Here is a 54,430-nt window from a genome sequence, read left to right as displayed (position 1 = left end):
CGACGATTACGGTTACCGGCGCTGGCAGCGAGTACATCCCGGAGGACCCTGCAAAGAATACCGTCGGTGCGGTTGCGAAGGCGTTGGACGCCCCCGCCCGTATCCGGATCGATAAGGGCGTCCGGCCGTCCTCGGGGCTGGGATCGTCGGCAGCGAGCGCCGCCGGTGCTGCCGTGGCACTGAACGCGCTCTACGACCGCGGGCGTTCCCGACGGGAACTCGTCCCCGTCGCCGCCGAAGGCGAGGCGCTCGTCTCCGGTGAAGCCCACGCCGACAACGTCGCCCCCGCGCTGTTAGGCGGGTTCACGATCGTCACCGACGACGGCGTCACGCAGGTCGATGCCGCCGTCCCCGTCGTCGCCTGTCTTCCCGAAATTTCCGTGTCCACGCGCGATGCACGCGGCGTCGTCCCTGATTCGGCTTCCATGGACGACGTCGTCGACACCGTCGGCAGCGCCGCCACGCTGACCGTCGGCATGACGCGAGACGATCCCGACCTCGTCGGGAGCGGCATGCGCGACGACATCGTCACGCCCGAACGGACCAAACTGATCGACGGCTACGAGTCGGTTCGCGAGGCCGCCCTCGAGGCGGGCGCGACCGGCGTGACGGTCAGCGGTGCCGGCCCGGGGATCCTCGCGGTCTGTCGCCGCCGGGAGCAGCGGGCGATCGCCTCGGCGATGGTCGACGCTTTCGACGCGGCCGGCGTGGAGAGTCGCGCGTATCAGACCGCGATCGGCGAGGGTGCGACGCTGTATCGCGACGGCTCGTAGGAATGGGAACGCGAACCGACGCCGCGCTCGCGGTGCTCGCGCTCGCTGCGTTCGTGGGCCTCGCCGTCCTCGCCGACGTATCGCTGTCCCCGTTTTTCCTGCTCGGCGGCGGTATCGCAACGATCGCGTTCGAACTGCTTGCCACTCGAGAGTACGACACCGTCCGGCGATACTGGGACCGACGGAGCGTCCAGATCGGGTCACTCGTGGCGGCGATCGGCGGTGCCGTCGTCGGGACTCGAATCGCGCCTGTGGTGATACTGTCACTGTGTTGTGGCGCGACCATGACGTATCTCGCCGTTCTCGCGCTCGTCCGAGCGGGCATCGTTCCGCCGCTCCAGCGGTGGTGGTAGCGGTTCGCCGTGTCGGCCGCGGTGGGAGCGGCGGCTCATTTCGATCGGCCGGCAGTCGTCCAGCGGCGACTGTAGATCCGAGGGAGCGCATCGACCTTCGCATGCCGAACGTTCGTCGGAACGGTCGACACTCTCGTCGAGACGCTGGCCGGTAACGGACCGTACGGCACCGACGAGACCGCAGTCGGGTTGTTCGAGACCGGTTTCCGACCAGCGTAGCCGGGGCCGACGACGTCCTCGAGTTCCGTCTCGAGCTGTCGCAATTCCCGCAAGAAATCGGCGATATCGACGGTGTTCCACAACCCTCGCAGTTCGATGACGTCCCGGATCGTACTGAGATCCAGCGCCAGGTCCGGCTCCCTTTCGCGGACCGCGTTTGCGAATCCGTCTCGCCCGACGAGATCCGGAAGCGCCGACACGTCGACTGCGTCCGGCAGCCGCTCGAAATCGATCGTCTCGAGGAGATCGTCGACTTCCTCGACGACATCCAGGAGTTCTGCTATCGTCGCCCGCGTCTCGTCCGATCCGTCGGGTGCGGCTTCCTGAAGCAACCGTTCGGTTCCCGCCGTAATTCGGTCCAGGAGTTGCTCGACGCTGGTCGAGGACGATGTCTGACTCATATAGTCGGGCGCAGTAGACGCACAAAACGGACGTGCTTGCCGATCAGCCGCAGTTCAGGGGCGTCAGAAAACGGAACTGGGTCCTCCGTCAGTTAGACGCCGCGACCCTGCATCTTCTCTTCCTCGGGGAGGTCGACGTTCGCGTCGCCTTTCATGCTCTTACCGAGGTTCTTCGAGATCTCCGCGAGCGTCTCGGGGTCGTCCCAGTTGTTCGTCGCCTGGACGATCGCGTCGGCCATTTCGGGCGGGTTCTCCGCGCCGAAGATGCCGCTGCCCACGAAGATGCCGTCACACTCGTGGTGCATCATGAGCGCCGCGTCGGCGGGCGTCGCGATCCCGCCGGCGGCGAAGTTCACGACGGGAAGGCGGCCCATCTCGGCGGTCTCGTGGACGAGTTCTGCGGGTGCCTCGATCTCGCGGGCGAACGCCTCGCGTTCCTCGTGGCTCATGCCCTCGAGCGTTCGGATCGCACCCTTGATCGTCCGCTGGTGGTGGACGGCCTGGTTGACGTCGCCGGTGCCGGCCTCGCCTTTCGTCCGGATCATCGCCGCGCCCTCGTCGATCCGACGCAGCGCCTCGCCGAGGTCGCGTGCGCCACAGACGAACGGCGCGGTAAAGTCGCGCTTGTCGATGTGGTAGGCGTCGTCGGCGGGGGTCAGCACCTCCGATTCGTCGATCATGTCGACCCCGACGGCCTCGAGGATCTGGGCTTCCTTCGTGTGGCCGATCCGGGATTTCCCCATGACCGGGATCGAAACGGAGTCGACGATGTCCTCGACGTCGGCGGGGTCGGCCATCCGGGCGACGCCGCCGCGCTTGCGGATGTCCGCCGGGACCGCTTCCAGTGCCATGACCGCGACGGCACCGGCGTCCTCGGCGATTCGGGCCTGTTCCTCGTTGACGACGTCCATGATGACGCCGCCTTTCTGCATCCGTGCGAATCCGCGTTTGACGAGATCGGTTCCGCGCCGTAGTTCCTCGAGATCGGTGGTATCGGCCATATGCCGCGTTAGGAGTCACCGCACTTACGCGTGTTCTTTGGGGACGGTTCGGCCGGAGGAGCCGAAATCGTTCGGCAACATTCACGTGCCGGCTCCGACGCCACCTCGAGCCCCGTCGCGTCTCGCTCCCAACCGCCTCCGTGGCGGGGACGGGTCGCGGCCGCAAGCCAACCGCTACTGTTTTGCGGGCTCCGTCCGTCGCGCCGGACAATGACCGCGTCGACTCGGCTGTCCGATCGTCAGCGACCCGACGACGAGTCGCTCCCGGCCTATCTCGCGCCAGTGCCGACGATACTCGAGGACCTCGGCCTGCGCTTTGCGTGGCTGGTCGTGGCGATCAACCTCGCGGGGACGGCCTTCGGCTTCTGGTACTACTCGGGACAGTTCGCCGGGACGGCGACCGTGCTGTGGCCCTGGGTCCCGGATAGTCCGCTCGCGACGCTGTTTATCGCGCTGGCGATCGCCGCCTGGAAACTCGGTCGCGAACAGCCGTGGCTCACCGCGCTGGCCTTCTTCGGAAACGTCGTCCTGGGGCTTTGGACCCCGTACACGCTGCTCGTGTTCGCCGATTCGTACGCGTATCTCCACCCGCTGATGTATCAGTTCCTCTTCTGGAGCCACCTCGCGATGGTCGTCCAGGCGTTCGTCCTCTACCGGATCAGCGACTTCCCGGTGTGGGCCGTCGCCGTCGCCGTGGTTTGGTACTGGAGCAACCTCGTCGTCGACTACTTCGTCCCGATCGTCGGGGAGCCCCATCACACGATCATCCCCGTCGCGCGGGAGACGAGCGTGTTCCTCGAGGCCGACGCACTCGGCGTGATCGCCGCGGGCGAAGTTACCTTCGTCCTCCTGGCGCTGTTTCTCGCGCTCGCGACCCGGGTCAAAAAGTGTGAATCTGCCAGGAGCCACCCGTAGCTGTCGATTCGGGCAGTGTCGAGTGTGTTCTACAGGTCGTCGACGTACGTGAGTTCGAGGTACGGGTCCAGCGAACGGGCCGCGGTCCGTCGCTCGACCGTCCCGGCGTCTTCGTCGTAGCGCAGGACCCCCGCGTCGATCAACTTTCGCAAGTGGTTGTGGTGGAACTCGACGGCGATCCGGTCGCTTCCGTCGTGATCGGCATCCGTTCGATCGGCGATTCGGTCGATGAGGTCCTCGAGGCTGACCGCTCCCACGGTCCGGGAGAGGTAGTACAACGCGTATCGGCGTCGTTCCTCGAGTAGGAGCTCGAAGATCGTGTTCTGGGCCAGGGACGGATCGATGTCCACGGGTTTCGCGTCCGAGATATCTGTCGTCATAGTGCACTGTACTCGGCTGACACGGCGGCGATCGACCCGTCGGCTCGTAGCGGCTGTAGCAGAGTACGGCTCACGATTGGCCGATAGTGGCATAACTGTTCCGTTAGAACCGGTCTTTTCGGACGGATTTCGAGACAGTCCGGCAGAATCGAGTGGATCCGATCGCCGAAACGCCGAACGGACACGGGATATCGACGCACGGCATCGTCGCCCGGTGGTTCGGGGCCGATCACGCCGACACTGTGCGTCGGCGGTCCACACTCGGAGACGGGACGGCGGACGCTACTCGAGGATGAGAACCGCCGACTCGGTTTCGATCATCTCGCCTTCGCCCGAGTAGGTCCGCTCGAGTTCGACGTCGAAGAGGTCGTCCTCGAGTTCCTCGCCGGCGACTCTCAGAACGTCCTCGTCGTCGTCGATCTCGTACTCGCCGCTCTCGATGCCGGCGTCGATCTCGCCGACCTTCGACCCGAATTTCGGGCCGAGCGTCGAGTAGTCGAGGTCGATTTCGGCGACCTCGGTCGTGATCTCCGGTGGTTCCGCGAGGACCGTGAGTTCGTCGACGTGCATCACGTTCTGGATCGCGTCCTCGAAGCCGTCGATGGAGCCGTAGACGGCCACGGACTCGAGGTCGGCGTTCAGCGGCAACTGGCGTTCGCTCTTGTAGCGACGCAGCGCGGAGATGACCTCCATAGCCGTTTCGCCGGCCTCGAGGTCGGCCTCGTGGCCCTGTGGGGCGGGCCAGTCGCGGGTGTGGATGCTCTCGAGGTCGCCGTCACTGTCTCGCGGCTCGCTTCCCTCGCCGTTCGACGTATCCGAGGCGCTACGCGCCTCGCTGTCTGCGTAGACGGCCTGCCAGACCTCCTCCGTCGCGTGGGGCAGGAACGGAGCCCACAGCTCGAGGAACGTTCGGTGAGCCGTCCGTAGCGCGTACTGTGTCGACGGGTTGTCCTCGCGCGTCTTGGCGATCTCGAGGTAGTCGTCACAGAAGGTGTTCCAGAAGAAGGTCCGCAGCCGATCGCGGGCCTTCGCGAACTCGTAGTCCTCGAGGTGGGCCGTGAGGTCGTCGACGGCGTCGTCCAGCTCCGCGAGGAGCCAGCGATCGATCGCCTCGAGGTCGGCGGGCTCGTCGGGATCGGCGGGCGCGAGCGTGTCGACGAGTTTCGAGGCGTTCCAGAGCTTTCGCAGGAGCTTCTCGCCTGCGGTGAGGTCCTTCTCCTGATACGGGAAGTCGTCGCCGACGGCGGCGCTGGCCGCCCAGAACCGGACGGCGTCGACGGGGTACTCCGAAAGCACTTCGTCGGGTTCGACGACGTTCCCCCGCGATTTGGACATCTTCTCGCGGTTCTCGTCGAGCACGTGGCCGTTGATCATCGTCGCGTCGAATGGCACCTCGCCGGTGTGCTCGTAGCACTTGACGACGGTGTGGAACAGCCAGAAGGAGATGATGTCGTGGCCCTGCGGGCGGAGATCGAACGGGTAGAGCTCGGGGTTGTCCATCGTGAACTGCTCGGCGTCGGCGTCCCAGTCCCAGCCCGCGTTGATCAGCGGCGTCAGCGAGGAGGTCGCCCACGTGTCGAAGACGTCCTCTTCGGCCTCGAACTCGTCGTGGCCACATTCGGGACAGGCATCGACTGGGGGATCGTCGCTCAGCGGATCGACCGGCAGCTCCTCCCGCTCGGCCATCACCGGATGGTCGCAGTCCGCACAATACCAGACCGGGAACGGGATCCCCGAGTCGCGCTGGCGCGAGATCAGCCAGTCCCACTCGAGGCCCTCGATCCAATGTTCGTACCTGGTAAACATCTTCTCGGGGTACCAGTCCATCTCGCGGCCGGCCTTGAGGTACTCGTCTTTGTGATCTAAGATTTCGACGTACCACTGCTTGGAGACGCGGTACTCGACGGCGGTGTCGCAGCGTTCGTGGACCTGCACGGCGTGGGTGATCTCCCAGCGGTCGCGCAGGGAGCCCTCGTCGTCGAGATCCTCGACGATGGCGTCGCGGGCCTCCTCGGTGGACATGCCCTCGTACTCGCCCGCGAGATCGGTCATCGTCGCGGATTCGTCGATCGCGACGCGCAGGGGCAGGTCGTGGGCCTGGTACCACTCGATGTCGTTCTGGTCGCCGAAGGTACAGCACATCACGACGCCGCTGCCCTTCTCCATGTCCACGCGCTCGTCCTCGATGATCGGCACCTCGTGGCCGAAGATCGGGATGCGAGCGGTCTCGCCGACGAGGTCCTGGTTCTCCTCGTCGTCGGGGTGGACGAAGACGGAGACGCAGGCCGGGATGAGTTCCGGTCGCGTCGTGGAGATGACGAACTCCTCGCGGGGCGCATCGTCACCGACGAGTTCGAACGCGATGTCGTTGAAGTGCGAGCCGCGCTCGTCGTCTTCCATCTCGACCTGTGAGATGGCCGTCTCGCACTCGGGACACCAGATCGCGGGTGCCTTCTTGCGGTACTCACGCCCCTTCTCGTAGAGATCGAGGAAGGACAGTTGGGAGATCCGCTGGACGCGGGGCTCGATCGTCTTGTAGGTGTTCGACCAGTCGATCGAGGTCCCGAGGTTCTGCATCTTCTCCGTGAACTCGGCCTCGTACTCCGCACAGATCTCGCGGCAGAGTTCCTGAAACTCCCGGCGCTCGTAGTCCTGGTGGCGGATGTCCAGTTCCGATTCGGTCAACCGTTCGCTCGCGATCCCGTTGTCGTCGTAGCCAAACGGAAAGAGTACGTTGCCGTCGTGCATTCGCTGGAATCGCGCGGCGAAATCCTGCAAGGTCGAGCCATAGAGGTGGCCCATATGCAGGCTTCCCGAGACCGTCGGTGGCGGCGTGTCGATCGCGTAGACCGTGTTCGGGTCCCGCTCTTCCTCGGCCTCGTACGCGTAGACGTCCTCGTCGATCCAGCGCCGTTGCCAGCGGGTTTCGACCGATTCCGGGTCGTAGCCGCCCTCGAGGCTGGGTTCGTCTTCTCGCTCGGGCGTGTCCATGCTCATGCTCTCACCGCCCGTCGTGGGCGCCGTCGGTACGTCGTCGAACTGTCTGATTGGGTCTCGTCCATAGAGCGGTCGTTGCTCGGTGAATGCTGGTCGGCGACAATACATCCGTCGAAACGGGGTGGGGAAATGGGGGGCTACGGAGCCCCTACGAAAACGGTGGCGCGTGGACCCGAGAACGCCGTGGGAGCGACGGAATCGCTCATATCTACTGCTTGCCTCGGGAACCGTGTTAGGTGTTTCGTCGTCGGGGCAGAGCGACCGTCGTGACCCGTTAGAGACGGTCATTTCGCTCGAGGCCCGGCCACGGGAACCCCCTCGAGGGCTGGCGGCTGGCTATCGTCGTCGGTATCTGCGTTCGTGCGTTCTACGGTTCAATACGACTGCTGGTAGTTATTCCACGAACGGATGGGGGTCCACGCGTCTGGTCTCTCCCCGTGCGTCGCAGTCGCCATCGGAACGAGACACCTGCCGATACTCGATTGACGGTGGCCGGCCCGGTAGCCGAGCGTGGTGTTCCCGGAACCGACTGCACGGTCGACTCCGTGCCCGTGGGGGTCGCGAACTACCCCTCGTCATTCCCGCAGATAGCTGGTCGCTCCCGACGTCCCGGTCACCGGCCGTGAAATATCGTATTACCCGGTCGAAATATCGTATTTCTACCGAACGAGCCGCCAATACTCTCCATATCCGAACCGTCTTTCTCACCTGTGAATTACCGTCGAAACGCGTGACTACCAGTATCGAGGGAGATTATGCGGTCTATAGTAAATACCGTTCTGTGGATACGGGTTGTTGATGTCGACGGACCAATCCGCGAAGTGGACGCCAATGTCGTCCAGAGAGCAAACGAGCGCCCCTCGATGTGTCAACTGTGGTAACCAGGTCACCCGCCAGTTCGCTCGTGTCTTCGGCGACAATCGCGACGTCGTCCACGCCTGCCCCGACTGCGCGACGTACCGTGAGATGAAGACGTCCGATTTCATCCCCAAAGACGCGAGATAGCGTCCCGATCGACTCCCTCGAGCGAGTGTCGGCCTACCGTCTCCCCCGCGTCGTTCCGGATCAGGACGGGGCTGCCTTCCCTCCTCAGTCCGCTGTCATCGTCTCGGTCACGAGTTGCCGTGCAGTCTCGAACAGCGCCGCCGCGTCGGACGTCGACCGCGCCTCCGCAGTGACCCGGACCAGCGGTTGCGTTCCGCTCGCACGGAGCAGGAACCAGCCGTCCTCGGTCGAGACCCTGACGCCGTCGAGCGTGTCGACGTCCTCGTATCGTTCGCTGACCCGGTCGGTCACGGCCGCCATCACCGCCGTTTTGTCCGCAACTTCGATCGACGTTCGCCGGATCGGATACGACTCGATGGCTGCGACGAGTTCGGACAGCGGCCCCCGCTGGTCGACCAGTTCGACCAGCTTGCAGGCCGCCAGCGGACCGTCCGGACAGCGCGTCTCGTCGGGCCAGATCCAGGCCCCGCTCGGTTCGCCACCGAAGACGACGTCGGATTCCGTCGTCCGTTCCGCGACGTATACGTCCCCGACTCGCGTGCGGGTCAGCGAGGCACCGACTCCCGCCAGCGCGTCCTCGACGGCGAGACTGGTATCGACGGGGACGGCGACGCGGTCTCCCGCGCCGGCTGCCTCTCGAGCGAACAGCGCGAGCAACGCGTCTTTCGGCACGAAGGCCCCGGTTTCGTCGACCGCCAGCATCCGATCGGCGTCGCCGTCGTGTGCGATCCCCACCTCGGCGTCCGTCTCCGCGACCAGGGTCGACAGCGTCTCGAGGCTCTCCTCGGTCGGCTCGCTGGCCCGCCCGGGGAACGAACCGTCTTCCTGGCCGTTCAGGGTGCGGACGCGACAGTCCAACTCGTCGAGTACCGACGCCGTCACGCCGCCGGCACCGTTGCCGAGATCGACGATGACGCTCGGCGATCGCTCGAGGGCGACGGAGTTCCGGAGCGTGCCGGCGTGGTGGTCGCGGACGCCCTCGCGGTGGGAGCGCTCGCCGACGCCGTCCCACGCGACCAGGTCGTAGTCGTCCTCGCGGAGCCGTCGTTCGATCGCCGCCCGCTGGTCGGGACCGAACGCCTTCCCCGACGGGTTCCAGAGCTTGATCCCGTTGTCTTCCGCGGGGTTGTGCGAGGCCGTCACTACCACTCCCGCGTCGGCCTCAAGATGGGCGATCGCTCGAGCGACCGTCGGCGTCGCCTCGACCCCGACCGTGACGACCTCCGCCCCACACTCGCACAGTCCCGCGCCGATCGCGTCGACGAGCATCGAGCCGCTCTCGCGCACGTCGCGCCCGACGACGACCCTGTCGTACCCTTCCGAGGCGACCGCTCGGCCGACCGACAGTGCCAGCGTTGCCGTCACCTCGTCTCCGACCCGCCCGCGAATGCCGCTGGTTCCGAACATATCCGCTTCTCCGGGAGCCATTGCCTTACTATGCACGGGTTACTGCCCGCGCGTTTTCGGAGTCCCCACCCGGCGTCGCCGCGGCGGCGTCGATTCGAGGCGCGGTCGCGAACACGACTCGCGCTCCATCCGCCGACTCCCCCCCAGCCGATAGTCGGTAGGTCCTCCCTGTCGTATTGAACTGTCAGTACCGTATATACGACGGACTGGCGTACGCTCGAGTGAGAATGCGACCGCCTCAACTTCCTGTGGAGGGACCGTCCGCAGTTCGTGCTCGAGCATCGGATTTCGAGACGCCGCCTGCCCAGTGGCCGACCCGAGACGCATGAGTGCAACCGAATCGGACGCCGGGACCGGCGACGGAACCGCCGTCGATGGGCCGCTTTCCGAACTCCCACCGAGTGCGAAACTCGTCTACAAGGTCCTCGAGTACGAGGCACCGCTGACCCAGGAGGGGATCGCGGCCGAATCCCGCCTTTGCTCACGGACCGTCCGCTACGCGCTGGGGAAACTCGAGGACGAGGGGCTGGTGACCAGTCGCGTCTGCCTCGAGGACGCCCGCCAGTCGAACTACCGGATCGATAGCTGACGGGTACCTGTCAGGTCTCCGCCACCATCCTCGAGGCATCCGAGGAGCGTTCCGAATAGGGGGCGCGATAGGACTTTATGTGAGTCTTCCGCTTGAATCACGTATGGCGACGGATCGGGCGGACGAAGACGTCGATCGGGCGGACGATGTCGAGGTCGACGTCTCCTATCCGGTCATACTCGCCCAGGTGTCCCTCGCGGGACTACTCGTCTGCATGTCGCTGGGATGGCTGCTCCTGACGACCAACGCCATCCTCGATTCACAGCGGACGTTCACGGAGTTCTTTTGGGCCCTTCCGGCCATCTTCGGGGTAGCCGCGGTCCTCCTGTCCGTCACCACCCTGTCCCGGTGATCGCTCGCCGTCCGCGTCCGCTCTGGAGGTGGTGCACCCCTGGACTTTTAGGGGCGAGGGACGGTTCACACGGGTATGCGAGTCGTCCGTTACCACGAGCATGGCGGCCCGGACGTGCTTCAGGTAGACGAGGTCGAGCGCCCGTCCCCCGATGGGGACGAAGTCGTCGTCGAGATACGCGCCGCGAGCGTCAACCCGGTCGACACGATGTTTCGGTCGGGCGAGTACGGGGACGTGAACGTTCCGGCGATCCCCGGCGGCGACGGTGCCGGGACGGTCGTCGAGGTCGGTGCGGACGTCGACGCGTTCGACGTGGGCGATCGGGTCTTCGCCTCCGGGATGGGCCACGCCGAGGGCGGGACCACCGCCGAATACGTGGCGTTCCCCGCGATGAAACTAGCCCGCCTCCCCGAGGGTGTCCCCTTCGAGGTCGGCGGTGCGATCGGAAACGTGGGGGCGACCGCCTGGACTGCGCTGGAACGGATCGCCGGAATCGACGCCGGCGACCGGGTCCTGATCCACGGCGGCGCTGGCGGCGTCGGCCACGTTGCCGTCCAACTCGCCGCAAGCGCCGGCGCAGCAGTCATCGCCACCGTCGGCTCGGACGATCTCGGCGACCGGGTCCGGGAGCTGGGTGCGACCACAGTCCTGAACTACGACAGCGACACGCTCGCCGCGGACGTCCTCGATGCGACGGACGGCTCCGGCGTCGAGATCGTCCTCGACCACATGCTCGAGGAGTACCTCGAACTCGACTTCGAGGTCGTCGCCCCCGGCGGTCACATCGTCACGACCATGGGTGGGGTTCCCGCGACGGACGGCGCACCCCTGCGCAACAAGGAGGTCACCCTGCGGGGAATGAGTCTCGGAAACAGGGCCGAACGCCGGGACATCTTGCAACGGCTGTGTCGCCTCATGGAACGGGGTGAGCTCACCGCCGTCGTCGCGGACAGCTACGACCTCGAGGACGCCGGTCGGGCCCATCGCGACGTTCTCGAGGGCGGCTCTCTCGGGAAATTGATCGTCACCCCCTAACTGATCCCGGGGGACTCGCTCGCGGCGACCGCGACTCGGTCGGTGGACGCACACGCTCGAGGTGCGACATAGAAGCTGGCGGCCGCCGCTGGTTTGACCCCGTGGCTGCCGTTCGGCAGTCGGACTCTCGCAGACGCTACCGGTGTTTCTGGTACCGATCGACCAGCAGGTCGATCCCGAACGAGCCGGCGGTGACCTCGTAGTGGGTCTCGAGTCGGGGATTGAACTTCGCCTTGTAGCGGTTGATGCTCGGAACGCCGGCCCCGACGAGGTCGTAGGCCGCGATCCCGGTCTCGAGGCCGTCGCGCATGACCTGCCAGTCGAGGACGTCGTTGATCGCGACGTCGACGTCGACGTCCGGTTTGACGCCGCCCTGCCATCGATACCGCGTTCGATCCGCTTCGACGACCAGGATGCCGCCGAGGAACTCGCCGTCGAGCCGACAGACGTACGGCCGGATCGCGCCGTCGGGGAGCGTTTCGTACAGCGATCGCGCGAACTCGGCACCCAGTCGGAACGGTCGGTTCTGGTTCGCGTAGCGCTGTCGGACCTGCTCGACGATGCGTTCGACGTCGTCGGCGTCGCCCTCCTCGATGACGGCCCTCGTGTCGTCGGCGTTCCTGATGTTGCTTCGCGCGTCGCCGCTGAATCGGTCCAACAGCTCCGATTCGGTCCCATCGAGATCTACCACGTAGGTGTATCTCGGTTCGACGTCGTATTCGTTCCAGACGAACGGCCGGATGTCGTCGAACTCGCCGGTGACGAACTTGCAATACAGCGGGGCGATTTCCTCGTCGATCCACTCGAGACAGCCCTCGAGGAAGCGCTTCGTCCGGCGATCGGCCTTTCGCTGTTTGAGTTTCGCGACGTTCAGCAGGGCGGGACCGAGGTACCCCACCCACGAGTGGGGAGCCGGGGAGAACGCCCCGGTGACCGGACCCTTGGCGTACTCGAAGACCGGGAAGATCCCGACCGGCTCCTGGCCCTTGAAGCCGGCGAGCAGGAACAGCGCGGAGCCGGTATCCGCGGCCTGCAACCGGAGGGCGTCGGCCCGGAAAAACGGGTTCGATCCGTCCGCTCGGTCGACGTAGCGGTTCCACTCGTCGGCGTCGGTTTCGGGATCGAGGGTGCGTATCTCGACACTCATAGATAGCCCAGATCGGACAGCCGATCTTCGACGGTCCCGTCGTCAGTTGCCGTGATCGGGGCCGGATCGTACGCCGGATACGATCGCTCTCCGCTCCCCTCGACGGCCGGGAGCGGTGTCCCGTCCATCGCGGCGTCGACCGGCACGTCGAACAGCGAACAGATCGTCGGCGCGATATCGAATATCGTCGCTCCGTCGAGGGAAACGTCGTGATCGAACGCGCTCCCGGCGGCGGCGACGACGCCGGTTCGCTTGTGATTCCACGACTCCATCGGCTCGCCGAACTGTGGTTTCCCGAGGTCGGCCGCGATCGCGTTGTCGAATCCCCGCGGGACCGTCAGCACGTCCGGTGCCGCCTCCACGTGTGGCCCCTCGAAGTACGTCTCCCGTGGCTCGACGGCCTCGAACATCGGCTCGCCGTCGGGCGTTCGAACGCTCGAGAGCGCCTCGATGAGGTCCTCGCGGACGCTCTCGTAGGCCCCGGCCGGGACCTGTCCGTCGGGTTCCCGACCCTCGAGATTGATGCGAACGCCGAGTTCGCTCTTCGAACGGACGTACGCTCGCGATTCGGGGAAGTCGACCTGCTCGCTCGCCGCCCGGATCATCTCGTTGGGGACCCGTTTCCCGATCGGTTCCTTCAGTCCGACGCGGTCGAGCGCGCTCGCGACGCGTTGTGTCGTAATTCCGACTTTCGCGGCGACGTTCATCGCCCGCTCGATCGGCCCAGGCTCGTGATCGCCGGCCTCGGCACCCTCGAGGAGGTCGTTCTCCCAGGACGTCGACCAGTTTGGCATCCCCTCGCCGCCACTTTTCGCGCGGACGTCGCCGCGCTCCCGGAGGAACTCGTTGACGCGGAACTCGTCGCCGGTCACCTTCCCCATGCCGTGGTCGCTGACGACCAGGACGTTGTCGGGGTCGGTCCGCTCGAGGGTCGCCTCGAGCTGTCGATCGACCTCGCGGTAGACCGCTTCGATCGCCCGCTTGTCCCCCGGTCGTTCGTGGAACACCGAGTCGGTCTGCTGGAACTGGAGGAAGCCGAAGTCGGGATCGAACCGTCGGCTGAGATAGCGAAACGCCCGGCCCCGGAGTTCGACCGTCCGTTCGTACCCCTCGATCGACCGGTCCGGTGTCGGAGCGCTCTGTGGATAGAGCCAGTAGTCGCCGCCACAGGCGAGTTTCACGTCCTCGAGGATCCCAGCCGGGTGACAGTCCGGCTCCTCGGGGGCGGTCAGTCCGGGAATCAACGCGCCGTCGAACGCCCGCGGGGGGTGGGTGACCGGGACGTTGACGACGACGCTCGAGAAGCCATGCTCGTTCAACAGTTCCCAGATCGGTCGTGCACGGACGTGCGTCGCGTTGACGACGTCCCAGTCGTAGCCGTCGAACGAGAGGAAATCGTAGACGCCGTGTTTGCCCGGATTCTTTCCGGTGTACAGCGACGGCCAGGCGCTGGCCGTCCACGGCGGGATCTGGGATTCGAGCCCCCCGGCAGTCCCGCGATCGAACAGCCCCTCGAGGGTCGGAACGTCGCCCGACTCGAACAACGGCTCGAGCACCGGCCGACAGCCGGCGTCCACCCCGATAACGAGCAGACGGAGGTCGTCTCCGTCGGTCGAACCTGCCATGGCCGCGTTGTTCGTCCGTTCGTGCTTTGTTATGCGACCGCTGGCGGAGTGTATGCTCGTGCTGGCGGCTGTACGCTCGGAATAGCGGTTCGGATATCGTGACTGTCTGTCCCCGTCGATGTGTGTATGCCGCGATTGCTCGACGGCTCCCGTCTGTACTCTCCCTAGCACTAAATCCCCGCTCGTGGCCGTCGTACGTCCATGATCGGTTCTACTGCGACCGATTCGTTTGGTTCCAGACGCCGGCTCCGGGGCCACCCCGATCGGTCCTCTCACCCTCGAGTCCACAGCCCAGTCGTGGAGCGTGCCCGACCGTTCCGTGCTTCGATATGATCAGTACAGTCCCCTCCCTGTTCGATCGGTCGCTCTCGCGTTCGGGGTCGGGAATCGACGCGTTCGTCGACCGACATACCGACGAGGCCGCGGCGATCGAGTACGGATCGGGAAAGGTCGCGCTCCGGGACGGCCTCGCCGGAGTGGTCGAACCCGGCGAGAACGTTCTCGTTCCGGCCTATCTCTCGCTCGCCGTCGTCGAGCCGTTCCACGAACTCGGGCTCGAGTCCCGATTCTACGCCGTGCAGGATACGCTCGCACCGGACGTTGCCGATCTCGAGGCCCGGATCGACGACGACACCGTCGCCGTCATGTCGGTCAACTACTTCGGGTTTCCACAGCCCGACCTCGAGGTGATCGCGTCGCTGGCCGACACCTACGACCTGTACCACATCGACGACAACGCACATTCACTGCTCAGCGTCCACGAGGGGCGGCTCCTCGGGACCAGCGGCGATCTCGGCATTACGTCGTTGCGGAAACTGCTCCCGGTTCCTGACGGTGCGTTGCTCTACTGCACCGACGGGACGGTCACGGCCGAGTGTTCCCCGTCGTCGCTGGCCGGCCGGTCGGACCGGTTCACCGCCAGAGACTGGCGATTCGTCGCTACGTCGGCCGCCGGAGCCGTCCTCGAGCGGAGCCCGGCGCTCTACCGATCCGTCGAACGGGCCGTCTCCGACGGCGACGGCTCGTCGGCCGCCGAGCCCGGCGACCGATACGAGGCCGCAAAAGTTCCGATGTCGAAACTGTCGACGCTCGTCATCGATACTGCCGATCCGGCGGTGATTCGATCCGCTCGCCGGGAGAACTACCACGCGTGGAGACGAGTACTGAGCGCCCGTGACGACGTGACGATGTACTACGAACGGCTGCCAGCGGGGATCAGTCCGTACGGGGTCCCCATCCGGGCGAGCGAGCCGGCGGCGTTCCTCGCGGAACTCGAGGACTGTGGCGTCGTGGGTGCCCACACCTGGCCGACGCTCCGCCGGTGCGTACGCGAGGACGAGACCTACGAGACCGCGAGGGCGCTCGCGGAGGAACTCGTCGTGCTCCCCGTCCACCAGGGTATCGAACCGTCGGCGATCGAGCGGGTCGGGACTCGACTGCGGCGGTAGAGCCGGTCTCACTCGGTCGGCGTCGTGGCCGCCAGTTCCTCGCGAAGGGCCTCGCTCAGCGCGTACGTCCGTTCGCCCGACCGCTCGAGTAGCCCCGCCGTCCGGAGTTCCGAAAGGAGACTCTGGACCGCGACCCGCGATCGATCCACCTGACCGGCGATCGTCGCCGCCTCGAGGGGGCCATCCCGGACGAAGACGGCCAGGATCTCCTCGGCCGTTTCGGCCGAACACTGCGATCCCTCGCACGCGCGGGTGATCCGCTCGTCGATCCACGAGCGCTCGAGTAACTCCGAGAGGTCGCGCTTTTCGTCCGCGACGACGAATCCCGACTCCTCGGTCGCCTCCGTCTCCGAACCCTGTTCCTCGCCGACGGACGTGTAGCCGAACTCGACGGCGTCACCGCCGGCCTGGACGATCGACGTCTCACCGTCGCTGCCGTCGTTTCGCCCCGTCGCCCCGCCGTCCTCCTCGTCGCTCTCGAGGTCGCGGACGACCTCTCGCAACTGCTTGGCCTCGGTTCGGAGCCGATCGACTTCCGCCGTCCGACCCGCGAGCTGGTCCTCGAGGCGCTCGATGCGGTCGTCGCGAGCCGCGAGCTCCGCCTCGAGGTCGTCTCGCTCGGCCTCGAGATCGGCGATCTCCTCGTGGAGCCGGCGCAGGTCCTCGTCGGATTCCGGGAGCTGTGACTGGATCGTGTCCGTGTTCTGCAAGGCGTCGGCCATCTGTCTGGCCGCACTCGAGACGTCCCGGGCGGAGGAGAGCTCGTCCTCTAAGGTCTCGATCCGGGTCTCCTTTTTCTCGAGTTCGGCCTCGAGCTCGTTGATCCGGTCCTGTTCGCGCTCCTTGCGCTCGGAGATGTCCTGTAAGTCGCCGACCAGTGCGTCCGAGACGGACTTGAGTTCGGGGCGCTCGAAGTCGTCGAGACCGGGCGTCGCGCCGGCGTCGAAGGTCCGTTTCCGGCGGAACTGGACCTTCCGAACGTCGACCTCGGTCCAGTCGGTCTGGACGAACGCCTGGCCGTCGTCGAGGTCGGAGACGAGTTCCTTGTACTCGGTGTCGATGATCCGCCCGACGACCTTCGTGTCGTTGTCCCAGGTCAGTCGATGCCAGACGAGCCAGTTCGCTTGCGTGATGAAGTCCTTCTTGACGTCGGCCGGCCGCTGGCTGATCCCCAGGATCCCCAGCCCGTGCTTGCGACCACGTTTGCTGATCTTGATCAGCAACTTGCCGGTCTCGCCGACGCCGCCACCCTCCGGAATGTACTCGTGGACTTCCTCGACGACCAGCAGGAACGGCTTCTTGAGCTTCTTCTCCTTGACGAACAGCTGGCGGGCGATCTTCCGGAGGAGTTCGTCGGCCACCTCCTCGTCGAGATAGCCCGAGACGTCGAGAATGACGGGGACGTTCTCCTCGAGTGCGAGCGTGGCCATCTGTTCGGCGTGTTCGGGCCCGATCTGAATGTCACACTCCTCGTCGGCCCCCGCGTGCAGCATCTCGTACTCCTCTTTGAGCCCGTAGTACTCGCCGTCCGTATCGACGATGAGGAGCGGATAGCCGGCCTCGAGCAACTCCTCGGCGACGACCGACGCGGTGTTTGACTTTCCCGAGCCGGACTTGCCGGTCGCGAACCCGCGTCCGGTCAGGATCTCGATGACGGGGAGCTTGAGATCGGCACCGTCGGCCGTCTGCCCGACGCGGATCTGTCGCTGCCTCGAGTCGTCGCTCACCGACCGATCACCCTGCTCGCGCGCGAGTCGTTCATGCTATCTGTACAGTCCGAACACGCGACCTTGAATATTGGCCCCGCGTTCGTCACTCGTCCTCGCGCTCGACCGTCCGCTCGCGGATCGTCATCCCCTTGCGGCCCAGGTGCTGGAGCTGTTTGCGGGCGAAGTCCTCCTCGCGCGTGCCTCGCGTCGCGAGGACGTACACGAGCGCGCCGCCGGCGGGCCGCATCGTCCGGCCGGCTCGCTGGGTTCCCTGCCGTCGGGAGCCACCCAGCCCCGAGGCGACGATCGCCAGATCCGCCGTCGGCAGGTCGATCCCCTCGTCGCCGACTCGCGAGACGAGCAACAGCGTCCGCTCGTCGCGGCGGAACTCCTCGAGCAGCCGCCGGCGCTCGTGGTGGGGCGTCTCGCCGCTGAGGAAGGGAACCTCGAGGGCCGCGGCGAGTTCGCGGCCCTGCTCTAAGTAGTCGACGAAGACGATCGCCTTCGAGTCGGGGTGGGCCGACAGCAGGTATCGAACCTCGTCGATCTTCCCCCGGTTTCGGGCGGCGATCCGGTACTTCTCTCGGCCGTCGGCCGAGCCGTAGGCGTTTGCCTGTTCGTCGTCACCCCACGGCACGTAGCGGATCTCGAGTTCGGGCTCGGCGACGAAGCCGGCCTCGAACAGGGCGTCCCAGTCGGTCCCGATCGGCGGGCCGACCAGGGTAAAGATCTCGGTCTGGCGGTCGTCCTCCCGGATCGGACTCGCCGAGAGGCCGAGGCGGTGTTTGGACTGGAGATGTGTACTCCGTCGGTAGACGTCCGAGGGAACGTGTTGACACTCGTCGAAGATCACCAGCCCCCACTCGCGGTCGTCGAACAGCGAGCGGTGTCGGTCCATCCCCGCGATCTGGTAGGTCGCGATCGTCACCGGCCGGACGTTCTTCTGCCCGCCGTGGTACTGGCCGATCTGATGGGGCTCGAGCGAGGTGTACTCGACGATCGTGTCGGCCCACTGCTGGGCGAGGTCGCGGCTCGGCACCAGGACGAGGGTCTCGCCGTCGACGTGGGCCATCGCGCCCATCGCGGCGACGGTCTTGCCGCTGCCCGGCGGGCCGACGAAGACCCCCTCCCCGGCGTCGGCGAAGCGATCGACCCAGGTCCGCTGGTAGTCACGGAGCCGTACCTCGAGATCGATCGGCAACTCCTCGCCGGACTCGAGTTCGCGGTGGTCCTGGACGGGATAACCGGCCTCGTAGAGGATGCGCTTGATCGCGGCCTCCGACCCCTCCCGGACCCAGTCTTCGGTCTCGGAGATCGGCGCGTGGACGTGTTCCTCGTCGAGTTTCTGCCGGGCGACGTTGCCCATGATCTCCGGGCTCTGGGCCTCGAGGACGGTGTATCCCTCCTCGTGGGTCACGAGCCGGAACTGGTGGGCTCGCTCCCACTGGCTGTGGACCCACTCCTCGAGCGCGTCGGAGCGTTGCCCGAGCGCCTGTCGCATCGTTCGTGCGAGTTCCTCGAAGGAATCGTGGGGCGTCCCCCAGACGTCGGCCGGTCGAACGACGTAGCGATACCCCTGCTCGCCGTTCGCGTCGGCGAGATGGGCGAACTGGGAGAGCTGTGCGCGGGTAAACTGATCGGGCCGATCCACGACGATTTCCCGGCGCTTCGGGAAGACGATCACCCGTTCGCGGTCGGTCAGATCCTCGAGCTCGCTCGGGTACCAGACGACCGGATCGGTCGAGACCGAGAGGCGCTCGAGGTCGCCCCGGTCGGCGAGGTCCTCGAGGTGTTCGCTGGCGGCCTCGTGGGGGACCTCGAGCGCGCGGGAGACGGCTGCGGCGGTCAGTACGGGCCGTCCCGCCTGCTGGCTGGCGTCGTGAAAGTCGGCGATGGTAAACTCGTCGGTCGGGGACTCGGGGTCGTCATCCCGCGACTCGATGTCGTCGTCGCGGGCACTCGAGGACAGGTCGTCGGTCACTGCCTCCTCGTAGCGGCGGGGCAAGTAAACCGATTACGCTCGCCTCCCGAAGGGAGCGTGCTGAGCCGGAAACTGACGTGAAACGGCCGTTAGAAGTCGTGGTCGGGGTCGTCTTCGACCTTCCGTTTCATCGATTCGCGGCGGGACTTGGCGTCCCGGCCGGTCGCCTCGAGCAGGAAGTCGTTTTTCGCGTCGACGGCGTCGCCCGCGTCCTCGAGCTCGTCGGGACCGAGTTCGGTGGGGTCGCGTTCGTGGAACTCGACCGCGAGTTTGTCCTTCTTCCCGGAGTACTCGACGGCTCCGACGATGATCTTCTCGAAGACGGCGTTGTCGGGCTCGGCGACGACGAAGAGGTCACTGCCCTTGAACTCTTGGGTGCCGGTGATGGGACCGAAGTAGTCCTCGACGGTCGCCTCCATATCGGGGATTCGTTCCTCGAGATATTCACCGCGACGCATCTTGTACTCCTTCATGGATTGGAGAAACACGGCGGAGTGTTTACCTCTTTTCATAGCCGACGTTTCGAGCGCCTGATGGGTACTCGAGCGCGGAGACAGTCGATCCGCTATCCGTGGCGGGAGTGGATCGGACCGAACGGTGCCCATCGGATCGCCCGTTCGGATCGCCGTCTCGAGAAAAGAACCCGTGTGAGTGGGGATCGTCGCCGGCCGTCCGTCCTACCGTCGCTCGCGCTCGCTGAGATAGCCTTTCCGACAGTCGGGACAGATGTCGCCGGTACGCAGGGACCCGCGGTCGCCGGCGGCGACGAACTCACACCGCGGACAGTAGAACTCCGTCGGGACGTCCTCGTCGGGCGTCGCGTCGCTCTCGGCCGGTGCTGGCACGGAGTCGGCGCGTTCGATGCCGGTGCCGTGATCGGCCGTGGGGTCGGTATCGGCGTCGGCAGCGGCGCGATCGTCGGTCGGGTGGTCGGCCGTCACCGATCGGGCGTCGGCTTCCCCCGTGGCCGCTCCGTCGCCGTCTGCGCTGTCGGCTCCGAGACGTGCTGCCTCGTCGCTTTCGAGGACGACGGCATCGTCGTCGATCGAAGCCGGATCGGGATCGTCGTCGGGAGCCGGCTCATCGTCGGCCGGGTCGACCGGCCAGGTGGCTGGCTCGGAATCCGCGTCGACCGGCGGGCCGACGTCGTCCGAATCGGGCCACTCGCCGTGGTCGCGATCCCGAGCGACCGACGGCTCGTCGTCCTCGAGGATCTCACCGTCGTCGGTGACCGGATCGCCGTTCTCGTCGGTCGGAAGCTCGAACTCGTCGTCGTCGGTCGCCGCCGCGTCCGCTGCCGTGTCTTGTGGCTCGGTCTCCGGAGCGGCCGACTCGGCCGCACCGGCGTCGACGAACTCGGCGTCCGTCGTCTCCGCGTCGGACTCGAGTGGTGGTTCGGGCGGTTCGGTATCGGGTTCGTCGGGGAGCGAGTCGTCCGTCCCTGTGGTGAGGCTGGTCACTTCGGTGTTCTCGCTGATGACGTTTCGCTCGCCACACCGGGTACACTCCTCGTACTCCTGGACGGTCACGACGACCTCGCTGCCCCGTTCTTCGCGCTCGCGTTCGACGTCGGGATCGCCGAAGTCGTGTCCGAGCAGCGAACATCGAAGGGCCATTGTCCCACCGTACCGACCCAGCCCATAAAAAACGTACTGCCTGGCACTCGGAGTTTCGTGACAGCCACTCGAGCCGAACGGGGGCCGTTCGTTCCTGTGACGCGTTCGTTCTCGTCTCGAGCCCGTGGACGGAACGACAAACGTCAAATCCCAGGTGGTCGAATAGGGACGTAGATGAGAGCAAAGCGGGAGTACCGGAACCGGGAGGGGACGGAGGTGGCGGTACTCGACGCGCTGGTCGATCGCGTCGACGACGGGATGACCGTCTTCGAACTCCGCGCGGCCGTCGAGGTGGATATCGACGAACTCGAGGAGGCCCTGTCGACGCTCAAAGACGACGACCTGATCGTCGTCGAATCGGGATCGGAGACGGTGATCAAGCCCGCCGACCGCGTGGTTCCCGACGCGCCGACCGACGAGGACGAGGACCAGTCGATCGGGGACTGGCTCCGCGAGCGGATTCCTTTCTGAATCGAAACGCCTGATACGCTCAGGCCCCTGGGAGTATGCATGAGCGTCATCGAGTCGATCCACGAGGATCACGGGGCCACGTTCGGCGAGCGCGCCGACCGCCGGATCGTCGACCACTACGGCCGGCCGGAGCGGACCCATCGGGCGGTCCGCAACGGCGTCGGCCTGCTCGAACTGGCCTACGGCGTGATCGTCGTGGAGGGCGACGACCGCGTCGAGTACGTGGATAACGTGGTCTCGAACCGCGTCCCGGCGGCAGACGGGCAGGGCTGTTACGCGCTCGTGCTCGACCCCCAGGGTGGGATCGAGGTGGAACTCTACGTCTACAACGCGGGCGAGCGCCTCCTGCTCTTTACCCAGCCCGAGTCCGCCGAGCCCCTCGCCGAGGAGTGGGCCGAGAAGGTGTTCATTCAGGACGTCGACATCCGCGTCGCGACCGACGACTTTGCCGTCTTCGGGATCCACGGTCCCCAGGCGACCGAGAAGGTCGCGAGCGTGCTCAACGGGGCCGGCTCACCCGACGAGCGCTACTCCTTCGTCCGCGGGACGATGGGCGACGAGGGCGTCTCCGTCATCCGAACCGACGCGCTCACCGGCGAGGAGAGCTACGAAGTGATCTGTGCCGCCGACGACGCCGCGGCCGTCCACGACACGCTGCTCAACCAGGGACTCAACGCCGCTCCCTTCGGTTATCGAACCGTCGAGAGCCTCGCACTCGAGGCCGGCTCGCCGCTCTTTCACACCGAACTCGAGGGGACGCTGCCCAACGTACTCGGCCTGCGAACGGCGCTGGACTTCGAGAAGGGCTGTTACGTCGGCCAGGAGGTCGTCTCCCGCGTCGAGAACCGCGGTCAGCCCAGTCGACGGCTCGTCGGGCTGACCCTCGAGGGCGAGGCGGTCCCCGAATCGGGCGCTGCGGTCTTCGACGGCGACGCGTCAGTCGGCGAGGTGACCCGCGCGGGAAAGAGCCCGATGCTCGGGGCCGTTATCGCGCTCGCGATCGTCGACTACGATCTGGAAAGCGACGAGTTGACCGTCCGAGTCGACGGCGACGAGGTGGCCGCGACCCGCACTGAACTGCCGTTCGTCGAGGGATCGGATCGATCGGCGCGCCTCCCCGTCTACCAGTAGCCGGACACGGCCGCCCGCTCCGGGTCGTCTCGCTTCGTGTCGAGCGGTGTGGACGACTGTCGTAGAATGCAGCCCACAGCTCTGTGGGTCCTCTCTTTCTGCGGTTCGCGTACTCCGGCCCCGAGAACCGCTCTCCGACACGCCGAGTCGGAGGCGATTCCCGATCAGATCCCCGGATCTTCGATCTGTGGCAACCCCGCAGTCACCAGTCGGCGAAGGAGCACCACGACCCCGTTCTCGAGGCCCCGGGCGAAGACCGCCTGCTCTTTCGCTCTCCCGTCGGGGACGTTCGGATAGTACGAGCCGATCAGGAGCGTTTCGCGGTCGACGAGCAGGATTCGACTGATCGCGACCTCGCCCTCGCTTTCGAACCCGGTGAGCCACTCGAGGCCGGTCTCGAACACGTGCGTCGTCGCGACTTCCGTCTCGAGTTGCTCCATAATCGCGTCGGTCTGTCCGCCCAGGACGAGCGAGAGGTCTCGAGTCACGGCCGAGCGCAAGCCGTCGAACAGCGCCTCGGAGAGGATGTCTTCGTCGACGACGAGCAGTGCGATTTCGGATTCGGCTTCGTCGATGAGGTCGATCGTTCGCGACTCGATCGCCTCGTGACCGGTCAGCGACCAGACTTCCTGGAGCTGGTCGTCTTTCTCGACGTTTTGTACCTCCGTGTTCTCGAGGTACGTCTGGAGCGTCTCGATCCGGTCGTTGTACTTCTGACGCAGGGTCTGTGTCGCCTCGTCGATACTGACGGCGCGATACACCTGCGGGCTCGTGTGCTGTACTTCGACCAACCCCTGTGACTCGAGGACACGGATCGCGTCGTATACCCTCGTTCGTGGGACCTCGGATATCTCGTGTATCTCCTTTGCCGTTCCACTGGGCAGTCTGTTCAACGCTATAAAACAGCGCGCTTCGTACTCCTGTAGCCCGAGGTCCTGTAACAGGCTAATTGCTTCCGTTGTAGTGTCGTCCTTTGTCATGGCCCAACCACGAATTCGGATATCCGAACACGCGAAATAGAGCACGCGGATGGATAAGGATTCGTGTCTTCCCCGACCGTTAGCGCCCGTGCTTTTACGGGATATCCGTTATGACGGCCCGTTCACTCGGATCATCACACAAGCTACTTGGGGGCACGGTTGATAGAGGTGAGTGGCGAGTCCTGTTAGGCCCAACCACGCGGGACTCGCCAAGACGTTTTCACTAACAGATCGACAAACAGAGACGCGTCTCGTCCGGTGGTTCAGTTTCGTCGGAACGGAACCCACGGCGTTCCAAGCCCGGGTTCTGGCTCGGTCGCAGCCACGGCGACGGCGAACACGCGCTCACGGACTGACGGCAGGCGAACCGCTACCTGCCTCCCGCGAGCGGCGGTCAGACGAACTTGACGGTCGCTTCGGGTCGCTGCCCGCGTAATCGCTCCAGAACCGGTCTGATATCGGCAAACCGCTCACCCGGTTCGACGGCGCTCGTGTTCCGGTTCCAGTCGACGAAGCCGTAGTCGTCCAATTTGGGGAGATGAACGTGGTACAACTCGATATCGACGGCCTGTCGGGTATCTGTCCTGTCCGGCGGTGCGTCGATGTGAACCGGTGCTTCGCTTTGCGAGTTCTGGTCGACGAGTTCGAACAGTATTCGTCGACGACGTTCGTTCGCTAGCGCTTCGAATAACTCATCGTATATCTGATTCATTTCCACACCGGTATAGGATCGGACACTCCTTGAAGACGGTCCATTTTCACGCTCGGGCGAGTTTTGATTAATCGAGTGAACGACCCGTCGCCGACCGGGTCGCGCCCGCGAGGTCCCGGCGATCGATCGCGACCCCACGGGCAGAGCTACTGTTATATGGACCGAACACAACGGTCAATCCATGTCAGGAGACGTCCTCGAGCGCGACCTCTTCGATCGGGAGCCCGACGATCGGATCCAGGTGCTCGACGCCGACGGGACCGTCGTCGCGCCGGAGCTAGAGCCCACTCTCGCGGCGGAGACGCTGCGATCGATGTACCGCGATATTCGGTTTTCCCGCCGGTTCGACGAACGAATGATCAGCCTCCAGCGTCAGGGTCGCATGGGAACGTATTCGTCGCTGGCGGGACAGGAAGGGTCCCAGATCGGGTCGACGTACGCGCTGGTCGACGACGACCTGCTTTCCTTTCAGTACCGCGAACACGGTGCCCTGGTCGCGCGCGGACTCCCCTGGGAGTACCTGCTGTACTGGATGGGCCACGAGGACGGCAACGCCGCGCTGGCGGATATCGACGTCTTCCCGCTGAACATCTCGATCGCCAGCCACCTCCCACACGCGGTGGGCTGGTCGTGGGCGGCGAAACTGAACGGCGACGACCGCGTGAGCGTCGTCCACTTCGGCGACGGCTCGACGTCGGAAGGGGACTTCCACGAGGCGATGAACTTCGCGGGCGTGTTCGACACCCCGAACGTCTTCTTCTGTAACAACAACCAGTGGGCCATCTCGATCCCCCGCGAACAGCAAACCGCGAGTGCCACGATCGCACAGAAGGCCCACGCCTACGGCTTCGAGGGCGTCCAGGTCGACGGAATGGACCCGCTGGCGACCTACGTCGTCACGGCGGCCGCTCGAGAGAAGGCCCTCGAGGCCGACGGCGACCGGCCGCGACCGACGCTGATCGAAGCGGTTCAGTATCGCTACGGCGCACACACGACGGCGGACGACCCGAGCGTCTACCGGGAGGACGAGGAGGTCGAACAGTGGCGCGAGCGGGACCCGATCGACCGGTTCGAGTCCTACCTGCGAACCGAGGGTGTCCTCGACGACGACCGGATCGACGCGATCGAAACCGAAATCGAGGAGACGCTCGCGACGCTCGTCGATCGCGCCGAAGACGTCGCTGTCGACCCCAGCGAGATGTTCGAGTACGCCTACGCGGAGCCAACCCCCCGACTCGAGGCACAACGCGACGCCCTCGCGGACCTGCGGGAACGCCACGGCGACAGCGAATTACTCGAAGACGAGTAAGCTCTCCCACGAGTATATAAAACCGGCAGTGGGACAGGCGAAGGGCGATGTGGCCCCCGCGGTGACCTGCAGTCGAGATGCAACTCGAGCAGTCGTCCGGGAGGGCGACCTGGAGCGGCACGGTGCCGAGTGCGGTCGACGCGCGAGTGGTGGGGCTCGTCGTCGTGACGGCGGCCCTCGCGGCCTCGATAAACGTTCCCTACGGCGGATTGCCGATGGCTGCCGGGGCGTTTACGCTGCTGGCAGGGGGTGGCGTCGCCTGCCACCTGTTCGGTGAACGGAAGCTCCGCCGGCTCACCGACGACCTCGTCGAGCGCTGGGACGCGGCCGGCGGGGAGATCGAAGCCGTCACGCGTTCGTCCACCGGCATGCGGACGGAGTGGCGCGTACACACGCCCGACGGAGAGATCATCATCGGCGGGGTCGCACTGGTGCCGATCGCTCGGCTCTCCGTCGAGTGGCAGGGTGTCGGCGATACGATGGCTGCCGACGAAGCGGCGGCCAACATCGACCGCGTCGCCGAGAGCCTCTACCGAGAGATATTCGAGTTCACGTCGTAATCGATCACTCGAACAGTTCCTCGTGACGGTCCGCCAGATCCGTGTACGCTCCCGAGGAGAACTCGTCGAGGATTGCCGTCGCATCGATCCCCGTCTCCTCGAGTGGCGTGATCTCCGCCGGAACGCCGCGGACGAACGACTCCGGTGGGATCGCGTACTCGTCCGGAACGACGGTTCCCGCGGCGACGATGCTCCCGCTGCCGACGGTGACGTCGGAGTTGATCGTCGCGTTGAACCCGACGAGCGCCCGTTCTTCGACGGTCGTCTCGTTGAGCACGGCTCCGTGTCCGACCATGACCTCGTCGCCGAGTCGCGAGGCGTGAATCGTCGCGTTGTCGCCGACGTGGGTCTCCCGTCCGATTCGGACGGGACCGATATCGCCACGGAGGACGACCCCCGGCCAGACGCTCGCGTCCGCGTCGATCTCGACGTCACCGACGAGCGTTGCGTCCCGGCTTACCCGTGCCGCGTCGTCGATCGTCGGTCGGTCTCCCTCGAATGCGTAGCTTCTGCTGTCGACCATACGTAGCCGATCCACGATCGCGCGCATAATACTGCATCACGACTATCCTGACAGTCACCGTCGGTCAGACGTGATCCGACACGAAGTCGACGCTAGTACCGTCGGTTCGAGGGAGATATCTACCATTGAGAACCATTCAATGGTCCGCAAGCCCGCCACTTATCCCGTGTCGAGTCGAACGACTAGTCGAACATGAGCCAGTCAGAATCCCCGATTCGAGCGATGTTCGACGCACAGCGAACCGCCGTCAAACAGAGCCAGCAGCTGTTCAAGCAGAGCATGGCCACCCAGCGAAACGCCGACACGATGGCACTCACTGGCCTGAAAGGCCAGAAGTCCCTCCAGCGCCAGCAACTCGAGCTCGCACAGGCGGCGACCCACGGCTATCTCAGCGCGACGGCAGCGATGCTGCCCACCGACGACGCTCCCGAGGCCCACCGGACGATCGACGAGACGTTCGGCCAGTTGAAAACGACCCACACGGAGTTCTACGACGCTTTCGAGCGCGAACTGGAGCGAGACGTCGACTCCGCCACCGAGCTCTCCGAGGAGTTCGTCGACGCGCTCGACGAGCAGACCGACCAGCTCCTCGAGATGACGCAGTCCGTCGAGGACCAGACGGTCCAGAACGTCGACGAGCTCTCGGGGCAGCTCCGCGAGCAACTCGAGCGGACCCAGGAGCTTCAGGACCGGCTCGAAGACCAACTCGAGGACCAGACCACTGACATCGAGGAACTGCTCGAACGACAGGCCGAACGGATCGAGCAGTTCCAGCAGCAACTCGAAGCACAGACCGAGTCGGCGATCCAGGAGATTCCGGTGCAGGGAATCGACGAGCCACACACGAAGATCGAAACCGATCCGGAGCACACGCTCGAGTCCGTCGAGGGAATCGACGCGGACACCCGCGAACGGCTCTCGGAGGCCGGCATCGCGACGATCGACGACCTCACGCGCGCCGGCCCCGAAGCCGTCGCAGAAGCCGCCGACATCTCTGAGAGTCAGGCCGAGGAGTGGATCGAACAGGCCGAGGCCTGATACGGTTTGCTGTCCCGATGTCCCGGTGGGACCGCAGGGCGGTCGGCGGTCCCACCGGCGCTGACGGACAGGAGACCGTCTCAGAACGTCTCGAGGTAGCGGTCGAGTTCCCAGTCGGAGACGTCGACGAGGTAGTCCTCGAACTCCTGGCGTTTGGCCTCGACGAACTTGGAGCTGACGTGGTCGCCGAGTGCGTTGTAGATCGCGTCGTCCTCCTCGAGCGCGTCGACGGCTGCGCCGAGGTTCGACGGCAGGGTGTCGATGCCGTACTCGTCGCGCTTTGCCTCGTCGAACTCGTAGATGTTCTCCCGAACCGGATCCGGACACTCGAGGTCCTGTTCGATCCCGTCGAGACCGGCGTGGATCATGACGGCGAGTGCGAGGTAGGGGTTACAGGACGGGTCCGGCGAGCGCAGTTCGACGCGCGAGGCCGCGGGCGTGCGTGCCGCCGGCTTGCGGATCAGCGCCGAGCGGTTGCGGTCCGACCAGGCGACGTAGACCGGCGCTTCGTAGCCGGGCACGAGCCGTTTGTAGCTGTTGACCGTCGGGTTCGCGATCGCCGTGATCGCCGGCGCGTGCTCGAGGATACCGGCGGTGAAGGCGTGGGCCTCCTCGCTCAGGTTGAACTCGTCGTCCTCGTCGTGGAACGCGTTCTCGCCGTCCTCGGTGAACAGGGAGAGGTGCGTGTGCATGCCCGAGCCGTTGATGCGCGGGATCGGTTTGGGCATGAACGTCGCGTGCAGGTCGTGCTGGGCGGCGATCGCGCGGACGACGGTGCGGAAGGTACCGACGTTGTCGGCCGTCGTCAGGGCGTCGTCGTAGGTGAAGTTGATCTCGTGTTGGCCCTCGGCGACCTCGTGGTGGCTCGCCTCGACCTCGAAGCCCATGCTCTCGAGGCCGTAGATGATGTCGCGGCGAACGTCGCTGGCGAGGTCTTTCGGTGCGAGGTCGAAGTAGCCGCCGGCGTCGTTGGTCTTGGTCGTCGCTCGCCCCTCCTCGTCCTCTTCGAAGAGGAAGAACTCCGGTTCGGGGGCGGCGTTGACCGTATAGCCCATCTCGTTGGCCCGATCCAGCGCGTTCTTGAGGACGCGGCGCGGGTCACCCTCGAAGGGCTCGCCCGTGGAGGTGTCGTAGACGTCACAGATCATCCGGGCGGCGGCGCTTTCCTCCTTCTGGCGCCATGGGAGAATCGCGAAGGTGTCCGGATCGGGTTTGAGCCGCATGTCCGATTCCTGAATGCGAACGAAGCCCTCGATAGAAGAACCGTCGAAGTAGATCCCCTCGGTAAAGGCCTTCTCGGCCTGTCGCGCCGGCACGGAGACGTTCTTGACCGTCCCCAGAATGTCGGTAAACTGCAGTCGGAGGAAGTCGACGTCCTCCTCCTCGATCTCGTCCAGTACCGCCTGTTCGGTCTCAGTAAGGTTGCCGCTTGTCATCTTTCTCGTCGTCGTATTCTCGGAACCAGCCTACTAAAACACTACTGTTCCGAGCAAATCTTCGGTCTCTCCCACCAAACTGTATATTCGTAAAGTTCTAAAGGGGCGAGTGAGTGAATTGATGTATGACGTACGAAAATCTCGATGCAAAGCTAGTGAATGCACTTCTCGGCGACGGGCGAGCGAGTCTGCGAAGCCTCGCCGAGGACCTCGACGTTTCCGTCACGACCGTCTCGAATCACCTCTCGGATCTCGAGGAACAGGGCGTGATCGACGGCTACACGCCGAAGGTCGATTACGATGCGGTCGGCTACGACGTGACCGCGGTCATTCAACTCCAGGTCGAAGGCAACGCCCTGCCCGACGTCACCGACACGCTGCGCGACCACCGCCAGATGATCAGCGTCTACGAGGTCACCGGCGACTACGACGTGATCGCCATCGGCAAGTTCGAAGACACCGACGGGATGAACGACCAGATCAAACAATTGTTGACCGACCCCGACATCAAGGCCTCGAACACCAGCGTCGTCCTCAACGCCGTCAGTGAGAACGAGCAGTTCGAACTCGAGGTCGACAACGAGGAGTAATCGAACGCCGCTTTCTGACGGGACACCATCTCGAGTAGTGGCGACTCCGTGTTGTCTGTTGAATACGCTATCAGCTACTCGAACAAATATCGGCGAGTGAGTGGTTCGAAGAACCCGAACGACGCCGTTCACCGCGAGCGAACGGGAGCGCGGCGCGAAGCGCCGCGAATCAGTGAGCGAGCGGGCCGACGACTGATGTGGAGACCCGCGTAGCGGGTCGGAACGGAAGGGGGAGTGCTTTTATACTAAATTTTGCCGAGAGCGCGGCTTCGCCGCGCTCGCAGAGCAAAATTTAGTCTCACATCATGCCGCCCATGCCGCCGCCCATGCCGCCCATGCCGCCGGGCGCGCCGCCGGGGCCGCCTTCCTCGTCGTCGCCCTTGTCGGTCGACAGGTCACCGGCGGAGATGATGTCGTCGATTTTGAGCACGAGGTTGGCCGCTTCGGCGGCGGAGGTGACGGCCTGTTCCTTGGCGTGGGCCGGTTCGACGACGCCGGCCTCGAAGGTGTCCTCGACGTCGCCCGAGAAGACGTTCAGACCGGCCGTGATCTGGCCGTCGTCGTGGGCCGCACGCAGGTCGACGAGCGTGTCGATCGAGTCCAGTCCCGCGTTCCCGGCGAGGACGCGCGGGACGAGCTCGAGCGAGTCGGCGAAGGCTTCGACGGCCAGCTGCTCGCGGCCGGAGACGGAGTCGGCGTAGTCGCGCAGGCGACCGGCGAGCTCGACTTCGATCGCACCGCCGCCGGCCAGCACGCGGCCGTCGGAGACGGTCTGTGCGACGACGTCGAGCGCGTCGTTGACGCCGCGCTCGAGTTCGTCGACGACGTGGTCGGTCGAGCCCCGAAGCAGGAGCGTGACGCCGTGGGCGTCCTCGCCCTCGACGTAGAAGAGTTCGTCCTCCTCGTCGCGGGTGACGTCACCGAAGCCGAGGTCCTCGGCGGTCGCGCTCTCGAGGTCGGAGACGATCGACGCGCCGACGACCTCTTGGAGGAACTCGAGGTCGGACTTCTTGGCACGGCGGACTGCGAGGATGCCTTCCTTGGCGAGGTAGTGCTGGGCGAGGTCGTCGATGCCCTTCTGGCAGAAGACGACGTCCGCGCCGAGGTCGGCGATCGTATCGACCTTCTCGCGGAGCTGTTTCTCCTCGCGGTCGAGGAACTTCTGGAGCTGATCGGGGTCGGTGACGGAGACTTCGGTGTCGACGTCGGTCTCCTCGACCTCGATGGCCTCGTTGAGCAGCAGGATGTCGGCGTCCGTCGCCTCGGTGGGCATGTTGTCGTGGGTGGGGTCCTTGTCGATGATGCCCCCTTCGAGGAGGTCGGATTCGCCGGCGCTGCGGCCGGTCTGGGTCTCGATGTTGAGGAACTCGAGGTCGACGACGTTGTCGCCGTTCTCGTCTTCGACGGTGACCTGACGGATGGCTTCGACGATCAGCTGGGCGAGATACTCCTTGTTGACCTCGGTGCCCTTGCCGGTCATCGAGGTTTCCGCCGTTTTGCGCAGCAGTTCTTCGTCGTCGGTGTCGATGTCGGTCGCGATGTCGTCGATCTCCTCGCGGGCCTGCTCGCTCGCGAGGTGGAAGCCCTTGATGATCGCCGTCGGGTGGATGTCCTGCTCGAGGAGGTCCTCGGCGTTCTTGAGGAGTTCGCCGGCGATCGCGACGGCCGTCGTGGTGCCGTCGCCCGCTTCGTCCTCCTGGGTCTCGGCGACCTCGATGATCATCTCGGCCGTCGGGTTGTCGATGTCCATCTCCTTGAGGATGGTGACGCCGTCGTTGGTGATCGTCACCGATCCCATGGAGTCGACGAGCATCTTGTCCATGCCCTTCGGTCCGAGTGTGGAGCGAACTGCTTCAGCGACCGCACGGGCGGCGCTGATGTTGTAATCCTGCGCGTCCTTGTCCTTGACGCGCTGGGAGTCCTCGCTCATTACGATCATCGGCTGGCCCTGCTGCATTCGCTGACTCATAGTCGAGCGGATGATTGATTGTGCTTCTACATAAAGTTTGCTGAATCTCGACAGACCACAGCGGGTGTCTGTCGGTCGGTGAGAAACAAGAAACCGCCACAGTGCGCGGCAATCACGACGGTTTCCGTTCGCTCGATCCGATCGTCAATCGTTCTCAGTCGATCGGCGATACGGTGCTTTTATATTAGTGGATGTAGCGAACGGTCGTCCGACGCGTTCGAGCCGTGTCGCGTCAGCGGCGGTCGGTTTCAGTTCGATAATCGTCGGTTTGTTCGGCTGAAACTGGCTTCGTCGCGGTAGTATATTGTTACTGACTCGGACTCGAGTAAACCCAACAGAAGGGTTATGCCGGTAGTCGCGTATTACCATTCGAGCAATGGACGAGCCACCGTCCGTCACCGAATCGTTCGACGATCCCCGAATCACACCGCAGTTCTGCCGTCGACTCTCCGGCGAGACCGGCGACCTCGTTCTCCTCGGCGTCGTCCACGACCATCCCGCAAGCGTCGCACGCGTCGAACGCGTCCTCGAGCACGTCGAGCCGGAAACGCTCGCACTCGAATTGCCACCCGTCGCGATGCCGCTGTACCGCGTCTATGCACACAACGGCGATGCCGACGACTCGCCATCGCCGCGGTTCGGTGGCGAGATGAGCGCGGCGATCCGTGCCGCACCCGACGCCGACCTGGTCGGCATCGACGCGCCGAACTGGTCGTTCCTTCGGCGGCTCGTGGTGCGGTTGGTCGCCGACCGCGTCCCGCCGGCGACAGTTCGGCGCGTCCTCTCGAGCGTCGGTGGCGCGACCCGCGAGGCCCTCGCGTGCCGAGTCGCCGCGACGCTGACTCACGCGACGTCGATGACCGTCGTTCCCGGGGATCGAGTCGAGTACGACTGTGAGCCCGACGACTCCCCGGCCCAGCAGGCTGCCCACGAACGGTCTCACGTCGCCAGCGTACAGGCGCTTCTCGGGAGCGTCCACACGGACGGGTCGGCGGTCGCCTACCGAGACGAGACGCGCGAGGAGTGCATGATCGAGCGCCTCGAGACCGTTCGGTCGGCTCCCGGCGACGTCGTCGCCGTCGTGGGTGTCGACCACCTCGAGCGACTCGAAACGGAACTCTCGGCGTGAGGATCGGTTTTCCGGAGACTGCTACCGTCGCGTCGGCGGTTCGATGAGGATCTCGCCGTCGCCGCTGACGGTTACGTGGTGTCCGTTGACGACGAACGAAAGCGTCCCGCCGGCTCGTGGTGTGCCGTCGTGACGCGGTCGGAAGAGTTCGTCCAGAGCGCCCGGATCGACGGTATCGTACAGCGAGACGCGGCTGTCGGTCACGTCGACGCCCATGCAGTCGGCCAGCGCGTGGATGACGGTCGTACTGAGTGTTGCCGGCCCGGTCGGATCGTGCGTCGCGCGATACAGGGGCCGAGAGGGAGCCTGCGAGGTGGAGGCGGTGTATCCGTTCATCACTGTTCGTTGTCCCTCACTCTCTCCTTGGAGACCAAAAGCGTAATCGTTTATTACTGGACAGATCGCCCTATTTGTCCGCTATACTGGCACATGTCGGTGAAAGTCACCGTATGAAGAACGAACCGCTGGTGGGGAGACCGTGGTACTCGTAGAGCCGTTCCGGACGTGGAACCCACAGCAGTTCGGCCTCCCGCCGAGCCGCTCGAGTCCGTCACCGACGTAATCCCGAGATACAGTTCCAGCAGTACGTAAACGTCTGATCGGCCTCGTTTCGTGCGCCACAATGGGGACACCGGGTCGTCTCCCCGTCGAACTCGGGCTCGCGGTCGTCGTCGACCCGGTCGACATCGCCGAAATCGTCGCCCCGACGGGGGTACCGATCCGGCCCGGGTGCAGACTGCATCCGCGTCCGATTCGGGTCGGCGAGCGACGGCCTGCGTTCGCTCTCCTCGTCGTCGCGTCGGACGTACAGGTAGTACAGTAACAGATGAAGCAGGGCGAACAACACGACGTAACCGATGAGCCAGCCCCAGAGCTCCATCGCCGTGTGGTACGTTCTCGAGGCACTTGGATATTCCCCGATTTCAGGGAGGATGGGAGTTCAGGCTCGGTGAGTGTTCGGTTACTCGATGTCGTAGAGATCGGTCGAGAGATAGCGTTCGCCGGTGTCCGGGAGGACGACGACGGTCAGTTCGTCTGGGTTGTCGGCCGCGTAGTCGGCGGCCGCAGCCAGCGCCGCACCCGAGGAGATTCCGACCAACAGCCCTTCGCTCCGACCGAGCTTTCGGGCTGCGTCTTTGGCCTCGGACGCCTCGATCGCGCGGACCTCGTCGACGAGTTCGGTCCGGAGGGTGTCGGGGACGAAGCCGGGGCCGATCCCTTGAATGTCGTGGCCTGCGGAGCTCAGTTCCGAGAGGGTCGGCGACTCGGCGGGTTCGACCGCGACCGACGTGAGCTCGGTTTTCCCCCTGTCCGCTTTCAGGTGCTCCGAGACGCCGGTAATCGTCCCACCGGTGCCGACGCCCGCGACGATCGCGTCGACCGCGCCGTCGGTGGCCGCCCAGATTTCCGGCCCCGTCGTCTCCCGGTGAGCCGCGGGATTGGCTTCGTTCTCGAACTGCCGGGCCATGATCGCGTCCTCGTGCTCGGCGACGATCTCCTCGGCGCACTCGTTCGCTCCCGTCATCCCGTCCTCGGCGGGAGTGAGTTCGAGGTCGGCCCCCAGTGCTCGCAGGAGTTGCCGTCGCTCGGTGGACATCGAAGACGGCATCGTCAGCACGCAGTCGTACCCGCGGGCGGCCGAAACCGCCGCCAGGCCGATACCCGTATTGCCACTGGTCGATTCCACGACGGTGCCGCCGGGCTCGAGCGCGCCGGCTCGTTCGGCGGCGTCGATGATCGCCCGCGCGATGCGATCCTTGACCGAGTACGGGTTCCCCGCCTCGATCTTTCCGAAGCAGTTGTCGGCGAACGCGTCCAGTCGTAACAGCGGCGTTTCGCCGATCAGTTCGCCGACAGTCTCGGCGGCGTCAATATCGCCCGCGGATTCGATAGTCCGTCCCATTAGTCTCCGTAACCGAGACAGTACCGGTAGCAGTTGCCCCGAACGTCTTCGGAGCCACCACTACCCGAAGCTCAAACCGTCCTTTGAGCTAGGGGCGATCTTTTTTCCGTTCCCTACTCATCACTCACCTATGGATCGACGACAGTTCCTCGCGGCCTCGAGCATCGGACTCGCAGCGACGATGGCGGGCTGTACCGGCAGCCAGCTCAATACCGACGATCCCGGCGCGGCGGACGATCCCGGATCGGAATCGGATGCGAGCGAGAGCGACGGCGAAATAACGGTCGGTGCCAGCGGTGAGGTCGAAACGGAGCCCGACCGGGCGATCGTTACCGTCGGCGTGGAGGCGACCGGCGAAACCGCCAGCGACGTGACCGACGAACTCGCGACCGGAGCCGAACAGCTCCGGGCGGCGTTCGACGACCTCGATATCCCCGAGGAAAACGTCGAGGAAGGCCGCTACCGGGTCCACCCGGCGTCCGGACGCGATGCCCAGGGGTTCGAGGGAGCCCACTCGTTCGAGGTGACGCTCACCGACATCGAACGTGTCGGCGACGTCATCGACGCGTCGATCGACGCCGGTGCCGACAATGTCGGCCGGGTGAACTTCACGCTCCAGGAGGACACGCGATCGACCCTTCGAGAGGACGCGATCGACGCTGCACTCGAGAACGCCGACGAGGAAGCCGCCCACATCGCCGACAATCGCGGGGTCGACCTCGCGGGGACGACGTCGGTCACGACCGGCGACGTCCAGGTAAACCCCGTTCGCGTCGAGACCTACGCCAGCGCCGGCGCGGCTGACGACGCGGCGGCGTCGACGGAGATCGATGCCGATCCCGTGAGTGTGAGTGCGAGCGTCACGGTCACGTACGCGTTCGCCGAGTAACTGCCGACGACCGAACCGACCGCGAGCAGTTCTTTTGGTCCGCCGCTAACCGAACGCCTTTTCAATTATTAGGTTGGCCTAAAACATATGGAAACGACGCGGCAGTTCGATCGAAGTCGGCGTGCGTTCGTGGCGACGGGGATCGCGGCGGGGAGCGGGGCGCTGGCCGGCTGTCTCGGCGGCGACTCCGGCTCGGAGAGCGGGCGAGACTCGTATACGGTGTCGATGGCACCGATGGGCGAGATACCGTTCGACGCCGTCCCCGAGAACGCCTTCGTCAGCTTCACACAGTACGCCGACATGGCGGTCGCGCTTGGCCACGGCGATGCGGTACGGACGCTGTTCGCCCCGGAGATGTCGGGGACGACGATGAACGGGTTCTACGAGCGCCTCGAGGGCGTCTCCTTCGATTGGGAGGGGCTGAAGAACCCTCTCGAGGGCGGGGTGACGAAAGAGCAACTCTACAGCGCGGAGAGCGACGTCCACTTCCTCGATCCGTCGTACGTGTTGACGACCCAGCCCGAGTGGGACGAATCCGACATCGAGGAGATCGCCGACACGGTCGGCCCGTGGGTCGGCAGCTATCACAGCGGCGTTCACAGCGACCCGGCCGAGACCTACGCCGACAGTTACGAGTACTACACGCTCTGGGAACTGTTCGAGAACGTGGCGGCCGTCTTCCGGGAACGGGACCGGTACGAGGCGCTCGCCGAGGTCTACGACGAAACCCGATCGCAGATCGAGTCGGCCCTCCCGCCCGAACGCGAGCGACCGACGGTTGCGCGGGTCACGCTGGACGCCGACAACGGCGTTTTCTACGCCTACCACCTCAACACGCCCGGCTTCTGGCAGGCGGAGACGCGACCGCTTGGGGCTCGCGACGCACTCGCCGACGTAGCGTGGTCGGGCGACTGGGGCGAGATCAGCTACGAGACCATGCTCGAGGCCGATCCGGACGTCATCCTCCACCTCTGGGGCATCACCTCGCGGTATGCCATCGGGGACATCCGAGCCCGGCTGGCAGCCGATGCGGCCGGGAGCGAGCTGACTGCGGTCCGGAACGACCGGGTCTTCGCCAGTGGGATGCGATACCAGGGACCGCTCATGAACCTGTTCCAGCTCGAGATGACGGCCAAACAGCTCTATCCCGAGCAGTTCGGCGAGTGGCCCGGCTCCGAACCCGGCGAGCCGTATCCGGCGATACCGACCGACGAACGACTGTTCGACCGGCGACGCGTCGCGACGATCGTTACCGACGGTGTCGAGTGAGCGTCGCTATCGACGGTATCGGGTCGAATCAGGCCCGGTGTCGGTTCGACGGCAGTAACGTGTGGAACGGGACGGCGGCGGCGGTAACGCGTGGAACGGAACGATACCGGCAGCGAGAACGACGACGTGACTGCCGGCACTCGTTTCGGAGTCCACACTGTTCCGCCGTTTCGATACGACCGTCGTCAAAACGGACGCCCCGGCGGAAACGAGCCGTATCAGCCCGACTCGAGTCGTCGACGACGGAAGCCATATGCTTGAAATAGGTGGCGTATCTGGTAGTCGTATCGACACCACAAGCGACAGAAGAACCTCATGTCTCGGCACCCACGACAGCGGTACGAAGCGATCTGTGAAGCGTCACCGGATGCGATCGTCCTCGTCGATTTCGACGGTCGAATCACCTACGCGAACGCACGGGTTACCGATCTGTTCGGCTACGAACCGGCGGAACTCGTCGGTGAACCGGTCGAAATCCTCGTGCCCGAAGCCGCTCGAGACCAGCACATAGCCAAGCGGGATGCGTACATCGACGCCCCCGAGATCCGCCCGATGGGTGCGGACCTGGATCTCTCGGGCCGGCGGAAGGACGGATCGGCGGTCCCGATCGACATCACGTTGAGTCCGATCGAGACCGACGGCCAACGTGAGTTCATGGCCGCCATCCGGGATATCAGCGAGCAGGAAGCGCTCCAGACGAAGTATCGGACGATCCTCGAAGCCGTGCCGGACGCAGTCATCGTCGCGGACGCGGCGACGGGCGAGATCATCGAGGTCAACGACCACGTCACGGACCTGGTGGGATACGACCCCGAGGAACTCCTCGGACGGCCACAGACGATCCTCCACCCGACGGGAGCGGAAGACCGCTACCGGGAACTGTTCGACGAGCACATCGCGAGCGAGAACCGGATCCTGGGCCAGCTACCGGACGGCTCCGATCTCTACGTCGAAACGAAGACCGGCCGCCACGTTCCCGTCGAGATCAACGCCCACGTTTTCGAACTCCGAGAGCGACGACTGATCGCCGGCGTCTTCCGCGACGTAACGACCCGCAAGGAGTACGGGCGGCAACTCCGGACGCTTCACGCGGCGACGCGGGAGTTGATGGATGCAACCGACTGCGAGGAGATCGCCCGTCTCGTCGCCGATGCGGCGCGGACGATCCTCGGATACGAGCACAACGTCGTCCGACTCCTCGCCGACGAAACGCGATTACAGCCGGTTGCAGTGACCGAGAAGGCGGAAACTGAGATGGGCGACCGGCCGGACTACCCGATCACCGGCCCCGCACCGGTCAGTCGCGCGTACGACAACGGCGACTCGCTCCGCTACGACGACGTTCGGTCCCTTGATGACGGCTACGATCGCGGCGAGGCACGATCCGCGATGTATCTCCCGCTGGGCGAGTACGGCGTGATCAGTATCGTCGACCCCGCAGTCGGCGCATTCGACGAGTCCGACGAGGAACTCGCGTCCATTCTGTCGCTCAACGCCGAAATCGCACTCAAACGGATCCTCTACCAGCGGGACCTCGAGCGACAGAACGAACGTCTCGACGAGTTCGCGAGCGTCCTCGCCCACGACCTCAGGAACCCGCTCAACGTCGCCCAGGGACTGCTCGATACCGCTCGAGGAGCGGACACCAGCGAGGAACTCGACGAGATCGAGACCGTCCTCGATCGGATGGCCGGGATCGTCGACGACGTGTTGACAATGGTCCGGAGCGGCTACGACGTCGACGACGTCGAGGCGCTCGAGTTCGCATCCATCGTCGACGTGTGCTGGGACGCCGTCGCGACCGGGACTGCATCGGTCCGGGTCGAGTCCAACGGGTTCCTCTACGCCGACTCGAGCCGGATCCGGAACCTGTTCGAGAACCTGTTTCGAAACGCCGTGGACCACGCCGGCGAGGGGGTCACGGTTACCGCCGGCGTCTTCGAGGGAGGGTTTTACGTCGCCGACGACGGGCCCGGCATTCCGCCGGCCGAGCGCGACCGCGTGCTGGAACCGGGGTGGACGACGGACGAAGACGGCACGGGACTCGGGCTGAACATCGTTCGCGAGATCGCAGGGGCCCACGAGTGGGACGTTTCCGTCACCGCGAGTCCGACCGGCGGTGCGCGCTTCGATTTTACCGGCGTTCGAACCACCGTCTCCGACGGCCCGTTCGACGGGTAAGCGCCGCTTCCCCGGTGGTCCGTGCCCGATTCCGTCAGGGCTCCCGGCGAGGTCGGGCCGACCCGGAACGGCTTTTTCGCCTCGCCCGTCAGCTAGACGTATGTTTACCGGGATCGTCGAAGAAACCGGCGAGATCGTCGCCCGAGAGCGCACCGAGGACGGCCTCCGGCTTCGCGTCGGCGCCGACGAGGTCGCGACGGGACTCGAGTACGGCCAGAGCATCAGCGTCAGCGGCGCGTGTCTCACCGTCGAGGAGTACGAGCCCGGCGAGTGGTTCGAGGTCTTTCTGGCGACCGAGACCGTCGAACGGACCTATCTCGGCGGACTCGACGAGGGCGAGACGGTCAATCTCGAACGGGCGATGCCGGCCGACGGCCGGTTCGACGGCCACGTCGTCCAGGGCCACGTCGACGCGGTCGCGACCGTCCGGAACGTCGAATCGGTCGACGAGGACTGGTTCTTCGAATTCGACCTCCCCGAGGGGTACGGCCGCTACGTCGTCGAGAAGGGATCGATCACGCTCGACGGCATCAGTCTGACCGTCGCCGAGTTCGACGCCGCGAACGGTCGGGTGACCGTCGCGATCATTCCGACGACCTACCGACTGACGACCCTCTCGGAGAAGGAGCCAGGCGATCCGATCCACCTCGAGGTCGACGTGCTCGCCAAATACGTCGAACGGCTGCTCGAGGCGCGCTTCGAGGAGTGACGGGGACGACGGTGGCAACCGGGGGCTGGTCCGGACGGTTAGCGCTGTGGCGGTTCGAACTCGGTTAGCTCCGCCCGGCTATCGCGATCCACATCGGAGACGATGGTCTGATACGTTCGACGGTAGCGCGCGAGCTTGCGGTAGAGGTAGTAGCCGATCGTGGCGTCGTAGACGATCACGTAGCCGACGAACGCGAGTCCGGGCGCGATCGGCAGGATCTCCGTGAGCAGGCCGGGAACGATGCCGACCGTCACGTTGTACGTGCCGTGGACGAAGGCGGCGACGAGCAGGCCCTTGAGGACGATCGGGCCGGCGTACTCGCGGTTGAACTTCGCCAGCCCGAGGTAGTAGCCCGCGATCGCCGAGTAGATGACGTGACCGGGGCCGGCCAGCGCTCGAACCGCCGTGATCCCGCTGACGGTCACGAGCAGCCCCGCTTCCGGTTCCGATTCTCCCACGACGCGGCCGATGTAGATCGCGTTCTCGATGGCCGCAAAGCCAAGCCCCGCGACGGCACCGTAGACCGCCCCGTCGATGACCGCGTTGAAGCTATCGCTTCGATAGGCGAACACCTGCACGGCGAGTAGCTTGACCAACTCTTCGATGGGGCCGACGATCAGATAAAAGTAAAGCAAGGTCGCGAGGAAGCCGGCACCGAAGATCAGCTGTGCAACGGAGTTGACGACCGCTGCGAACGTCGCGAACAGGATCGCCAGCAGAAAGGTCACGACGACCAGGGAGAGGGGTTCGCTCGTCGTGATGTCGGCGTACCAGACGTAGGCCGCGAGCAACCCGGCGGGAACGACCGAGAGCGCGAAGAAGAGTCCGACGAACGGCTCCTCGAGGACGAGTGCGGCCGGCGAGATCAACAGCACGAGTGTGATCACGATCGCGATCAGCAGGACGATCCCCCGAAGCCCGTAGCTGACCGCGTTGTAAAGCGTGTACGCGAACAGATCGAGGATCGATCGCGGCTCCCACGTCGAGACGTCCTGGAGGTCCGTCGGCTCGCCGTTTCGGTCCGTGGCTCGTTCGACCGGGTCGCGCCTACGCTGCATGGCGGCGTGTACACCCGCCGGCCCGGTATAGGTTCGGCAACCGGCGACTCGGCGGTCACCGCGACGCACCGACTCGGAATTATCAAAGGCCTCCCGTCCCAACCGGCGTGTATGCACTTCGACCAGCGAACCCAGCGGGCGCTTCGCGATGTCGGCCTCGAGACCGACGACCTCCGGGCGGCCTCGGAGGCGGTCGTCGAGGCCGTCGCCGAGGACGCGGCGCGCCTCGAGGCCTTCTTCGACGAACATGACACCGTCTACTCCGACATGGAGCTGGCGCATTCGAGCGCCGACTATCCGGCACACGACGTCGACTACGCCGACATCCCGACCCACGCCGACGAGATGCGCGGCTGGCTCCGGTTCGAGAGCTGGGGCGTCCCCGTCGAGGACGGTCGGATCCTGGACGACGGCTCCGTCGAGTTGCGCCTCGGGCCGACGATCGACGACCGGGTGCGGTTCGCCGCCGACCGCGATCGCCTCCGATGACGAGGGCTCGCGTCCGCGGGATCTACACGACCGCGGTTACCCAGCTGCTGAGCGAGGCCGGCTACGAGGTCGTCCAGGCCTCCGAACCGATCCGGGAGCGCTTCGAGCAGTCGTTCGAGGCCGCGCCGGCCGACGTCTCGGTCGAGACGACGCGCGACCGGCAGGGCGTCGAGCTCTCGGGCGATCCCGACGCGGTCGAGACCGTCGCGGACGAACTCGCGGCGCTCGCCGTCGACGCGTTCCGCTGGACCGACGAGGCGTCCCGCGGCGCGGTCTTCGACGCCGAGGTACTCGAGGCCGGCGGCGGCAGCGGCGCGGTCGTCGACCTCGGCGACGGCCGGCGCGGCTTTCTGAACTACGACGACGCCGACGGCTACGTCGACGCCGGGAATCGATACCGGGTCCAGGTCCACGAACCCGCACCGCCGTGGGAGGACGACCGGCCGCTCGTAGTGCCCACGCTCGAGGTCGAGGGCGGGCTCTGTACGCTCTCCCGTGACCGAACCGGCGTCTCGGCGGCGCTGCGCGGCGAGCGCGCGGAGGAGTTGGTCGGCATGACCGAGTTGCTCGCCGTCGAGATTCCGGAGGGCTGGGGCCTGCGCTGGCAACACGCCGCGGCCGACGCCAACCTCGAGGCGATGGGAACGGCCCTCGAGGACGCCGCGAACCGGGCACGGGCGCTCGAGGCTGCACTCGCCGATGCGCCCACGGAACCCGGCGAGACGGGACTCCTCGCCACACCGCGTGGGACCGAGTGGCTCTGGTTCGGCCGCGAGTCGCGACTCGCGCTGGATGGGGTCCGGCGTCGGGTGGAGACGACGATGCCGGGCCATCATCGGACGAAAGCGGCCGATCGAGCCGCGAGCGCGGCGGTCGACTTCGCGGAGGCGGTCTGTGGCTCCCTCGGGGACGATCCGAGCGCCGACGGCGGCGAGTTCCCCTTCGCTGCGGTCGCTCGCCAGTTCGGCCCCACGAGGGGCGATCGCCTCGAGATCGGCCACGGCAAACCCGACGGGCGATGCATCTCGCTGGGTCGCGGCGAGGTCACCGCCTGGGAGCCCGAGGGGAAGCTCACGCTCGAGCGCTCGATGCGCGGCGGGGGCAGCTACGACGCGCTCGGCGTTCCCAAGGAGTCGGGCGACGTCGCCGTGACGAAGTTCCGGGAAGGGCGATGGTGGTATCCGACGACGTACAAAGACGCGAGCGGCGCGGCGAAGGGAACGTACGTCAACGTCTGTACGCCGGTCGAACTCTTTCCGGACTGTGCGCGCTACGTGGACCTCTACGTCGACGTGATTCGGGGAGCCGACGGGACGGTCGAGATCGTGGATGCGGACGAACTCGAGGCGGCCGTCGACGACGGACTGGTCACCGAGGCGCTCTCCGAAAAGGCGATGGACGTCGCGGAGGCCGTCCAGCGAGCGCTCTCGAAGTAACGGCGAGTACTGCTATGGACGTTCACCTTCGAGCGCCTCGATTCGTTGCTCGAGTGACCGAACTCGTTCGTCGTCGTTGCGCCTTCTCTCGAGGGACGTGACGATCGCAACGACGACGAGGATCGGAGCGGCGAGGTAGAAGACGGCCAGTAACAGCAGTATCAGCAGCTCCGGACCGCCAGGGACACCGATGGTGATCGCGGATCCTGTCACGCAACGATAGCGTATCTATGTTGATGTGTTCGCCCTTCCCGTCGGACGCGACCGTGATCGAGCACGCCGCTCGGAGACTCAGTCCGAGGCGCTCGCGACTGCATCGACGCCGCTGGTGCTCGGAAGCACCCCGACGTAATCGTCGAGGTCGAGCGCGAACGTCCCTGTGCGCCGGGGCCGGACCCAGCGAAACTCGAACTCGGCACCGTGTTCGTCCCCGCCGTCGGTGACAGTGTGCGTCCACCGGTCGCGTGGTTCGTGGACCGTCGCGTGGAAGAAGTGGCGCACGTAGCGCTTTGGCGGCTCCTCGCGTCGCGTCCAGATATCGGTCGTCAGGTGTCGCGTTCCGTTCAGCGTCCCGAGTCCGCTCTCCTCGAGAACCTCCCTGAAAAGCGCTTCTCTGGGTGATTCGCCGTCCTCGAGCGTTCCCTTGGGGATCTGTAGGCCGTCGTGTCCCGGCCCCTCGAAGACCAGTAGCTCGTCCGTGTCGCGGGTGATGTACGCACACGCCTTCTGGACGTACGTGACATCGGTCATGCTACAGGACAACACTGTTCTTCCCTAAAAGTCTATCATCGGTGGTCTTCTAGGAGATTAAGGGCATTGTCTGTCCGAAAATCGCGACGTGAATCAGACGATCGGTGGACTCAGTCGGAGGCGATAGCCGGTTCCGCCTCTCCGACGGGTTCCTCGCCGTCGAGCTGGGTGAACAGCGTCGCGAGTGCCGGCCCGGAGATGTTGTGCCAGACGCTAAAGAGCGCCGGGATCAACGCGGCGCTCGGGCTGAAGTGAGCCGTCGCGAGGGCGACGGCCAGTCCGCTGTTTTGCAGGCCGACTTCGAACGCACACGCCCGTGCCCGATCTTCGGCCATGTTCGCCGCGTGCCCGACAGCGTACCCGGCTCCCAGCCCGAGTCCGTTGTGCAGCACGACCGCGAGGAAGACGACGGCGCTTGCGGTGAGGATCCTCTCGACGTTGAGTCCCACGACCGCCGCGACGATGGCGACGATCGCGACCACGCTGATCGCGGGGAAGATCGAGAGCCCCGCCTGTGCGACCGCCGGAGCGTACTCGTCGAGTACGTAGCGCAACACCAGGCCGCCGATGACCGGGAGCAAGACTACCTGGACGATCGAGGTCGCCATCTCGGCGAACGTGACCGTGATCGACTCGCCCGCGAGCAGGACGATCCACGCCGGCATCACTACCGGCGCGGCGATCGTCGTCAGCGACGTGATCGACACCGACAGCGCGACGTCGCCGCGACCGAGGTAGGTCATCACGTTCGACGCGGTGCCACCCGGCGCTGCGCCGACGAGAATCAGCCCGATGCCGATCTCTTCGGGCAGTCCGAGCACGACGACGAGGACGTAGGCGATCGTCGGCATCAGAATCCACTGCCCCATCGCCCCGATGAAGACGTCCCGCGGCCGCTCGAGGATCCGGCGGAAATCAGCCGGGGTCAGCGTCAGCCCATCCCGAGCATGATGATCCCCAGCAGCGGCGTAATATACTGTGCGATCGGCGTGAACGTCTCGGGTGAATAGAGCGCCAGCGGTGAGACGATCAGTACCCAGACGACGAAGTATTTACTCGTCAGCGAGCCTATTTTCTCCAGGTACCGTTGCCAGTTCATCGACTGCTCACCGCCTTGCGAATCATACTCGTGCGTCTATAGGTCTGCTATTTCAACACTACGACTTCCCCGGCCCGCAGTCCGTTTTCGCTCGATCGACCGGAGACGTCGACCACGGCCCGAGTCGTTTTCGTGGGTTCGGAACGCTCTCCGAACCGCCTCGAGCGTCCGTCGGTCGACCCGGAATCAGGTCGCGAAGTTGTCCTCGGCCACGGACCGCCCACAAACGGGACAGCCGTTCGCCAGCGTTGCCTCGCGCATCGGGTCGGTCACTTGGATCTCTCGGCGACAGTCCGGGCAGGTGAATTCGTACGGTCTCATGGGTCTCGGTGGGGATGCTCCAGTTGATTCATCGCTCTCGTTCGGGATAGGGTGACGACCCAGATATGGAGGGCCCTATTTATAATACGGTGGCAACGGCCCCGTTTCACTCCTCGAGTACCGATCTCAGGAGCGTGGCTTCGGCCTTCCGGAGGTGTTCGGCGGCCGTACTCGGCGCACAGTCGATCGCGTTCGCGACGGCTTCGTGACCGGCGTCCCGAGGGATCTCGTAGTAGCCGAGATCGACCGCGGCCTCGATCGCCTCGCGCTGGCGGTCGCTCAGTCGGGACTCGGTGATCGGGGGTGCCGTCTCCATCCCGCCGATTTCGGTGACCATCACCCCGATCGGATCCGGGACCCGTTCGATCGCCGTCTGAATCGCCCCCGACGGCCCGACGACCGAGTACGAGACGGTGCCGTCGGCCGCGTACTCGATCGGTGGAATCACGACGACGGGGCTTTCGGTGGCGAGTTCGAACACCCCTCGGAGCGGTTCGGTCATCGCGTCCCTGATGTAGGTGTAGAAGGCGTCGTCGCCCGCCGGCGCGATTTCGGACGCCAGCACGTGGGGAATCGCTTCGATCGCTGCGTCGAACCGCTCCCGATCGCCCTCGACGTAGTGCATAATGCCGAGTTCGTCCCCGTCGAAGTTCCACTGCAACGCCCTCGAGCGGCCGACGTATGGTGCGTTGGCCAGGACGTCGTATACCGGATGGATCTCGGCCTCGCGACCGTTCGCGTCGAGCGATATCCGGACGTGTTTCATACGGTGAGTGTTTCCCTCCAACGCTTAAACCCCACAGACGGATCCGGCAGCGGTGATTCGACGCTCGAGGCCGAATCGACGCTATCCATGACTTGTCGGACGCTTCTCACGGGTGCGACCGGAACGCTCGGGACGGCGTTGCGTTCTCGATTGGGCAATGCGGGCCACGACGTACTGGCGGCGAGTCGCTCGCCGCCGTCGGACGACGGCGCGTGGGTCGCGATGAACCTGGCCGACGGAACGGGTATCCGCGGGGCCATCGCAGACGTCGACGTCGTCGTCCACGCGGCGACCGCTGCGACCGGCGATAGCGAGGCAGTGGACGTCCGCGGTACCGAACGATTGCTCGAGGCGGCCGCCGATGCCGGGGTCTCGAACGTCGTGTACGTCTCTATCGTCGGCGTCGACGAGATTCCCTACTCGTACTACCGGCACAAGGCCGCGGCCGAACGAGCCGTCGAGGCGAGTTCCGTCCCGTCGACTATCGTCCGGGCAACGCAGTTCCACTCGTTCGTCTTCGATCTCCTCGAGTCGGTCGCACGCCTGCCGGTCTGGCCGCTCCCGACGGCGTTCCGCCTCCAGCCGATCGACGTCGGCGAGGCGGCGGCCGCGATCGTCGAGTACGCGACGTCCGAACCGGCCGGTCGCGTGCCCGACGTCGGCGGTCCCGAGGTCCGGACCGTCGGCGAACTCGCGCGGACCTACCGCGACGCAAAGGGGCTGGGCCGTCCTCTCGTCCGCCTCCCGCTCCCCGGAAAGACCGCTTCCGGGTTTCGATCCGGCGACGGAACCTGCCCGGACCGAACGGTCGGGACGGTGACCTGGCGCGAGTGGGTCACGGCACGCTGTGACTGACCCCCGCTCGTCCTCCTCGACGGGACCCCTTCACCGGAGATTCGCGATGACAGGCGCGACCTGCACGAACATCACCAGGCTCACCAGGACACACAGGTCGTAGGCCTCGTCGAACACGTCGGCGCGCTCGAGGCCGGCCTCGAGCGCGCCGAGTCCGAGACGCGTCGCCGCCACGAGTACCGGAACGCCGAATGCCGACGTGAGCGCGTTCCCACTGGCGGCGGTGTGGCGGTCGCCCCCCGAACACGGAGAGACTGCTCGAAGCGGCATGCTCAATCGTTATGCCTTGCGAAGTGTTACCAACACTGTATGAGCACGTTAAACGAAGAGATGGCCGACGTCCGGTCGGACGTCGACGACGTGCGAACCCAACTCAGAGAGGACGTTCCGGCGTTCTTCGAGTTCGACGTCGCCGTCGGAAACATCACGTACAACGCCAACAGCAACAGCGTCTCGGTCACCGTCGAGCCGAGCTCTCGAGCCCGCGAACAGCTCTCGGACGAACTGGGCGGCGTGGCCGTGAAAACGGACGGGATGCTGGAGTTCGAGTTCAGACTGAGCGAAACGGAGTCGGGGTAATCCGGCCCCCGGCGGCCCGCTCGAGCCCGCGCCGATCAGTCGGCCGCGAGCTTGTCCAGTCCGGCGGATTCGATGTCCTCGCCCCCGACCGACGAGCGAAGCGCGTCCATTCCGTCGTCGCGGTCGATGTCGAAGTCGGCTTCGTACAGCTCCGCGACGCGCGTCAGCTCCTCGTCGGTGAGCTTCGGCACGTCGCTGGCCGCGGCCCACTCGTCGATGTCGTCCGTGGTGCGGAACGTCGGCGTCACGGTCGCGACGGGATCGTGGCTCAGGAGCCACGCGATCGACGCCTGGCCCATGGTCCGCTCGCCGTCTCGCTCGAGGAATCGCAACTGCTCGAGTTTCTCCCAGCCGGTCTCGTACCACTCCTCGGGGCGGAAGCCACGATGGTCGCCCTCGCCGAGTTCGGTGTCGGGGGTGACCTGTTCGTTGAGGATGCCCGACGAGTGGGGCACGCGAGGAATCAGACTCGTCGCGGAGCCCGTTCGCTCGATCGTCTCGAGGAAGTGGTTCCCCACCTCCTGCTCGAGTACGTTCCAGACCAACTGGACGGAGTCGAACTCCTCCTCGATCGCCAGATCGCCCTCGGCGAGCCACCCGATCGAGGGGCCCAACGCGAGGCCGACGGCCTCGATCTTGCCCTCCTCCTCGAGTTCGTCGAGCAGTTCGAGCACGTCGGGGGTGATCTCCTCGACGTCGGCGTTGTGGAGTTGGAGCAGGTCGACCGACTCGAGCCCGAGCCGATCGAGGCTTTTGTCGACGGCGTCCCGGAGGTACTCCGGATCCATCTCCTTGGGGAGTTCACCGTGGCCGGCCTGCGGGTTGTTGTAGAAGTCGTAGCCGACCTTGGTCGCGACGGTGACGTCCTCGCGGACGTCGGAAAGCGCCCGTCCGACCAGTTCCTCGCTGCGGCCGTGGCCGTAGACGTCGCCCGTATCGACGTACGTGATCCCCTGCTCGACGGCGTACTGGAGCATCTCGATGGCGTCTTCTTCCGAGCGGTCGCCCCACCAGTCGGTGCCGACGGTCCACGCGCCGAAACCGACCTCGCTGACCTCGACTCCGGAGTCGCCGAGTTCGCTGTATTGCATACCGGTCCCTTCGTAGTGGGGGAACTTAGGGTGAACGGAACGCTCGAGCCCCCGATCCGACCGAGTCGAACGGGTTCGCCGGTCGATCTCGAGCCGAACCGCTCTTGGGCAACGGCTGACAAGACCCCCCATGGTCGAATCCCGCCCTCGCGGCTCGAGCCGACACCTGTTGGCGGTCCTCGTCGTCGTCGTCGTCCTACTTGGATTCCTCGCCGTGCGGCTGTTCGAGTTTCCCAGCGATCGCCTCACGATCGGCGCTGTCGTGGGGGGTGCCTTGCTGGTGATCGGCGCGCTCGTGTTGCCCGCCGTGCTCCTCTCGGGGTGGCAGTCCAGCGAGAAGTGATCCCGGATACGGGAAACGGCTCCCAGTCCACCCGATCCCCCACACGACAGCAGGTCCGGCAACCCGGAACGCACAACCGAACCCCTATCAACTCGGCGGGCAATACCACGGGTATGACAAAGCGGTACGTGTCGCTCCCCGAGGAGGCGGAAGCGGGGATGCGCGAGTTCATCGACGAGGTCGATCGACGGCTCTCGAGCGACGAGGATACCTGCTCGGTCGTCGAGGACGTCCTGATCGATCTCTCGGGAGACCGCGAGGCATACGAGCGCTGGCAGCGCGGCGAGTCGGTTTCGCCGGCCGAACGCGTCCGCCTGCAGAGTTACGATCCCTGCAATACGACCCTCGAGAGCGAATACTACGCCGAGAAAGACGAGGAACGGTTCCGCCGCTCGAAACACCTCCAGTGGCTCTGGCGACAGTTCGATAGCCTGCCGATCGCGGACAACGTCGAGTTCGCCCTGCGATTCAGACGGATGCTCGCCGACCACCTCTTCGAGGAGTGTGGCGACGACTGCCGGTTCTTCAAGGGGATCTCGTTTACCTACGGCCACAACATCACGATCGGCGACAACACCGTCGTCCACGACGACGTCCACCTCGACGACCGCGGGAAACTCACCATCGGCGATCGCGTCTCGATCTCCGATGGCGTCCACATCTACAGCCACGATCACGACGTCGTCGACCAGACCGAGGTCCGCAACTACCACACCATCGTCGAGGACGACGTTCGCCTCACCTACGACGCGATGGTTCGTGCCGGCTGCAAGGTCGGCGAAAACGCCATCGTCGGCGCACGCGGCATCGTTCAACATGACATCCCCGCCCACCACATCGCGCTCGGAATGCCCGCGAAAAGCGTCAAGATCAAGCCAGGCTGGGAGGACGTCGCTACGCCCATCGACGACGCCGGCACCAATCGGCAGGAACAGCGCCACCTCGAGTACGACCTCCCCGACGATCTCGCGGTCTTCGACGAGTTCCAGCGCGACAGACAACGGCCCGAGTAGGGCCGCGACTGCGGTCTCTTTGTGATGACTCGCCGGCGACGACGGTGTGTAGGGCGATCCTCGAGTGGAGGTTGCAGTCGCAGGCCCCCCGCCCATAGCCGTGTCGCTATTGCGTTGGCGTGGTGAATCGAATGCCCGTTTGTACTTCCTGTGGATATAACGTTTCGTACGATTTCGCCCGCGCTCACGGTGAGAACGGGACTGTCGACTGGTGTCCACGCTGTCGGCAGAATCAGTAGCCGTCCGTCGTCGATCGACGCTGTACTGGCAGCGCGGTACTCGATCGGGAGTGTCGGACGAACGGTGACCCGCGCTACCTGTCGGTCAACAGCCGTCGCAGGATGTCACCGTAGGCGGGCCGGGTGATGAGAACGCCGATAAACACGCCGAGGATGGTGATGATCGCGAATCCCTTGAGGTCACCGAGGCTCAGGACCGCCAGCGGTGAGAGAGCAACGACGGTCGTCGCCGCGGCGGCACCGATGACCCAGAACGCCTTGCGGAACCGCGATTGGAAGACCCGGACGGAGCTGACGTCCCCTTCGTCCATCACCTCGTCGGCGATGATCACGAGGTCGTCGACCCCGGTCCCGACGACGGCGATGAATCCGGCGACGTGGGAGAGGTCAAGTGGCATGCGTATCAGCGCCGCGAACCCGAGCAGGATCACCACCTCCGCCATCGCCGTGACGATCATCGGCAAGGCGACGCGCGTGTCCGTGTATCGGGAGTAGACGACGCCACTGACGGTAATCACCGAGAGCAGTCCGATCAGTAAGGAGTACTCCTTGAACTGTTCGGCGTGACTGGCCTCGATCGAGTAGACCTGATTGTTCTCCATGTCCAGTGGGGCACGCAGGCTCCCGGCTCGGAGATTGACCGACAGCGACTGTGCTCGCTCCTGATCCGGTGCGCCCATCTGGAAGGTCGGATCGTTCGCCCACTCGCCGTTTCGCATGGAGGTCGCGAGCCCGGTGCCCGATCTCGAATCGTCGCCCATGCTGTGGGCGTCGATGACCTCCCCGTCGACGACGGTGAGGAGACAGTACTGTTGCCCCTCGTGGTTGAAGTTGATGTCTTCGCCGTCGCCGCGGAGGCTGCACTGTCCGACGCCCTCACTCGTGAACCCGAGGTCGTTCATCTGCTGTTGGAATCCCGGTGCGGCGTCCTCGCGGACCTGTACCGGGACGAAATAGCCGTCGCCCCGCTGGTTCTGTTCCGGCGGGTCGATATCGGCGATTCTGTCGCCCGTCAGCACCGTCTCGTTCGTGTGAGTGCCGTTTTCGGTCGGGTAGTAGGCTTGCACCTCGACGACACCGCGCTCGGAGAGGAGACTCCGGAGTTCGCTGGCACCCATGTTGGGCACCTCGACGACGATGTAGTAGTCCTCGCCCAGCGTTGCCGACTGGTAGGCCGTCCCGCCGGAGAGCCCCGCTGCGTTGATCTTCGTCTGAATCGTCTCGATTATCTGATCGCGGGTCTGTTGGGTGACGCCGTCGCGAATGTCGTCCTCGGACGCGTCGACGTTCGCCGACTGCAGGGCGCTGGCGAACTCGGCTTCGGTTACGTCGTCGGTGAACACCTCCGCCGTGACGGTCCCGTCGTCCTGAACGTTGACGTTGGTGTCGGCGGGATCGAGGTCGAGTTCGTTCTGTAACGTCGACTCGAGCTCCTCGAGTCGCTCCTCGTCGACCTGCCCGTTGTCACTGACTGCATCGGACGCGATGTCCTCGGCGGTCATACCGGTGACTGGGACCCTGATTCGGGTCCCGCCCTCGAGTCCGAGGCCGAACTCGAGGTTGGTCGGACTGCTCTGGACGCTCTCGTTTCCGCCGAGGCTGTCGTCTGCGACGATGCCGCCGGGGATGAAGAGCGCGACGACGGCAAAGCCGATGAACAGGGCGAGCAGGAGGACGCGCCAGTTGTCCTTGATCGCGCTCATGATCGCACCCCCTCGAACTTGTACCAGCGAAGCAAGCTCAGATTCAACATGTAGGTGTTCATCAGGTCGGCTGCGAGGCCGACGAACAGGATGATACCGATCGATGCCAGCAGGTCGATACCGAAGATGGACGCGGAGATCCACATGACGAGCATCGCGGCCATCGACGTGACCGTCATCGTGACACCGGTCCGCATCGCGCGGTGGGTGCTTTCGTAGAAGTCACCGCTCCGACGCAGAACGTGGTTGTTCAACAGGATATCGGAGTCGACCGAGTACCCGATGAGCATCAGCAAGCCCGCGACCGTCCCCAGGGAGAGCGGGATCCCGGCGAGGCGCATGAACGCAAGCGGGATCACGAGGTCGGAAAACGCCGAGAGAACGATCGCGATCGACGGGACGAACGTTCGAAAGAGGATGAACGCGATCGCGCTCATCCCAACGAACGCTACGACGAGCCCGATCATGGCCGTCTGTTGGCTCCCCGCGCCGAAACTCGCCGAGGTCGACAACACTGACTGGACGATATCGGCGTCGCCGTCCTGCTCGAGGTTCGACTCGGCCTGATCGCTCAGGGACTGTGCGTCAGTCTCGGAGAAGCGGACGATATACTGGTTGGCACCCGCCGTTCCGGTCACGGATTCGGGCGTCTCCTCGAACGCCGCTGGAATCTCGCCTTCCGGCGTCGTCGTCTGGACGGTCAGTTCCGATCCACCGGTGAAGTCCATTCCCAACGGAACCGGCGAGCCGTATACGAGAAACGAGCCGCTGAGAACGAGCAGTGCAACTGCGAGAACCGCGAGCGGAACCGCCGCGAGCTGGCGGTTGCTGTACCGGGTGTAATCGATCTCCGGTACGTCGAAATACGCCATATACCCGACCACTTGTCTCCCCCCGAAGTAAGCTTTCTCAATTCCGACCGCGTGGTCCGTCGATCAGTCCGGCAGGTATCGCACGCTCACGACGCCGTCGTCGGCCGATCGACGCACTTCCACCCGAACGGCCTCGAGTCGGGCCGCTCGAGCGATCGTCTCCTCGTCCGCGAGGATGTCTTCCGCTGCGGGTTCGACGTCGGATTCGGGGACGCGGAACACGTGGATCTCGCCGGTGCCGGCCCGTTCTTTCTGGACGAGGTCGCCGATCTCGCTCTCTGCGGCTAGCTCCTTCTCGTGGGTGGTCGGCTCGAGGTCGCTGTCGACCAGTTCGATCGTGCGTCTGTCGGCGACGTCGATCACCTCCCAGGTGACCTCCATAGGTGGCTCGGGTGCGACGGTCGCCTCGAGGACGTCGTGGACCTCGAGGCCGGGGTTCGACCCGAGGGTGTGGACCTGTGCGGTCTCGACGTCGCGGACGACCGCCGACTCGCTCTCGGCGTGCGTGACCACGAAGGTTCCGGTCTTTTCGGTCATGGGAGGGCGTAGCGGGCGGATCGCTTTCCGAGTTTCGGCTTTCGATAGCTGTCGAGAGTCGGCTTTCGACGAGAACAGCCGCTCAGTCGGTGTGCGAACTGATCGCTGGCCTCTCAGACGCCCAAAATATTATACTGACATAACCCATAGATTACTAACATGAACCCCGAAACTCGGCGCATCGTCACCGAGGAACTCTGGCGAAGCGTCGTCTGGGCAGGTCTCGGACTGGTTGGGTGGGCGATCATCGTTTCCGAGTTCGCGTGGGTCGACGGGACGTTGGTCACTGTATTTGGGTTGCCGATCCTCACGTGGGCCGTCCTGACCGGCGGTATGATCGGGGTCCGCCTCCGAACGGAGGGCGAACTTCAGGTAGGGTCTCAGGCCGGTATCGTTCTGTCCGTGATCGTTGGGATACTCCTCGGCGGTGTAGCTGCCATCTTCTTGGTAACACGAGGGTACTCGGCCCTCTGGGTGGGATCGGTCTATGTGGTTACAGCGCTCGCGACAGCGCTGTGGTCGTGGTATGCCGTCCTGCCAGGGTTCGAAACGAGCCCGACCGCCTGAGTTGCTCCATCGCTTTTCCGCCCGTACTGAGCACGAGTGACACTCGAGCAGGCACGCACTCTCCCACCACCATCGCGTCGCGATACCGTCACGGAACGCCTTTAGCCCAGGCGGTCGCGTGCTGAGACATGAACGTCGATATCGGTAACGCACTCGCGTCCGTCGCGTCGCCGGGCGTCTCGAGGGAGTCCCTCGAACGACTGGACGAGCAGGTAGCGGTTGCCCACGAGCGAATCGAGGAAGGGATGGCGAACGAGGAACACGGCTACGAGGCGCTGAACCTTCCCCAGCGAACGGACCCCGACGAGATCCGAGCCACAGTGGAGCCGGTCGCCGACGCCGAGATCCTCATCACCGTCGGCATCGGCGGCAGTTCGCTCGGCGCGGCGACGATCACGAACGCGCTCGACTCGGACACCGAGACCGTCTTCCTCGACAACGTCGACCCCGAGTGGGTCTCGAGCCACCTCGAGCGACTCCCACTCGAGAACGCGGCAATCAACGTCGTGTCCCGGTCGGGGAAGACGGCGGAGACGCTGGCGAACTTCCTCGTCGTCCGCGAGGCGTTCGAGTCGGCCGGCGTCGACTGGACCGAGCGAACGATCGTCACGACCGGCGACTCGGGCCCGCTTCGCGACCTCGCGGAGCGACACGGGCTGCCGTCGCTGATGGTTCCCGACGGTGTTCCGGGTCGTTTCTCCGCGCTGTCGGCGGTCGGCATGGTCGCCGCGTCCGTCTGCGGACACGACCTCGAGGCCCTGCTCGCGGGCGCGGCCGCCGAGCGCGAGACCCTGACGGGCTCGCTGTTCGACTGTCCGGCCTACGCCTACGGTGCGACGACCTACGCGCTGGATCAGCGGGGTGCCGGGGTCAACGCCGTGATGCCCTACGCGGAGTCCCTCGAGACGTCCGCGGAGTGGTTCGCCCAGTTGTGGGCCGAGAGCCTGGGAAAAGACGACC

The 54,430-nt window shown here is 65.4% G+C and carries 57 protein-coding genes and 1 pseudogene (2 of these 58 only partly in view); 28 read left to right on the top strand and 30 right to left on the bottom strand.

The genetic code is table 11. The annotated features are described in order from the left end of the window. Positions 1-773 carry the 3' portion of a homoserine kinase gene (locus tag J0X27_RS07005; protein WP_207271664.1) on the top strand. Its footprint begins 115 nt before the window's first position, so the window shows 773 of its 888 coding nt (coding positions 116-888); its start codon lies off the left edge, out of view; it ends in the stop codon at positions 771-773. A gap of 2 nt (positions 774-775) precedes the next feature. Beyond that, the gene (locus J0X27_RS07000; RefSeq protein WP_207271663.1) at positions 776-1,126 is read left to right on the top strand and encodes a hypothetical protein; all 351 of its coding nucleotides are present in this window, start codon (positions 776-778) and stop codon (positions 1,124-1,126) included. Between the two features lie 35 nt (positions 1,127-1,161). Here the strand turns inward: J0X27_RS07000 and J0X27_RS06995 are convergent, their stop codons facing one another. Continuing rightward, positions 1,162-1,746, bottom strand: coding sequence for a hypothetical protein (locus J0X27_RS06995; protein WP_207271662.1), 585 nt, complete (start codon positions 1,744-1,746; stop codon positions 1,162-1,164). A gap of 92 nt (positions 1,747-1,838) precedes the next feature. Next, the gene (gene pdxS / locus J0X27_RS06990; protein WP_207271661.1) at positions 1,839-2,747 is read right to left on the bottom strand and encodes a pyridoxal 5'-phosphate synthase lyase subunit PdxS; all 909 of its coding nucleotides are present in this window, start codon (positions 2,745-2,747) and stop codon (positions 1,839-1,841) included. 210 nt (positions 2,748-2,957) lie between these two features. Here pdxS and J0X27_RS06985 point away from each other — a divergent pair, with 210 nt between their 5' ends. Beyond that, positions 2,958-3,662 carry a DUF1405 domain-containing protein gene (locus J0X27_RS06985; protein WP_207271660.1) on the top strand — a complete coding sequence of 235 codons (705 nt, stop codon included), beginning with the start codon at positions 2,958-2,960 and terminating at the stop codon, positions 3,660-3,662. A 29-nt stretch (positions 3,663-3,691) separates the two neighbouring features. Here the strand turns inward: J0X27_RS06985 and J0X27_RS06980 are convergent, their stop codons facing one another. Then, on the bottom strand, positions 3,692-4,042 hold the full coding sequence (locus J0X27_RS06980; RefSeq protein ID WP_207271659.1) for a DUF7344 domain-containing protein: 351 nt from the start codon (positions 4,040-4,042) through the stop codon (positions 3,692-3,694). A 282-nt stretch (positions 4,043-4,324) separates the two neighbouring features. Continuing rightward, positions 4,325-7,033, bottom strand: coding sequence for a valine--tRNA ligase (locus tag J0X27_RS06975; protein WP_207272049.1), 2,709 nt, complete (start codon positions 7,031-7,033; stop codon positions 4,325-4,327). 804 nt (positions 7,034-7,837) lie between these two features. On the opposite strand from J0X27_RS06975, the gene J0X27_RS06970 reads away from it, so the two are divergent. Next, a complete protein-coding gene (locus J0X27_RS06970) occupies positions 7,838-8,044 on the top strand; it encodes a DUF7563 family protein (RefSeq protein WP_097381319.1) in 207 nt (68 codons plus the stop codon). A gap of 84 nt (positions 8,045-8,128) precedes the next feature. Here the strand turns inward: J0X27_RS06970 and glmM are convergent, their stop codons facing one another. Continuing rightward, positions 8,129-9,451 (bottom strand): phosphoglucosamine mutase, encoded by a 1,323-nt coding sequence (glmM, locus tag J0X27_RS06965; protein ID WP_207271658.1) that lies wholly within the window; start codon positions 9,449-9,451, stop codon positions 8,129-8,131. Between the two features lie 325 nt (positions 9,452-9,776). On the opposite strand from glmM, the gene J0X27_RS06960 reads away from it, so the two are divergent. The 3 genes from J0X27_RS06960 (at position 9,777) to J0X27_RS06950 (ending at position 11,427) form a co-directional block, all read left to right on the top strand. Then, entirely contained in the window at positions 9,777-10,040 is a 264-nt protein-coding gene (locus J0X27_RS06960) for a MarR family transcriptional regulator (protein WP_207271657.1), read from the top strand. A gap of 103 nt (positions 10,041-10,143) precedes the next feature. After that, positions 10,144-10,392 (top strand): hypothetical protein, encoded by a 249-nt coding sequence (locus J0X27_RS06955; protein ID WP_207271656.1) that lies wholly within the window; start codon positions 10,144-10,146, stop codon positions 10,390-10,392. Positions 10,393-10,467: 75 nt separating this feature from the next. Then, positions 10,468-11,427, top strand: coding sequence for an NADPH:quinone reductase (locus tag J0X27_RS06950; RefSeq protein WP_207271655.1), 960 nt, complete (start codon positions 10,468-10,470; stop codon positions 11,425-11,427). 136 nt (positions 11,428-11,563) lie between these two features. Here the strand turns inward: J0X27_RS06950 and J0X27_RS06945 are convergent, their stop codons facing one another. Next, positions 11,564-12,574, bottom strand: coding sequence for a lipid II:glycine glycyltransferase FemX (locus tag J0X27_RS06945; protein ID WP_207271654.1), 1,011 nt, complete (start codon positions 12,572-12,574; stop codon positions 11,564-11,566). After that, a complete protein-coding gene (locus J0X27_RS06940; RefSeq protein WP_207271653.1) occupies positions 12,571-14,199 on the bottom strand; it encodes an alkaline phosphatase family protein in 1,629 nt (542 codons plus the stop codon). Before J0X27_RS06940 ends, J0X27_RS06945 begins: the two co-directional genes overlap by 4 nt. A gap of 329 nt (positions 14,200-14,528) precedes the next feature. Between J0X27_RS06940 and J0X27_RS06935 the strand changes: the two genes are divergently transcribed. Further along, on the top strand, positions 14,529-15,647 hold the full coding sequence (locus J0X27_RS06935; RefSeq protein ID WP_207271652.1) for a DegT/DnrJ/EryC1/StrS family aminotransferase: 1,119 nt from the start codon (positions 14,529-14,531) through the stop codon (positions 15,645-15,647). A gap of 8 nt (positions 15,648-15,655) precedes the next feature. Here J0X27_RS06935 and J0X27_RS06930 read toward each other — a convergent pair whose 3' ends face one another. The 4 genes from J0X27_RS06930 to J0X27_RS06915 form a co-directional block, all read right to left on the bottom strand. Next, entirely contained in the window at positions 15,656-17,374 is a 1,719-nt protein-coding gene (locus J0X27_RS06930; RefSeq protein ID WP_207271651.1) for a helicase HerA domain-containing protein, read from the bottom strand. Positions 17,375-17,459: 85 nt separating this feature from the next. After that, positions 17,460-19,337: a DEAD/DEAH box helicase gene (locus J0X27_RS06925; RefSeq protein WP_207271650.1), complete on the bottom strand. Its 1,878-nt coding sequence runs from the start codon at positions 19,335-19,337 to the stop codon at positions 17,460-17,462. A gap of 89 nt (positions 19,338-19,426) precedes the next feature. After that, complete coding sequence (locus J0X27_RS06920; RefSeq protein WP_097381721.1) at positions 19,427-19,810, bottom strand: DUF5611 family protein; 384 nt, start codon at positions 19,808-19,810, stop codon at positions 19,427-19,429. A gap of 204 nt (positions 19,811-20,014) precedes the next feature. Further along, the gene (locus tag J0X27_RS06915) at positions 20,015-20,953 is read right to left on the bottom strand and encodes a DUF7093 family protein (protein ID WP_207271649.1); all 939 of its coding nucleotides are present in this window, start codon (positions 20,951-20,953) and stop codon (positions 20,015-20,017) included. 174 nt (positions 20,954-21,127) lie between these two features. Between J0X27_RS06915 and J0X27_RS06910 the strand changes: the two genes are divergently transcribed. Both J0X27_RS06910 and ygfZ read left to right on the top strand, forming a co-directional pair. Then, the gene (locus J0X27_RS06910) at positions 21,128-21,424 is read left to right on the top strand and encodes a DUF6432 family protein (protein ID WP_207271648.1); all 297 of its coding nucleotides are present in this window, start codon (positions 21,128-21,130) and stop codon (positions 21,422-21,424) included. A gap of 39 nt (positions 21,425-21,463) precedes the next feature. Continuing rightward, positions 21,464-22,555, top strand: coding sequence for a CAF17-like 4Fe-4S cluster assembly/insertion protein YgfZ (gene ygfZ / locus J0X27_RS06905; RefSeq protein ID WP_207271647.1), 1,092 nt, complete (start codon positions 21,464-21,466; stop codon positions 22,553-22,555). 164 nt (positions 22,556-22,719) lie between these two features. Here ygfZ and J0X27_RS06900 read toward each other — a convergent pair whose 3' ends face one another. Both J0X27_RS06900 and J0X27_RS06895 read right to left on the bottom strand, forming a co-directional pair. Next, positions 22,720-23,535, bottom strand: coding sequence for a TrmB family transcriptional regulator (locus J0X27_RS06900; protein ID WP_207271646.1), 816 nt, complete (start codon positions 23,533-23,535; stop codon positions 22,720-22,722). A 394-nt stretch (positions 23,536-23,929) separates the two neighbouring features. Further along, positions 23,930-24,247 (bottom strand): DUF7344 domain-containing protein, encoded by a 318-nt coding sequence (locus J0X27_RS06895; RefSeq protein WP_207271645.1) that lies wholly within the window; start codon positions 24,245-24,247, stop codon positions 23,930-23,932. A 181-nt stretch (positions 24,248-24,428) separates the two neighbouring features. Between J0X27_RS06895 and pdhA the strand changes: the two genes are divergently transcribed. Beyond that, positions 24,429-25,556, top strand: coding sequence for a pyruvate dehydrogenase (acetyl-transferring) E1 component subunit alpha (gene pdhA / locus J0X27_RS06890; RefSeq protein ID WP_207271644.1), 1,128 nt, complete (start codon positions 24,429-24,431; stop codon positions 25,554-25,556). Between the two features lie 77 nt (positions 25,557-25,633). After that, complete coding sequence (locus tag J0X27_RS06885) at positions 25,634-26,116, top strand: hypothetical protein (RefSeq protein ID WP_207271643.1); 483 nt, start codon at positions 25,634-25,636, stop codon at positions 26,114-26,116. Positions 26,117-26,120: 4 nt separating this feature from the next. Here the strand turns inward: J0X27_RS06885 and J0X27_RS06880 are convergent, their stop codons facing one another. Continuing rightward, complete coding sequence (locus tag J0X27_RS06880) at positions 26,121-26,639, bottom strand: gamma carbonic anhydrase family protein (protein WP_207271642.1); 519 nt, start codon at positions 26,637-26,639, stop codon at positions 26,121-26,123. Between the two features lie 192 nt (positions 26,640-26,831). On the opposite strand from J0X27_RS06880, the gene J0X27_RS06875 reads away from it, so the two are divergent. After that, entirely contained in the window at positions 26,832-27,677 is an 846-nt protein-coding gene (locus J0X27_RS06875; RefSeq protein WP_224214625.1) for a helix-hairpin-helix domain-containing protein, read from the top strand. Positions 27,678-27,757: 80 nt separating this feature from the next. Here the strand turns inward: J0X27_RS06875 and glnA are convergent, their stop codons facing one another. Beyond that, complete coding sequence (gene glnA / locus J0X27_RS06870) at positions 27,758-29,113, bottom strand: type I glutamate--ammonia ligase (RefSeq protein WP_097381338.1); 1,356 nt, start codon at positions 29,111-29,113, stop codon at positions 27,758-27,760. A 125-nt stretch (positions 29,114-29,238) separates the two neighbouring features. On the opposite strand from glnA, the gene lrp reads away from it, so the two are divergent. Further along, positions 29,239-29,703 (top strand): HTH-type transcriptional regulator Lrp, encoded by a 465-nt coding sequence (lrp, locus tag J0X27_RS06865; RefSeq protein ID WP_207271641.1) that lies wholly within the window; start codon positions 29,239-29,241, stop codon positions 29,701-29,703. Between the two features lie 298 nt (positions 29,704-30,001). Here the strand turns inward: lrp and thsB are convergent, their stop codons facing one another. Beyond that, positions 30,002-31,672 (bottom strand): thermosome subunit beta, encoded by a 1,671-nt coding sequence (thsB, locus tag J0X27_RS06860; protein WP_207271640.1) that lies wholly within the window; start codon positions 31,670-31,672, stop codon positions 30,002-30,004. A 376-nt stretch (positions 31,673-32,048) separates the two neighbouring features. On the opposite strand from thsB, the gene J0X27_RS06855 reads away from it, so the two are divergent. Next, positions 32,049-32,801: a TraB/GumN family protein gene (locus J0X27_RS06855; protein WP_207271639.1), complete on the top strand. Its 753-nt coding sequence runs from the start codon at positions 32,049-32,051 to the stop codon at positions 32,799-32,801. 21 nt (positions 32,802-32,822) lie between these two features. On the opposite strand, the gene J0X27_RS06850 is transcribed toward J0X27_RS06855, so the two are convergent. The 3 genes from J0X27_RS06850 to cysK form a co-directional block, all read right to left on the bottom strand. Then, the gene (locus J0X27_RS06850) at positions 32,823-33,137 is read right to left on the bottom strand and encodes a HalOD1 output domain-containing protein (RefSeq protein WP_207271638.1); all 315 of its coding nucleotides are present in this window, start codon (positions 33,135-33,137) and stop codon (positions 32,823-32,825) included. Between the two features lie 214 nt (positions 33,138-33,351). Beyond that, positions 33,352-33,681: a DUF7577 domain-containing protein gene (locus tag J0X27_RS06845; protein ID WP_207271637.1), complete on the bottom strand. Its 330-nt coding sequence runs from the start codon at positions 33,679-33,681 to the stop codon at positions 33,352-33,354. Between the two features lie 81 nt (positions 33,682-33,762). Continuing rightward, complete coding sequence (gene cysK / locus J0X27_RS06840; RefSeq protein ID WP_277410065.1) at positions 33,763-34,704, bottom strand: cysteine synthase A; 942 nt, start codon at positions 34,702-34,704, stop codon at positions 33,763-33,765. A 130-nt stretch (positions 34,705-34,834) separates the two neighbouring features. Here cysK and J0X27_RS06835 point away from each other — a divergent pair, with 130 nt between their 5' ends. The 4 genes from J0X27_RS06835 to J0X27_RS06820 all read left to right on the top strand — a co-directional run bounded on the left by J0X27_RS06835 (position 34,835) and on the right by J0X27_RS06820 (position 39,752). Beyond that, positions 34,835-35,593 (top strand): SIMPL domain-containing protein, encoded by a 759-nt coding sequence (locus J0X27_RS06835; RefSeq protein ID WP_207271636.1) that lies wholly within the window; start codon positions 34,835-34,837, stop codon positions 35,591-35,593. Positions 35,594-35,680: 87 nt separating this feature from the next. Further along, entirely contained in the window at positions 35,681-36,862 is a 1,182-nt protein-coding gene (locus J0X27_RS06830; RefSeq protein WP_207271635.1) for an ABC transporter substrate-binding protein, read from the top strand. A gap of 315 nt (positions 36,863-37,177) precedes the next feature. Next, positions 37,178-39,043: a PAS domain-containing sensor histidine kinase gene (locus J0X27_RS06825; protein ID WP_207271634.1), complete on the top strand. Its 1,866-nt coding sequence runs from the start codon at positions 37,178-37,180 to the stop codon at positions 39,041-39,043. Positions 39,044-39,143: 100 nt separating this feature from the next. Next, positions 39,144-39,752 (top strand): riboflavin synthase, encoded by a 609-nt coding sequence (locus J0X27_RS06820; RefSeq protein WP_207271633.1) that lies wholly within the window; start codon positions 39,144-39,146, stop codon positions 39,750-39,752. A 38-nt stretch (positions 39,753-39,790) separates the two neighbouring features. Here J0X27_RS06820 and J0X27_RS06815 read toward each other — a convergent pair whose 3' ends face one another. Continuing rightward, on the bottom strand, positions 39,791-40,810 hold the full coding sequence (locus J0X27_RS06815; protein ID WP_207271632.1) for a PrsW family intramembrane metalloprotease: 1,020 nt from the start codon (positions 40,808-40,810) through the stop codon (positions 39,791-39,793). A 111-nt stretch (positions 40,811-40,921) separates the two neighbouring features. On the opposite strand from J0X27_RS06815, the gene J0X27_RS06810 reads away from it, so the two are divergent. Both J0X27_RS06810 and J0X27_RS06805 read left to right on the top strand, forming a co-directional pair. Further along, positions 40,922-41,299 carry a DUF7532 family protein gene (locus J0X27_RS06810; RefSeq protein WP_207271631.1) on the top strand — a complete coding sequence of 126 codons (378 nt, stop codon included), beginning with the start codon at positions 40,922-40,924 and terminating at the stop codon, positions 41,297-41,299. Further along, positions 41,296-42,735 carry a ribonuclease FAU-1 family protein gene (locus tag J0X27_RS06805; RefSeq protein ID WP_207271630.1) on the top strand — a complete coding sequence of 480 codons (1,440 nt, stop codon included), beginning with the start codon at positions 41,296-41,298 and terminating at the stop codon, positions 42,733-42,735. The genes J0X27_RS06810 and J0X27_RS06805 overlap by 4 nt, the downstream gene beginning before the upstream one ends. Positions 42,736-42,747: 12 nt before the next feature. Here J0X27_RS06805 and J0X27_RS06800 read toward each other — a convergent pair whose 3' ends face one another. From J0X27_RS06800 to J0X27_RS06780, 5 genes and pseudogenes are all read right to left on the bottom strand, one after another. Then, complete coding sequence (locus tag J0X27_RS06800; protein ID WP_224214626.1) at positions 42,748-42,948, bottom strand: hypothetical protein; 201 nt, start codon at positions 42,946-42,948, stop codon at positions 42,748-42,750. A gap of 78 nt (positions 42,949-43,026) precedes the next feature. Then, positions 43,027-43,485: an NUDIX hydrolase gene (locus tag J0X27_RS06795; RefSeq protein ID WP_207271629.1), complete on the bottom strand. Its 459-nt coding sequence runs from the start codon at positions 43,483-43,485 to the stop codon at positions 43,027-43,029. A 110-nt stretch (positions 43,486-43,595) separates the two neighbouring features. Next, a pseudogene (locus J0X27_RS06790) lies at positions 43,596-44,584 on the bottom strand (bile acid:sodium symporter family protein). 186 nt (positions 44,585-44,770) lie between these two features. Beyond that, the gene (locus J0X27_RS06785; protein WP_097381355.1) at positions 44,771-44,905 is read right to left on the bottom strand and encodes a DUF7560 family zinc ribbon protein; all 135 of its coding nucleotides are present in this window, start codon (positions 44,903-44,905) and stop codon (positions 44,771-44,773) included. A gap of 106 nt (positions 44,906-45,011) precedes the next feature. Further along, positions 45,012-45,671 (bottom strand): helix-turn-helix domain-containing protein, encoded by a 660-nt coding sequence (locus J0X27_RS06780; protein ID WP_207271628.1) that lies wholly within the window; start codon positions 45,669-45,671, stop codon positions 45,012-45,014. Between the two features lie 87 nt (positions 45,672-45,758). Between J0X27_RS06780 and J0X27_RS06775 the strand changes: the two genes are divergently transcribed. After that, positions 45,759-46,526: an SDR family oxidoreductase gene (locus J0X27_RS06775; protein WP_207271627.1), complete on the top strand. Its 768-nt coding sequence runs from the start codon at positions 45,759-45,761 to the stop codon at positions 46,524-46,526. 30 nt (positions 46,527-46,556) lie between these two features. Here J0X27_RS06775 and J0X27_RS06770 read toward each other — a convergent pair whose 3' ends face one another. Continuing rightward, a complete protein-coding gene (locus J0X27_RS06770) occupies positions 46,557-46,796 on the bottom strand; it encodes a hypothetical protein (RefSeq protein WP_207271626.1) in 240 nt (79 codons plus the stop codon). A gap of 39 nt (positions 46,797-46,835) precedes the next feature. Here J0X27_RS06770 and J0X27_RS06765 point away from each other — a divergent pair, with 39 nt between their 5' ends. After that, the gene (locus tag J0X27_RS06765) at positions 46,836-47,105 is read left to right on the top strand and encodes a hypothetical protein (RefSeq protein WP_207271625.1); all 270 of its coding nucleotides are present in this window, start codon (positions 46,836-46,838) and stop codon (positions 47,103-47,105) included. Between the two features lie 35 nt (positions 47,106-47,140). Here the strand turns inward: J0X27_RS06765 and J0X27_RS06760 are convergent, their stop codons facing one another. After that, positions 47,141-48,196 carry an aldo/keto reductase gene (locus tag J0X27_RS06760; protein WP_207271624.1) on the bottom strand — a complete coding sequence of 352 codons (1,056 nt, stop codon included), beginning with the start codon at positions 48,194-48,196 and terminating at the stop codon, positions 47,141-47,143. A gap of 130 nt (positions 48,197-48,326) precedes the next feature. Here J0X27_RS06760 and J0X27_RS06755 point away from each other — a divergent pair, with 130 nt between their 5' ends. The 3 genes from J0X27_RS06755 (at position 48,327) to J0X27_RS18220 (ending at position 49,791) form a co-directional block, all read left to right on the top strand. Further along, positions 48,327-48,539, top strand: a complete 213-nt coding sequence (locus tag J0X27_RS06755) for a hypothetical protein (protein WP_207271623.1) — start codon at positions 48,327-48,329, stop codon at positions 48,537-48,539. Between the two features lie 113 nt (positions 48,540-48,652). Further along, entirely contained in the window at positions 48,653-49,552 is a 900-nt protein-coding gene (locus tag J0X27_RS06750; protein ID WP_207271622.1) for an acyltransferase, read from the top strand. 131 nt (positions 49,553-49,683) lie between these two features. After that, the gene (locus J0X27_RS18220; RefSeq protein ID WP_425491965.1) at positions 49,684-49,791 is read left to right on the top strand and encodes a DUF7563 family protein; all 108 of its coding nucleotides are present in this window, start codon (positions 49,684-49,686) and stop codon (positions 49,789-49,791) included. 74 nt (positions 49,792-49,865) lie between these two features. Here the strand turns inward: J0X27_RS18220 and J0X27_RS06745 are convergent, their stop codons facing one another. The 3 genes from J0X27_RS06745 to J0X27_RS06735 all read right to left on the bottom strand — a co-directional run bounded on the left by J0X27_RS06745 (position 49,866) and on the right by J0X27_RS06735 (position 52,903). Further along, positions 49,866-51,494, bottom strand: coding sequence for a preprotein translocase subunit SecD (locus tag J0X27_RS06745; protein WP_207271621.1), 1,629 nt, complete (start codon positions 51,492-51,494; stop codon positions 49,866-49,868). Further along, a complete protein-coding gene (gene secF / locus J0X27_RS06740) occupies positions 51,491-52,366 on the bottom strand; it encodes a protein translocase subunit SecF (RefSeq protein ID WP_207271620.1) in 876 nt (291 codons plus the stop codon). Before secF ends, J0X27_RS06745 begins: the two co-directional genes overlap by 4 nt. Positions 52,367-52,429: 63 nt before the next feature. Continuing rightward, positions 52,430-52,903, bottom strand: coding sequence for a DUF5812 family protein (locus J0X27_RS06735; RefSeq protein ID WP_207271619.1), 474 nt, complete (start codon positions 52,901-52,903; stop codon positions 52,430-52,432). A 159-nt stretch (positions 52,904-53,062) separates the two neighbouring features. Between J0X27_RS06735 and J0X27_RS06730 the strand changes: the two genes are divergently transcribed. Together J0X27_RS06730 and J0X27_RS06725 are read left to right on the top strand one after the other, a co-directional pair. Next, positions 53,063-53,470, top strand: a complete 408-nt coding sequence (locus tag J0X27_RS06730) for a hypothetical protein (protein ID WP_207271618.1) — start codon at positions 53,063-53,065, stop codon at positions 53,468-53,470. Positions 53,471-53,598: 128 nt separating this feature from the next. Then, positions 53,599-54,430, top strand: partial view of a glucose-6-phosphate isomerase gene (locus J0X27_RS06725; protein WP_207271617.1) — the 5' portion only. The gene runs 464 nt beyond the window's last position; the window shows 832 of its 1,296 coding nt (coding positions 1-832); it begins with the start codon at positions 53,599-53,601; the stop codon falls past the right edge of the window.

The organism is Natrinema longum (assembly GCF_017352095.1).
In the GTDB taxonomy this organism is placed as follows: Archaea; Halobacteriota; Halobacteria; order Halobacteriales; family Natrialbaceae; genus Natrinema; species Natrinema longum.
This window is presented reverse-complemented; position numbering and strand designations above follow the sequence as displayed.

What these genes read in the sequence shown, in the direction of transcription:
- J0X27_RS07000 (WP_207271663.1), top strand. Translation starts at nt 776, where the DNA reads ATGGGAACGCGAACCGACGCCGCGCTCGCGGTGCTCGCGCTCGCTGCG.
- J0X27_RS06995 (WP_207271662.1), bottom strand. Translation starts at nt 1,746, where the DNA reads ATGAGTCAGACATCGTCCTCGACCAGCGTCGAGCAACTCCTGGACCGA.
- pdxS (WP_207271661.1), bottom strand. Translation starts at nt 2,747, where the DNA reads ATGGCCGATACCACCGATCTCGAGGAACTACGGCGCGGAACCGATCTC.
- J0X27_RS06985 (WP_207271660.1), top strand. Translation starts at nt 2,958, where the DNA reads ATGACCGCGTCGACTCGGCTGTCCGATCGTCAGCGACCCGACGACGAG.
- J0X27_RS06980 (WP_207271659.1), bottom strand. Translation starts at nt 4,042, where the DNA reads ATGACGACAGATATCTCGGACGCGAAACCCGTGGACATCGATCCGTCC.
- J0X27_RS06975 (WP_207272049.1), bottom strand. Translation starts at nt 7,033, where the DNA reads ATGGACACGCCCGAGCGAGAAGACGAACCCAGCCTCGAGGGCGGCTAC.
- J0X27_RS06970 (WP_097381319.1), top strand. Translation starts at nt 7,838, where the DNA reads ATGTCGACGGACCAATCCGCGAAGTGGACGCCAATGTCGTCCAGAGAG.
- glmM (WP_207271658.1), bottom strand. Translation starts at nt 9,451, where the DNA reads ATGTTCGGAACCAGCGGCATTCGCGGGCGGGTCGGAGACGAGGTGACG.
- J0X27_RS06960 (WP_207271657.1), top strand. Translation starts at nt 9,777, where the DNA reads ATGAGTGCAACCGAATCGGACGCCGGGACCGGCGACGGAACCGCCGTC.
- J0X27_RS06955 (WP_207271656.1), top strand. Translation starts at nt 10,144, where the DNA reads ATGGCGACGGATCGGGCGGACGAAGACGTCGATCGGGCGGACGATGTC.
- J0X27_RS06950 (WP_207271655.1), top strand. Translation starts at nt 10,468, where the DNA reads ATGCGAGTCGTCCGTTACCACGAGCATGGCGGCCCGGACGTGCTTCAG.
- J0X27_RS06945 (WP_207271654.1), bottom strand. Translation starts at nt 12,574, where the DNA reads ATGAGTGTCGAGATACGCACCCTCGATCCCGAAACCGACGCCGACGAG.
- J0X27_RS06940 (WP_207271653.1), bottom strand. Translation starts at nt 14,199, where the DNA reads ATGGCAGGTTCGACCGACGGAGACGACCTCCGTCTGCTCGTTATCGGG.
- J0X27_RS06935 (WP_207271652.1), top strand. Translation starts at nt 14,529, where the DNA reads ATGATCAGTACAGTCCCCTCCCTGTTCGATCGGTCGCTCTCGCGTTCG.
- J0X27_RS06920 (WP_097381721.1), bottom strand. Translation starts at nt 19,810, where the DNA reads ATGAAGGAGTACAAGATGCGTCGCGGTGAATATCTCGAGGAACGAATC.
- J0X27_RS06915 (WP_207271649.1), bottom strand. Translation starts at nt 20,953, where the DNA reads ATGGCCCTTCGATGTTCGCTGCTCGGACACGACTTCGGCGATCCCGAC.
- J0X27_RS06910 (WP_207271648.1), top strand. Translation starts at nt 21,128, where the DNA reads ATGAGAGCAAAGCGGGAGTACCGGAACCGGGAGGGGACGGAGGTGGCG.
- ygfZ (WP_207271647.1), top strand. Translation starts at nt 21,464, where the DNA reads ATGAGCGTCATCGAGTCGATCCACGAGGATCACGGGGCCACGTTCGGC.
- J0X27_RS06900 (WP_207271646.1), bottom strand. Translation starts at nt 23,535, where the DNA reads ATGACAAAGGACGACACTACAACGGAAGCAATTAGCCTGTTACAGGAC.
- J0X27_RS06895 (WP_207271645.1), bottom strand. Translation starts at nt 24,247, where the DNA reads ATGAATCAGATATACGATGAGTTATTCGAAGCGCTAGCGAACGAACGT.
- pdhA (WP_207271644.1), top strand. Translation starts at nt 24,429, where the DNA reads ATGTCAGGAGACGTCCTCGAGCGCGACCTCTTCGATCGGGAGCCCGAC.
- J0X27_RS06885 (WP_207271643.1), top strand. Translation starts at nt 25,634, where the DNA reads ATGCAACTCGAGCAGTCGTCCGGGAGGGCGACCTGGAGCGGCACGGTG.
- J0X27_RS06880 (WP_207271642.1), bottom strand. Translation starts at nt 26,639, where the DNA reads ATGGTCGACAGCAGAAGCTACGCATTCGAGGGAGACCGACCGACGATC.
- J0X27_RS06875 (WP_224214625.1), top strand. Translation starts at nt 26,832, where the DNA reads ATGAGCCAGTCAGAATCCCCGATTCGAGCGATGTTCGACGCACAGCGA.
- glnA (WP_097381338.1), bottom strand. Translation starts at nt 29,113, where the DNA reads ATGACAAGCGGCAACCTTACTGAGACCGAACAGGCGGTACTGGACGAG.
- lrp (WP_207271641.1), top strand. Translation starts at nt 29,239, where the DNA reads ATGACGTACGAAAATCTCGATGCAAAGCTAGTGAATGCACTTCTCGGC.
- thsB (WP_207271640.1), bottom strand. Translation starts at nt 31,672, where the DNA reads ATGAGTCAGCGAATGCAGCAGGGCCAGCCGATGATCGTAATGAGCGAG.
- J0X27_RS06855 (WP_207271639.1), top strand. Translation starts at nt 32,049, where the DNA reads ATGGACGAGCCACCGTCCGTCACCGAATCGTTCGACGATCCCCGAATC.
- J0X27_RS06850 (WP_207271638.1), bottom strand. Translation starts at nt 33,137, where the DNA reads ATGAACGGATACACCGCCTCCACCTCGCAGGCTCCCTCTCGGCCCCTG.
- J0X27_RS06845 (WP_207271637.1), bottom strand. Translation starts at nt 33,681, where the DNA reads ATGGAGCTCTGGGGCTGGCTCATCGGTTACGTCGTGTTGTTCGCCCTG.
- cysK (WP_277410065.1), bottom strand. Translation starts at nt 34,704, where the DNA reads ATGGGACGGACTATCGAATCCGCGGGCGATATTGACGCCGCCGAGACT.
- J0X27_RS06835 (WP_207271636.1), top strand. Translation starts at nt 34,835, where the DNA reads ATGGATCGACGACAGTTCCTCGCGGCCTCGAGCATCGGACTCGCAGCG.
- J0X27_RS06830 (WP_207271635.1), top strand. Translation starts at nt 35,681, where the DNA reads ATGGAAACGACGCGGCAGTTCGATCGAAGTCGGCGTGCGTTCGTGGCG.
- J0X27_RS06825 (WP_207271634.1), top strand. Translation starts at nt 37,178, where the DNA reads ATGTCTCGGCACCCACGACAGCGGTACGAAGCGATCTGTGAAGCGTCA.
- J0X27_RS06820 (WP_207271633.1), top strand. Translation starts at nt 39,144, where the DNA reads ATGTTTACCGGGATCGTCGAAGAAACCGGCGAGATCGTCGCCCGAGAG.
- J0X27_RS06815 (WP_207271632.1), bottom strand. Translation starts at nt 40,810, where the DNA reads ATGCAGCGTAGGCGCGACCCGGTCGAACGAGCCACGGACCGAAACGGC.
- J0X27_RS06810 (WP_207271631.1), top strand. Translation starts at nt 40,922, where the DNA reads ATGCACTTCGACCAGCGAACCCAGCGGGCGCTTCGCGATGTCGGCCTC.
- J0X27_RS06805 (WP_207271630.1), top strand. Translation starts at nt 41,296, where the DNA reads ATGACGAGGGCTCGCGTCCGCGGGATCTACACGACCGCGGTTACCCAG.
- J0X27_RS06795 (WP_207271629.1), bottom strand. Translation starts at nt 43,485, where the DNA reads ATGACCGATGTCACGTACGTCCAGAAGGCGTGTGCGTACATCACCCGC.
- J0X27_RS06785 (WP_097381355.1), bottom strand. Translation starts at nt 44,905, where the DNA reads ATGAGACCGTACGAATTCACCTGCCCGGACTGTCGCCGAGAGATCCAA.
- J0X27_RS06780 (WP_207271628.1), bottom strand. Translation starts at nt 45,671, where the DNA reads ATGAAACACGTCCGGATATCGCTCGACGCGAACGGTCGCGAGGCCGAG.
- J0X27_RS06775 (WP_207271627.1), top strand. Translation starts at nt 45,759, where the DNA reads ATGACTTGTCGGACGCTTCTCACGGGTGCGACCGGAACGCTCGGGACG.
- J0X27_RS06770 (WP_207271626.1), bottom strand. Translation starts at nt 46,796, where the DNA reads ATGCCGCTTCGAGCAGTCTCTCCGTGTTCGGGGGGCGACCGCCACACC.
- J0X27_RS06765 (WP_207271625.1), top strand. Translation starts at nt 46,836, where the DNA reads ATGAGCACGTTAAACGAAGAGATGGCCGACGTCCGGTCGGACGTCGAC.
- J0X27_RS06760 (WP_207271624.1), bottom strand. Translation starts at nt 48,196, where the DNA reads ATGCAATACAGCGAACTCGGCGACTCCGGAGTCGAGGTCAGCGAGGTC.
- J0X27_RS06755 (WP_207271623.1), top strand. Translation starts at nt 48,327, where the DNA reads ATGGTCGAATCCCGCCCTCGCGGCTCGAGCCGACACCTGTTGGCGGTC.
- J0X27_RS06750 (WP_207271622.1), top strand. Translation starts at nt 48,653, where the DNA reads ATGACAAAGCGGTACGTGTCGCTCCCCGAGGAGGCGGAAGCGGGGATG.
- J0X27_RS18220 (WP_425491965.1), top strand. Translation starts at nt 49,684, where the DNA reads ATGCCCGTTTGTACTTCCTGTGGATATAACGTTTCGTACGATTTCGCC.
- J0X27_RS06745 (WP_207271621.1), bottom strand. Translation starts at nt 51,494, where the DNA reads ATGAGCGCGATCAAGGACAACTGGCGCGTCCTCCTGCTCGCCCTGTTC.
- secF (WP_207271620.1), bottom strand. Translation starts at nt 52,366, where the DNA reads ATGGCGTATTTCGACGTACCGGAGATCGATTACACCCGGTACAGCAAC.
- J0X27_RS06735 (WP_207271619.1), bottom strand. Translation starts at nt 52,903, where the DNA reads ATGACCGAAAAGACCGGAACCTTCGTGGTCACGCACGCCGAGAGCGAG.
- J0X27_RS06730 (WP_207271618.1), top strand. Translation starts at nt 53,063, where the DNA reads ATGAACCCCGAAACTCGGCGCATCGTCACCGAGGAACTCTGGCGAAGC.